Annotated in this window: 51 protein-coding genes and 2 tRNA genes (2 of these 53 running past the window's edge); 31 read left to right on the top strand and 22 right to left on the bottom strand. The window is 69.0% G+C overall.

From position 1 onward, the window contains the following. Positions 1 to 1,058, bottom strand: partial view of an O-antigen ligase family protein gene (locus ABFX18_RS09145; protein WP_346058102.1) — the 5' portion only. The gene continues 322 nt to the left of window position 1, outside the view; 1,058 of the gene's 1,380 nt are visible here — the first part of the coding sequence; the start codon lies at positions 1,056 to 1,058; its stop codon lies off the left edge, out of view. A gap of 71 nt (positions 1,059 to 1,129) precedes the next feature. On the opposite strand from ABFX18_RS09145, the gene manA reads away from it, so the two are divergent. From manA to ABFX18_RS09170, 5 genes are all read left to right on the top strand, one after another. After that, positions 1,130 to 2,452 (top strand): mannose-6-phosphate isomerase, class I, encoded by a 1,323-nt coding sequence (gene manA, locus ABFX18_RS09150; protein WP_346058103.1) that lies wholly within the window; start codon positions 1,130 to 1,132, stop codon positions 2,450 to 2,452. Positions 2,453 to 2,674: 222 nt separating this feature from the next. After that, on the top strand, positions 2,675 to 3,121 hold the full coding sequence (locus ABFX18_RS09155) for a hypothetical protein (protein WP_346058147.1): 447 nt from the start codon (positions 2,675 to 2,677) through the stop codon (positions 3,119 to 3,121). Continuing rightward, complete coding sequence (locus tag ABFX18_RS09160; RefSeq protein WP_090151701.1) at positions 3,121 to 4,059, top strand: bifunctional riboflavin kinase/FAD synthetase; 939 nt, start codon at positions 3,121 to 3,123, stop codon at positions 4,057 to 4,059. The genes ABFX18_RS09155 and ABFX18_RS09160 overlap by 1 nt, the downstream gene beginning before the upstream one ends. A 251-nt stretch (positions 4,060 to 4,310) precedes the next feature. Beyond that, on the top strand, positions 4,311 to 6,470 hold the full coding sequence (locus tag ABFX18_RS09165) for a DEAD/DEAH box helicase (protein ID WP_346058104.1): 2,160 nt from the start codon (positions 4,311 to 4,313) through the stop codon (positions 6,468 to 6,470). A gap of 172 nt (positions 6,471 to 6,642) precedes the next feature. Next, complete coding sequence (locus ABFX18_RS09170) at positions 6,643 to 7,680, top strand: 6-phosphofructokinase (RefSeq protein ID WP_200332469.1); 1,038 nt, start codon at positions 6,643 to 6,645, stop codon at positions 7,678 to 7,680. Between the two features lie 31 nt (positions 7,681 to 7,711). Here ABFX18_RS09170 and ABFX18_RS09175 read toward each other — a convergent pair whose 3' ends face one another. Then, positions 7,712 to 7,987 carry a mycoredoxin gene (locus tag ABFX18_RS09175; RefSeq protein WP_090151690.1) on the bottom strand — a complete coding sequence of 92 codons (276 nt, stop codon included), beginning with the start codon at positions 7,985 to 7,987 and terminating at the stop codon, positions 7,712 to 7,714. Between the two features lie 264 nt (positions 7,988 to 8,251). Between ABFX18_RS09175 and ABFX18_RS09180 the strand changes: the two genes are divergently transcribed. The 5 genes from ABFX18_RS09180 to ilvA are packed head-to-tail and all read left to right on the top strand — an operon-like array spanning position 8,252 to position 13,857. Next, on the top strand, positions 8,252 to 9,625 hold the full coding sequence (locus ABFX18_RS09180) for an inorganic phosphate transporter (protein ID WP_346058105.1): 1,374 nt from the start codon (positions 8,252 to 8,254) through the stop codon (positions 9,623 to 9,625). After that, on the top strand, positions 9,622 to 9,918 hold the full coding sequence (locus ABFX18_RS09185) for a hypothetical protein (protein WP_090151685.1): 297 nt from the start codon (positions 9,622 to 9,624) through the stop codon (positions 9,916 to 9,918). Before ABFX18_RS09180 ends, ABFX18_RS09185 begins: the two co-directional genes overlap by 4 nt. 23 nt (positions 9,919 to 9,941) lie before the next feature. Then, a complete protein-coding gene (locus ABFX18_RS09190) occupies positions 9,942 to 11,357 on the top strand; it encodes an aldehyde dehydrogenase family protein (RefSeq protein WP_346058106.1) in 1,416 nt (471 codons plus the stop codon). Between the two features lie 35 nt (positions 11,358 to 11,392). After that, entirely contained in the window at positions 11,393 to 12,589 is a 1,197-nt protein-coding gene (locus ABFX18_RS09195) for an AI-2E family transporter (RefSeq protein ID WP_090151678.1), read from the top strand. Further along, a complete protein-coding gene (gene ilvA, locus ABFX18_RS09200) occupies positions 12,586 to 13,857 on the top strand; it encodes a threonine ammonia-lyase (RefSeq protein ID WP_346058107.1) in 1,272 nt (423 codons plus the stop codon). The genes ABFX18_RS09195 and ilvA overlap by 4 nt, the downstream gene beginning before the upstream one ends. Positions 13,858 to 14,116: 259 nt before the next feature. On the opposite strand, the gene ABFX18_RS09205 is transcribed toward ilvA, so the two are convergent. Next, a complete protein-coding gene (locus ABFX18_RS09205) occupies positions 14,117 to 14,716 on the bottom strand; it encodes a TetR/AcrR family transcriptional regulator (RefSeq protein ID WP_211649030.1) in 600 nt (199 codons plus the stop codon). Between the two features lie 376 nt (positions 14,717 to 15,092). Between ABFX18_RS09205 and ABFX18_RS09210 the strand changes: the two genes are divergently transcribed. Further along, a complete protein-coding gene (locus ABFX18_RS09210) occupies positions 15,093 to 16,808 on the top strand; it encodes an amidohydrolase (RefSeq protein ID WP_346058108.1) in 1,716 nt (571 codons plus the stop codon). A gap of 27 nt (positions 16,809 to 16,835) precedes the next feature. Further along, positions 16,836 to 18,248, top strand: coding sequence for an APC family permease (locus tag ABFX18_RS09215; protein ID WP_200332485.1), 1,413 nt, complete (start codon positions 16,836 to 16,838; stop codon positions 18,246 to 18,248). Positions 18,249 to 18,312: 64 nt separating this feature from the next. Here the strand turns inward: ABFX18_RS09215 and greA are convergent, their stop codons facing one another. Continuing rightward, positions 18,313 to 18,798, bottom strand: a complete 486-nt coding sequence (gene greA / locus ABFX18_RS09220) for a transcription elongation factor GreA (protein WP_346058109.1) — start codon at positions 18,796 to 18,798, stop codon at positions 18,313 to 18,315. Between the two features lie 165 nt (positions 18,799 to 18,963). Further along, positions 18,964 to 19,455 carry a DUF4307 domain-containing protein gene (locus ABFX18_RS09225; protein ID WP_346058110.1) on the bottom strand — a complete coding sequence of 164 codons (492 nt, stop codon included), beginning with the start codon at positions 19,453 to 19,455 and terminating at the stop codon, positions 18,964 to 18,966. An 85-nt stretch (positions 19,456 to 19,540) separates the two neighbouring features. Between ABFX18_RS09225 and mca the strand changes: the two genes are divergently transcribed. The 4 genes from mca (at position 19,541) to ABFX18_RS09245 (ending at position 23,511) form a co-directional block, all read left to right on the top strand. Beyond that, positions 19,541 to 20,407 (top strand): mycothiol conjugate amidase Mca, encoded by an 867-nt coding sequence (gene mca, locus ABFX18_RS09230; protein WP_090151658.1) that lies wholly within the window; start codon positions 19,541 to 19,543, stop codon positions 20,405 to 20,407. Next, a complete protein-coding gene (locus ABFX18_RS09235) occupies positions 20,404 to 20,754 on the top strand; it encodes a hypothetical protein (protein ID WP_346058111.1) in 351 nt (116 codons plus the stop codon). Before mca ends, ABFX18_RS09235 begins: the two co-directional genes overlap by 4 nt. Positions 20,755 to 20,758: 4 nt before the next feature. Beyond that, entirely contained in the window at positions 20,759 to 22,786 is a 2,028-nt protein-coding gene (recQ, locus tag ABFX18_RS09240; protein ID WP_346058112.1) for a DNA helicase RecQ, read from the top strand. A gap of 197 nt (positions 22,787 to 22,983) precedes the next feature. Beyond that, on the top strand, positions 22,984 to 23,511 hold the full coding sequence (locus ABFX18_RS09245; RefSeq protein ID WP_346058113.1) for a gluconokinase: 528 nt from the start codon (positions 22,984 to 22,986) through the stop codon (positions 23,509 to 23,511). A 33-nt stretch (positions 23,512 to 23,544) separates the two neighbouring features. On the opposite strand, the gene trhA is transcribed toward ABFX18_RS09245, so the two are convergent. Continuing rightward, on the bottom strand, positions 23,545 to 24,291 hold the full coding sequence (gene trhA / locus ABFX18_RS09250) for a PAQR family membrane homeostasis protein TrhA (RefSeq protein WP_211649025.1): 747 nt from the start codon (positions 24,289 to 24,291) through the stop codon (positions 23,545 to 23,547). A gap of 72 nt (positions 24,292 to 24,363) precedes the next feature. Here trhA and ABFX18_RS09255 point away from each other — a divergent pair, with 72 nt between their 5' ends. Genes ABFX18_RS09255 through ABFX18_RS09275 form a run of 5 tightly spaced genes read left to right on the top strand, consistent with a single transcriptional unit; the run spans position 24,364 to position 28,833 of the window. Continuing rightward, positions 24,364 to 25,149: an isoprenyl transferase gene (locus ABFX18_RS09255; RefSeq protein ID WP_090151835.1), complete on the top strand. Its 786-nt coding sequence runs from the start codon at positions 24,364 to 24,366 to the stop codon at positions 25,147 to 25,149. Between the two features lie 4 nt (positions 25,150 to 25,153). After that, complete coding sequence (locus ABFX18_RS09260; RefSeq protein WP_346058114.1) at positions 25,154 to 25,945, top strand: SDR family NAD(P)-dependent oxidoreductase; 792 nt, start codon at positions 25,154 to 25,156, stop codon at positions 25,943 to 25,945. A gap of 38 nt (positions 25,946 to 25,983) precedes the next feature. Next, positions 25,984 to 27,318 (top strand): amidohydrolase, encoded by a 1,335-nt coding sequence (locus tag ABFX18_RS09265; RefSeq protein ID WP_346058115.1) that lies wholly within the window; start codon positions 25,984 to 25,986, stop codon positions 27,316 to 27,318. Between the two features lie 52 nt (positions 27,319 to 27,370). Next, positions 27,371 to 28,123, top strand: coding sequence for a nucleoside phosphorylase (locus ABFX18_RS09270; RefSeq protein ID WP_090151641.1), 753 nt, complete (start codon positions 27,371 to 27,373; stop codon positions 28,121 to 28,123). Further along, positions 28,120 to 28,833 (top strand): HAD family hydrolase, encoded by a 714-nt coding sequence (locus tag ABFX18_RS09275; protein WP_346058116.1) that lies wholly within the window; start codon positions 28,120 to 28,122, stop codon positions 28,831 to 28,833. Before ABFX18_RS09270 ends, ABFX18_RS09275 begins: the two co-directional genes overlap by 4 nt. A 60-nt stretch (positions 28,834 to 28,893) precedes the next feature. Here ABFX18_RS09275 and ABFX18_RS09280 read toward each other — a convergent pair whose 3' ends face one another. Both ABFX18_RS09280 and ABFX18_RS09285 read right to left on the bottom strand, forming a co-directional pair. Beyond that, positions 28,894 to 29,385: an S-ribosylhomocysteine lyase gene (locus ABFX18_RS09280; protein WP_346058117.1), complete on the bottom strand. Its 492-nt coding sequence runs from the start codon at positions 29,383 to 29,385 to the stop codon at positions 28,894 to 28,896. 150 nt (positions 29,386 to 29,535) lie between these two features. Then, positions 29,536 to 29,823 carry a hypothetical protein gene (locus ABFX18_RS09285; protein ID WP_346058118.1) on the bottom strand — a complete coding sequence of 96 codons (288 nt, stop codon included), beginning with the start codon at positions 29,821 to 29,823 and terminating at the stop codon, positions 29,536 to 29,538. 385 nt (positions 29,824 to 30,208) lie between these two features. Between ABFX18_RS09285 and ABFX18_RS09290 the strand changes: the two genes are divergently transcribed. From ABFX18_RS09290 to ABFX18_RS09300, 3 genes are all read left to right on the top strand, one after another. Continuing rightward, a complete protein-coding gene (locus tag ABFX18_RS09290; protein ID WP_346058119.1) occupies positions 30,209 to 30,769 on the top strand; it encodes a phosphorylase family protein in 561 nt (186 codons plus the stop codon). An 81-nt stretch (positions 30,770 to 30,850) separates the two neighbouring features. Beyond that, the gene (locus ABFX18_RS09295; protein ID WP_346058120.1) at positions 30,851 to 31,594 is read left to right on the top strand and encodes a DUF981 family protein; all 744 of its coding nucleotides are present in this window, start codon (positions 30,851 to 30,853) and stop codon (positions 31,592 to 31,594) included. Positions 31,595 to 31,663: 69 nt separating this feature from the next. After that, a tRNA-Ser gene (locus ABFX18_RS09300) sits at positions 31,664 to 31,754 on the top strand. A 77-nt stretch (positions 31,755 to 31,831) separates the two neighbouring features. Here the strand turns inward: ABFX18_RS09300 and ABFX18_RS09305 are convergent. The 8 genes from ABFX18_RS09305 to ABFX18_RS09340 form a co-directional block, all read right to left on the bottom strand. Continuing rightward, positions 31,832 to 32,539 carry a response regulator transcription factor gene (locus tag ABFX18_RS09305; protein ID WP_346058121.1) on the bottom strand — a complete coding sequence of 236 codons (708 nt, stop codon included), beginning with the start codon at positions 32,537 to 32,539 and terminating at the stop codon, positions 31,832 to 31,834. Further along, on the bottom strand, positions 32,536 to 33,729 hold the full coding sequence (locus tag ABFX18_RS09310; protein WP_346058122.1) for a sensor histidine kinase: 1,194 nt from the start codon (positions 33,727 to 33,729) through the stop codon (positions 32,536 to 32,538). Before ABFX18_RS09310 ends, ABFX18_RS09305 begins: the two co-directional genes overlap by 4 nt. After that, a complete protein-coding gene (locus ABFX18_RS09315) occupies positions 33,726 to 34,568 on the bottom strand; it encodes a hypothetical protein (RefSeq protein ID WP_346058123.1) in 843 nt (280 codons plus the stop codon). Before ABFX18_RS09315 ends, ABFX18_RS09310 begins: the two co-directional genes overlap by 4 nt. Next, a complete protein-coding gene (locus tag ABFX18_RS09320) occupies positions 34,565 to 35,491 on the bottom strand; it encodes an ABC transporter ATP-binding protein (RefSeq protein ID WP_211649011.1) in 927 nt (308 codons plus the stop codon). The genes ABFX18_RS09315 and ABFX18_RS09320 overlap by 4 nt, the downstream gene beginning before the upstream one ends. Before the next feature lie 112 nt (positions 35,492 to 35,603). Beyond that, the gene (locus tag ABFX18_RS09325; RefSeq protein ID WP_346058124.1) at positions 35,604 to 37,007 is read right to left on the bottom strand and encodes an MFS transporter; all 1,404 of its coding nucleotides are present in this window, start codon (positions 37,005 to 37,007) and stop codon (positions 35,604 to 35,606) included. 37 nt (positions 37,008 to 37,044) lie between these two features. Then, positions 37,045 to 38,055 (bottom strand): SRPBCC family protein, encoded by a 1,011-nt coding sequence (locus ABFX18_RS09330; RefSeq protein WP_346058125.1) that lies wholly within the window; start codon positions 38,053 to 38,055, stop codon positions 37,045 to 37,047. Then, entirely contained in the window at positions 38,052 to 38,297 is a 246-nt protein-coding gene (locus ABFX18_RS09335) for a hypothetical protein (protein WP_090151554.1), read from the bottom strand. The genes ABFX18_RS09330 and ABFX18_RS09335 overlap by 4 nt, the downstream gene beginning before the upstream one ends. 61 nt (positions 38,298 to 38,358) lie before the next feature. Next, entirely contained in the window at positions 38,359 to 39,225 is an 867-nt protein-coding gene (locus tag ABFX18_RS09340) for a cation-transporting ATPase (RefSeq protein ID WP_346058126.1), read from the bottom strand. Positions 39,226 to 39,675: 450 nt separating this feature from the next. Here ABFX18_RS09340 and ABFX18_RS09345 point away from each other — a divergent pair, with 450 nt between their 5' ends. Next, positions 39,676 to 40,158: a DUF3817 domain-containing protein gene (locus tag ABFX18_RS09345; protein WP_346058127.1), complete on the top strand. Its 483-nt coding sequence runs from the start codon at positions 39,676 to 39,678 to the stop codon at positions 40,156 to 40,158. 84 nt (positions 40,159 to 40,242) lie between these two features. Here the strand turns inward: ABFX18_RS09345 and ABFX18_RS09350 are convergent. Together ABFX18_RS09350 and ABFX18_RS09355 are read right to left on the bottom strand one after the other, a co-directional pair. Then, positions 40,243 to 40,333 (bottom strand) — tRNA-Ser (locus ABFX18_RS09350). Between the two features lie 10 nt (positions 40,334 to 40,343). Beyond that, the gene (locus ABFX18_RS09355) at positions 40,344 to 42,848 is read right to left on the bottom strand and encodes a helix-turn-helix transcriptional regulator (protein WP_346058128.1); all 2,505 of its coding nucleotides are present in this window, start codon (positions 42,846 to 42,848) and stop codon (positions 40,344 to 40,346) included. Between the two features lie 442 nt (positions 42,849 to 43,290). Between ABFX18_RS09355 and ABFX18_RS09360 the strand changes: the two genes are divergently transcribed. The 3 genes from ABFX18_RS09360 to ABFX18_RS09370 all read left to right on the top strand — a co-directional run bounded on the left by ABFX18_RS09360 (position 43,291) and on the right by ABFX18_RS09370 (position 49,778). Continuing rightward, complete coding sequence (locus ABFX18_RS09360; protein ID WP_346058129.1) at positions 43,291 to 47,652, top strand: choice-of-anchor G family protein; 4,362 nt, start codon at positions 43,291 to 43,293, stop codon at positions 47,650 to 47,652. 147 nt (positions 47,653 to 47,799) lie between these two features. After that, positions 47,800 to 48,618, top strand: coding sequence for a DUF5819 family protein (locus ABFX18_RS09365; RefSeq protein ID WP_346058130.1), 819 nt, complete (start codon positions 47,800 to 47,802; stop codon positions 48,616 to 48,618). Then, complete coding sequence (locus ABFX18_RS09370; protein WP_346058131.1) at positions 48,615 to 49,778, top strand: HTTM domain-containing protein; 1,164 nt, start codon at positions 48,615 to 48,617, stop codon at positions 49,776 to 49,778. The genes ABFX18_RS09365 and ABFX18_RS09370 overlap by 4 nt, the downstream gene beginning before the upstream one ends. A 42-nt stretch (positions 49,779 to 49,820) precedes the next feature. Here the strand turns inward: ABFX18_RS09370 and ABFX18_RS09375 are convergent, their stop codons facing one another. Further along, positions 49,821 to 51,599: a bifunctional 3'-5' exonuclease/DNA polymerase gene (locus ABFX18_RS09375; protein WP_346058132.1), complete on the bottom strand. Its 1,779-nt coding sequence runs from the start codon at positions 51,597 to 51,599 to the stop codon at positions 49,821 to 49,823. Between the two features lie 117 nt (positions 51,600 to 51,716). Between ABFX18_RS09375 and radA the strand changes: the two genes are divergently transcribed. Continuing rightward, positions 51,717 to 53,039 (top strand): DNA repair protein RadA, encoded by a 1,323-nt coding sequence (radA, locus tag ABFX18_RS09380; protein ID WP_090151533.1) that lies wholly within the window; start codon positions 51,717 to 51,719, stop codon positions 53,037 to 53,039. 30 nt (positions 53,040 to 53,069) lie between these two features. Beyond that, positions 53,070 to 54,614 carry a malate:quinone oxidoreductase gene (locus ABFX18_RS09385; protein WP_346058133.1) on the top strand — a complete coding sequence of 515 codons (1,545 nt, stop codon included), beginning with the start codon at positions 53,070 to 53,072 and terminating at the stop codon, positions 54,612 to 54,614. Positions 54,615 to 54,683: 69 nt separating this feature from the next. On the opposite strand, the gene ABFX18_RS09390 is transcribed toward ABFX18_RS09385, so the two are convergent. From ABFX18_RS09390 to ABFX18_RS09400, 3 genes are all read right to left on the bottom strand, one after another. Beyond that, positions 54,684 to 55,448: an HAD-IIB family hydrolase gene (locus ABFX18_RS09390; protein WP_346058134.1), complete on the bottom strand. Its 765-nt coding sequence runs from the start codon at positions 55,446 to 55,448 to the stop codon at positions 54,684 to 54,686. Positions 55,449 to 55,512: 64 nt separating this feature from the next. Continuing rightward, positions 55,513 to 55,935, bottom strand: a complete 423-nt coding sequence (locus ABFX18_RS09395; RefSeq protein WP_090151524.1) for a DUF6941 family protein — start codon at positions 55,933 to 55,935, stop codon at positions 55,513 to 55,515. Positions 55,936 to 56,011: 76 nt separating this feature from the next. Continuing rightward, entirely contained in the window at positions 56,012 to 56,149 is a 138-nt protein-coding gene (locus ABFX18_RS09400) for a hypothetical protein (protein WP_176698382.1), read from the bottom strand. 135 nt (positions 56,150 to 56,284) lie between these two features. On the opposite strand from ABFX18_RS09400, the gene argF reads away from it, so the two are divergent. Then, positions 56,285 to 56,980, top strand: the 5' portion of a protein-coding gene (gene argF / locus ABFX18_RS09405) for an ornithine carbamoyltransferase (RefSeq protein ID WP_346058135.1). Its footprint extends 228 nt past the window's final position; the window shows 696 of its 924 coding nt (coding positions 1-696); it begins with the start codon at positions 56,285 to 56,287; its stop codon lies off the right edge, out of view.

A 56,980-nucleotide genomic window follows, 5' to 3' on the forward strand; every position in this document is an offset into this window, starting at 1 on the left:
AGCCCGACGATGCCGAGCTGCAACCACACGTCGAGCCACGCGTTGTGGGCGCTCATCACCTGGATACCGGCCTTCTCGTCGAGCGAGGCGAACGGCTCGGCCCAGGGCGCCCAGTAGCTGATCCAGCCCCATCCGAACCACGGCCGCTGCTCGGCCAGGTCGATGACCTTCTGCCAGGTCTCGACGCGTCCCGTCAGGTCACCGCTCTTGCCGAGCAGCCCGAAGACGAAGTCGCGCGCGAACAGCACCAGGCCGATCGCCACGGCCAGCACCGCTCCGCCCGCCACGTACAGCGGCACCCGGCGCTCGGGTCCGAGGCGGCGCGCCCAGAGCGCGAGGACCAACCCGACCACGACCGCCGCGAGCGCCACCCATACGGTCGCACCGCGCGTGAGCAGAATGGTGACGAACGAGAGCACCAGCCAGAACCAGCCCCGCACCGGGCGCACGAGCCCCGCGCGCAACTGGATGCCGAAGATGATGACGCCGAGCAGCGCGATGAAGCCGAGCAGCACCGAACTCGCGACGATCCCCTGTATGGGGCCGCCGACGAACAGCAAGTCGCGGCTCCAGTAGAGCAGCTTCGGAATCTTGCCCGATTCGGGCACGTCGATGAAGTTCTGGAAGACGGGGTGCTGCACGAACACGGCGACGATCAGCTCGAAGGCGAGCGACAGCCCGATGAGGTACCGCAGCGCGGTGCCGAGGGTGCGCAGCACCTCGTGCCAGGAGAGCACGAAGGCGATGACCACCGCGAGCAGCGTGGTCGCAAGCTGCCCGATGACGCCGAGCACGCTCTCGACCCGGTACTGAGACCAGAAGACGGAGAGGATCGCGAGCCCGAGGAACCAGTAGAGCGGCGCCGGCAGCCGGTACCACCGGAAGCGCTCGGGGCGTTCGCGCGCGAAGATCACGATGCCCCACACGACGAGGGCCACCGCGAGGCCCAGAAAACCGGGCCATCCCACAAGATTTCGGAACCCGTTGCTGCCCAACGCCAGAACGAAGACGCAGATCGCGTACGCACTCACACCGAGTCTGGTCTTGCTCTCCGACATAGTCGGTATGGTAGTTCATGCCTCGCGGCGGACGGTGTGCGACGGCCGGTCTGCCGAGGCGGAGGAGAGATGTGCTGATCTTCATCGAGAACACCCCGCGTGCGTATGCCTGGGGCTCGACGGATGCGCTCCCCGACATGCTGGGAACGGCGCCCACCGGCGAGCCGCAGGCCGAGCTCTGGCTGGGCACCCATCCCGGCAGCCCCGCGCATGTCGCGAAGGCGACCCCCGTGCAGCACACGCTCATCGATCTGGTCGAGAGCGACCCCGAGCGCTACGGCGTCGACGGCGGCCCGCTTCCGTTCCTGCTGAAGGTGCTCGCGATCGGCGCGCCGCTCTCCCTGCAGGTGCACCCGAACCGCGAACAAGCGGCGGAGGGGTTCGCCGCCGAGGAGGCCGCCGGCGTGCCTCGCGACGCCCGCGAGCGCAACTACTGCGATCCGACCCACAAACCCGAGCTCCTCGTCGCCTTGAGCGAGGTGACGGCCCTGAGCGGGTTCCGCGATCTCGCGAATGCCCGCGCAGACCTGCTGCTGCTCGCCGCCGCTGCTCGGGAACTGGGGTTCCTCTCGGGGGCCGAAGGGTTCGAGCGCGCCGCCTGCCGTCTCGTCGGCCGTGAGGCGGGGGAGTTGCGACGCACCTTCTTGACGTGGGCGTTCAGCGGTGAGCCGCGCATCGTCAAGGCGCTCTCCTGCTTGCCCGAGGTGCTGGCTGCCGCGGAGTCTGACGCCGTCGGTTACTGGGAACGAGCCGTCGATGAGGGCACGGTCGATCCGGATCGCCTCGCCGCCCTCCGCGCGCTCGCCGCCGCGCACCCCGGCGATCCCGGAGTGCTCGTCTCGCTGCTCCTCCATCTCGTTCGGCTGGCCCCCGGTGAAGCGATCTTCCTCGGAGCGGGGCAGATCCACGCCTACCTGGGCGGCGTCGCCGTCGAGGTCATGGCCTCCTCCGACAATGTGCTGCGCGCCGGTCTGACGCAGAAGCACGTCGACATCGATGAGTTGTGCCGCATCGTCGACACGGGCGAGCTTGCCGACCCGCGCTTCCCGGCGGAGCGGCTCGGTCACGGCCTCCTCGCCTGGCGACCCGCGGTGCCGGAATTCCAGCTCGTACGGGCGCGCCTGCGCGAGGCCGAAGCCGAGGCGGGAGCCGGCTACGCCGACGCCGACGCCGCCATCCGCATCGATCTCCCGGCAGAGGCGCCCGTCGTGCTCGTCGTCACCGCCGGCAAAGTCCGCGTCGAGCGCCCCGATGCTCGTCCCGCCGAAGTCGCGAGCGCTCGGCGCGGGCAATCGCTGTACGTGTCGGCGGGGGAACCGATCTGCATCACCGGCCACGGCGAGGTCTTCCTCGCCACCATCGGCGATGGCTTCGGCGGCCCCGCAGCCCGGTGACCTCACCGGCCGCGGCGGACGTCGGGCGGGCCGCCGAAGGCGAGTACACTGATCCGCGTGTCGAACGCCGAATCCGAAGCCTCCGCATCGCCCGCTGCACCCGCCGCGCGACCCGCGGCGCACGGCCAGGGCGAGCCAGGTTCCGCCGAGCCCGGGCGGCTCGGCTCCGGGCGGCTCGGCTCCGATCGGCTCGGCTCCGATCGGCTCGGCGGCCTGGGGCGCGTGCTCATCGCGGTATACATCGTCCTCGCGCTCGCCGCGACCTTCCGCTCCGTCTACCAGATCATCGCGAAGTTCGACGAGGCTCCACTCGCCTACTCGCTGTCGGCGCTGTCGGGCGTCGTGTACATCATCGCGACGATTGCTCTCATCAAGCGCCGCGGCATCTGGCGCTCGATCGCCTGGGGAGCCCTCATCTTCGAACTGAGCGGAGTACTCGTCGTCGGCCTGCTCAGCATCGTCGAGCCGCAGCTCTTCGGCCATCCCTCGGTCTGGTCGTTCTTCGGCAGCGGATACCTCTTCATCCCACTGGTGCTGCCGGTGCTCGGCCTCATCTGGCTGCGCAGTACGGGGAGAGCCGCCGCGGCGCAGGCCGCCGAGCGGAGTCCGGCACGAACCTCGGCGGAGACGTCGGCGCAGACCTCGGCGAATCCCGGAGGATCCGCCTGATGCAGATCATCGAATCGCTCGAAGCGATCCGACGCAGCGATTTCTCCGCCGGCAGCTGCATCGCGATCGGCAAGTTCGACGGGTTGCACCTGGGGCATCAGGCGATTCTCGAGCGCATGCGTGCGACGGCGAACGAGATCGGTGCACGCAGCGTGGCGTTCACCTTCGCGAACCATCCCCTGAGCTATCTGCGACCGGAAGCCTGCCCGAGACCCCTCATGAGCCGTGCGCAGCGACTCGAGGCGATCGCGGGCCTCGGCCTCGACGCCTGCGTGATGGTCGAGTTCGATGCCGACTTCGCCGCGATCCCGGCCGAGGAGTTCGTCGTCGAGGTGCTCGTCGGCAAGCTGGGTGCGAAGCACATCCTCATGGGCGCTGATTTCCGCTTCGGGCACCACGGCGCCGGTGACGGCGCTCTGCTGCGCGCGCTCGGCGAGCAGCACGGCTTCGTCGCGGAGGTGCTCGACTGGGTCGAAGACGACGAGGAGGGGCAGGTCTCGTCCTCGCGCATCCGCGAGGCGCTGCTCGCAGGCGACGTCGAGGGCGCCGGCCGCATGACGGGCCGCCCCGTGGCGGTGCGCGGCGAGGTGGTGCACGGCGATGCGCGGGGCCGCGAGCTGGGGTTTCCGACCGCTAATCTCGGTGGCCGCATCGAGGGGCTCGTGCCGGCCGATGGCGTCTACGCGGGATGGGCGGTGCTCGACGGGGTCACCCACCAGGCCGCGATCTCGGTGGGCAACAACCCGACCTTCACCCCGGATGAGGTGTCGCGCGTCGAAGCGTACATCCTTGATTTCTCCGGAGACATCTACGGCCGCACGCTCGAGATCCGCTTCGCGCATCGCCTGCGCGGCACCGAGCGGTTCGACGGTCTCGACGCGCTCATCGTGCAGATGAACGCCGACGTGGCGCTGGCGCGCACCCTGCTCGAAGGCTGACCGCGCGCCCGGGTCTGTGCTGGCACTGCTCTGCGCCCACGGGTCGGCACCCCCTCGTGCAGCGGCCGATCCCCGCCTTCTTGAGAGCGCTCTCGCGATCCCCTCCGCACCGGATGCTAGAATCGGTAGCACGGTCGCGCTTTCTGCGGTTCGCGAGTCCCATGCCGCGCATGAGGTCAGGCTCCGAACCCGCGAGCGGCCCGCGACTCGGTACGCGTTCCGAGACTGCAACTCGCCGATCAGGAGATCCATTGGCATCCACCACTGCCACGCGTCAGCCCCAGACGAAGAGCGGCGCGCAGCGCGGCCAGTCGCGCTCGAACGGGCGCCGCAAGCACACGCACAACGAGGGCATCATCCCGCTGCTCGCACGCGCCGTCCGCGAGGTCGAGGCTTCGGCTCAGCGCGGCAAGGCGACGCCGGCGAACCGCACGAAGTTCCATGTGATCGCGCTGCTCATGCGCGAGGAACGCGCCCGCGTCAAAACCGATGAGCAGGTGAGCGACTCCGAGCGCGCGGAGACGCTGAAGCGGCTCGACGGTGTGGCCTCGATCCTCGCGAAGACCGCCGCCCGCGACACGAGTCTGATCACCCTCCTCGAGCCGACGGCGCCGATCACCGAGGCGACGCGCCTCCTGAAGCGCAAGATGCTGGCGCAGGCCGGCATCGAGCTCCCCGAAGAGGAGAAAGCAGCGCCCGAGCCCGCTCGTGCGATCGTGCCGCCCGAGCTCGCCGAGCGTCAGGTGGAGCCGGCCGGCATCGAGGCGCGCATGCTCGCGAATCCGTTCTTGAAGCCCGACCTCGCCCCGCCGAAGCAGCCGACCCCGGTCGTGCGACTCGCGAACTGGGAGCTGCTCGGGCCCCTCCTCAAGTCGTTCGAGCAGGGCGGCGGCGGATCGGCGTGCATGGATCTCCCCGAACCCCCGGTGCCGGATCGCCTCGCCCCGGCCGGGCGCGAGCTCATGCCGCATCAGGCGCGTTTTCTCGCCAGCGTGCGCGACGGGCACCGCAGCTTCCTGCTCGCCGACGAGCCGGGCCTCGGCAAGACGGCGCAGTCGGTGCTCGCGGCCTCGGTCGCCGATGCGTATCCGCTGCTGGTCGTCGTCCCCAACGTCGTGAAGATGAACTGGGCGCGCGAAGTGGAGCGGTGGACGCCGCAGCGCCGGGTCACGGTGATCCACGGCGACGGTCATGACATCGACGCCTTCGCCGACGTCTTCATCGTGAACTACGACATCCTCGATCGCCACCTGAGCTGGATCTCCGACTTCGGGTTCAAGGGCATGGTCGTCGACGAAGCGCACATGATCAAGAACGTGCAGTCGCAGCGCTCCCGCAACGTGCTCGCGATCTCGGAGCGCATCCGCGAACGCACGCCGGGGGTGTCCCCGCTGCTCATCGCCCTGACCGGTACCCCGCTCATCAACGACATCGACGACTTCCGGGCCATCTGGCGGTTCCTCGGCTGGATCGAGAGCGATAAGCCTGGGCCCGAGCTCATGGCGCAGCTCGAGAACAACGGCTGGACGCCGGCGGACTCGTCGTTCTACCCCGAGGCGCGCCAGAGCGTCATCGACATGGGCATCGTGCGCCGCCGCAAGATGGATGTCGCCTCCGACCTTCCCGCGAAGCGGGTCGTCGACCTGCCCGTCGAGCTCGACGACGAATTCGGCCGCGGCATCCGGGACGCCGAGGCGCAGCTCGCGAAGAAACTGCTCGAACGCTTCCGCATCGTCAAGCGCGGCAAGCTGGGCGAGAAGCTCGATGATGCGGCGATCATCCGCATGGTCGCATCGCAGGAGCTCGAAGAATCGCACTCCTCCGCGGACGGCCTCAACATCTTCACGATGGTGCGGAAGATCGGTCAGGCGAAGGCCTCGCTCGCGGCGGACTACGCCGCGCAGCTCGCGCGATCGGTCGGCAAGGTCGTGTTCTTCGCGAAGCACATCGACGTGATGGATCGCGTCGAGCGCCAGCTCGCAGAAGCCGGGCTCAAGACGGTCTCCATCCGCGGCGACCAGACCGCGGCGTTCCGCCAGGAGCAGATCGACGCGTTCAACCAGGATCCGGAGGTCGCGGTCGCCGTCTGCTCGCTGACCGCCGCCGGCGTCGGCGTGAACCTGCAGGCCTCGTCGAACGTGGTGCTCGCGGAGCTCAGCTGGACGGATGCCGAGCAGACGCAGGCCATCGACCGCGTGCACCGCATCGGGCAGGACGAGCCCGTCACGGCATGGCGCATCGTGGCGGCCCAGACGATCGACGCGAAGATCGCCGAGCTCATCGACGGCAAGGCCGGCCTCGCGGCCCGTGCGCTCGACGGTGCAGCAGCTCCGGCGGAGGACGCCGATTCGGTGCAGCTGATCGCGCTCATCAGCGTTCTCACGCAGGCTGTGGAACGCTCGCGCGCATAGCTCGCAGGCGATCCCAGCGCGGTCGGACGGAGATTCGCCCGGCCGCGCTGGACTGGCCGATTCTGTGCCGAAATTTGGCGAGAATGGCGGTGTCCGCTTCGATCCTGCCAAAGCTAGGGTGGAACGGGGCGAACTCGCCCCAGAACTCGCGCGCCACAGAATGAGGAGTCGCATGCGCATCGGTGTCCTGTGCTCAGGGGGAGACAGCCCCGGAATGAACGCTGCCATCCGCGGAGCAGTGCTTCGCGGTGTCGAGGTCCACGGCTTCGAGATGGTCGGATTCATGGACGGGTGGCGCGGCTTCCACGAAGACGACCGCGTGCCGCTCGATCGCGCAGCAGTGCGCGGCATCTCTCCGCTCGGCGGCGTCATTCTCGGAACGAGCCGGGTGCAGCCGTTCCTGTCGGGGCGCGGCGATGAGGCAGACATTCAGGCGATCCGGGATCGCGTCGAGGAGTACGGCGTCGACGCCTTCCTACTGATCGGCGGAAACGGCACGCAGACCGTCGCGCAACTCCTCACCGAGCACGGCATTCCCGCGATCGGCCTCCCGAAGACGATCGACAACGACCTCAGCGGCACCGACTACACCTTCGGCTTCGACACCGCGGTCTCCATCGCCTCCGAGGCGATCGACCGCCTCCGCACCACCGGTGATTCCCACCGCCGCTGCATGGTGCTCGAGGTGATGGGCCGCGACGTTGGCTGGATCGCATTGCACGCCGGCATGGCCGGTGGCGCGCAGGTCACCCTCGTCCCCGAGTTTCCCGAGTCCATCGAGCAGATCAGCGAATGGGTGCTGAGCGTGCGCGATCGCGGCAGATCCTCACTCGTCGTCGTCGCCGAGGGCTTCCGACTCGCGGGAAACGAGGCGCAGACCACGCGCGACGGGCTCGACGGGTTCGGGCGCAAGCGCCTCGGAGGCGTCGCCGAGGTGCTCGCTCCGCTCATCGAACAGCGGACGGGGATCGAGACGCGGGCCACAGTACTCGGGCACGTGCAGCGGGGCGGATCCCCGACCGCCTTCGACCGCGTGCTCGCGACCCGAACGGGAATCGCGGCGGCCGACGCCGCCGAAGCGGGGCAGTGGGGCACCATGGCCGGCCTGCGGGGCGATCGCATCGCGATGGTGCCGCTCGCCGAGGCCGTCGGCCACTTGAAGACCGTGCCGGAGGCGCGCTACGAGGAGGCTCGCCTCAACTTCGGGTGACGCGCTCCGCTCCGAGTGGAGAGCGGACCGCTCAGACGGAGAGTCGCTCCTGCACGTCCTTGAGCGTCGGGTTCGTCGCCGTGGAGCCGTCGGGGAAGACGAGGGTCGGCACGACCGCGTTGCCGCCGTTCACGGATTTCACGAGCTCTTCCGTTCCCGGGGTGTCCTCGATGTCGACCACGGTGTACCCGATGCCCGTCTTGTCGAGCATCAGCTTGAGGCGCTTGCAATAGCCGCACCACACGGTCGAGAACATCGTGACCGTGCCGGCTTCCGGGGTGAACTCGCTCAGCGTCGCAGTACTCATGGGCACAGCGTACTCGCCGAAGCATGAGGACGCATGAGTCGCCGCACCGAGCCGGGCGGAGGTTCGCTCACGGCGTGCTCGCGCCCGTTTCCGACATCCAGGTGGACGGAACATGAACGGGGAAGGGCCAGCTTGACCTGCCAGGGGCGAGGTGGAACCATGATTACGGCGCTTGCGGGCCAACCCGGGTTTACGGGAACGTGAACACGAGATGACTTCGCCGGTGTTCGAAAGGACCCCCCGACCCCGAACCGAAAGACGCCGGTGGAACTCACCATCATCGTGCTGCTGGTCATCGTACTGGCCCTCTTCTTCGACTTCACGAACGGTTTCCACGACACCGCGAACGCGATGGCAACGCCCATCGCGACCGGTGCGCTGAAGCCGAAGACCGCGGTGACGCTCGCCGCGATCCTCAACCTCGTGGGGGCGTTCCTCTCCACCGAGGTGGCCAAGACCATCTCGGGCGGCCTGATCAACGAGGGCGGCGACGGAGTGCTCATCACTCCGGAACTGATCTTCGCCGGGCTGATCGGTGCGATCGTCTGGAACCTCGTGACCTGGCTCTACGGCCTGCCCTCGAGCTCGTCGCACGCCCTCTTCGGCGGTCTGATCGGTGCGGCGATCGTCGGTGCCGGCGTGGCGGCGATCAACGGGGGAGTGTTCCTGTCGAAGATCCTGATCCCGATGGTCGCCGCCCCGCTCACCGCCGGCATCGTCGCGTTCACCGCGACCAAGGTGGCCTACGCGATCACCCGCCGCCACGACGGGAAGAAGGACGGACGCGGCCGGTTCCGGTACGCGCAGATCGCGTCGTCCTCGCTCATCGCGCTCGCGCACGGCACGAACGACGCCCAGAAGACGATGGGCGTCATCACGCTGACCCTCGTCGCAGCGAACCTGCAGGAGCCCGGCACCGGCCCCCACCTCTGGGTGGTCGTCGCCTGCGCGCTCGCCATCGCGATCGGCACGTACTCGGGCGGCTGGCGCATCATCCGCACCCTCGGCGCCGGTCTGACCCAGGTGAAGCCCGCGCAAGGCTTCGCCGCCGAGACCAGCAGCGCCGCCACGATCCTCGCCTCGAGCCACCTCGGGTTCGCGCTCTCCACGACCCAGGTCGCTTCCGGATCCGTCATCGGCTCCGGCCTCGGCCGCCGCGGCTCCAGCGTGCGGTGGCGCACCGTCGGCCGCATCGCCTCCGGCTGGCTCTTCACCCTGCCGGCTTCCGGTGCCGTCGGCGCCATCGCGGCCGCGATCGCGCACACCGGGATGATCGGCGTGATCATCGATGCCGTACTCGGGCTCGCCTTCATCCTGTTCATCTTCTGGCGCTCGAGCCGCAACAAGGTGGACCACTCCAACGCGATCCCAGCGCCGGACGTCGCCGAATCGGGGTATGCCGTGCGGATTCGAAAGGGCAAGGTCAAGCCGCCGAAGACGAAGACCGGATCGGTGAAGCCGTTGAGCCCCGTCGCGCAGACGGCGATCCGCGACGACGAGGCGGCGAAGGAAGCGGCGCGCGAAGCCGCACGTCAAGCAGCTCTTGAAGCCGAGCGCGCGGGCGACGCGATGCCCGGCGGGTACGGGCCGATCCCGACCGCGCGAGCGCAGCAGCAGCAGCAGGAGGGCGACCGATGATCGACTGGATGGCATTCATCATCGTCTTCGGGGCGGCGCTCGTCTCGGCGCTCTTCGTGGTCTCGCTGTACTCGCTCGGACTGAGGTTCCTCGCGACCCCCGCGCCCGCGCCCCGGCTGGCCGACGGCTCGGTCGCGCCGAACGGCCCCTCGCGCGACGATGAGGACGACGACGTCGACGCTGCCGGTCGCCCCACCTGGGCGACCGTGCTCGCGAACATCTGCTTCGGGCTCTCCGTGCTCGTCGTGCTCGTCGGCATCTTCCTCATCATCCCGGCGCTGCACTTCTGGTAAGCCGTCCGGAGTAGTGTGACCGCATGACTGCGACCGCACTCGACCGGATTCCGATGATCGTCGCCGGGCTGCGGCACAGCTTCTCACGAGGCATCACGCGCCCCGAGGTGTGGCGTCGCGAGCAACTCATGCGCCTCCGGGCGCTGCTGCAGGATCGCGGCGCAGACTTCGAGGCGGCACTGCGTTCTGATCTCGGCAAATCGGGTACGGAAGCCCAGCTCACCGAGATCGGCTTCCTCATCTCCGAGATCGATCACGCCCTCGCGCACCTCTCCCGCTGGATGCGGCCGAGACGCGTGCGCGTCCCCCTCGCCGTGCAGCCCGCCTCCGCGCGCATCGTGCCGGAGCCGCTCGGAGTCGTGCTCGTGATCGCCCCCTGGAACTACCCGCTGATGCTCGCCCTGTCGCCCGTCGTCGGCGCACTGGCCGCGGGCAACTCGGTCGTCATCAAACCGAGCGAGCTCGCTCCCGCGACCTCGGGGCTGATCGCGCGCCTCGTGCCCGACGTGCTGGACCGACGCGCCGTCGCCGTCATCGAGGGGGCGGTGCCCGAGACGACGGCACTGCTCGCCGAGCGATTCGACCACATCTTCTACACGGGCAACGCCCGCGTCGGCCGCATCGTGGCGCGCGCCGCGGCCGAGCACCTCACGCCGGTGACGCTCGAGCTCGGCGGCAAATCCCCGGCGTACGTCGACGGGACGGTGCCGCTGCACCTCGCGGCGCGTCGGATCGCCTGGGGAAAGTTCATGAACGCCGGTCAGACGTGCGTCGCACCCGACTACGTGCTCGGACGCCCGGAGGTGCTCCGAGCACTCGCCCCACTGCTCGCGGAAGCCGTGCACGATCTCTACGGGAGCGCTCCCGAGAAGAACCCGGACTACGGACGCATCGTCAACGCCGCCCAGTTCGACCGACTCGTCGCCTACCTCGATGACGGCGAGATCGTACTCGGCGGAGCGTACGATGCCGCACGGAGATTCATCGCCCCGACGGTTCTCGTCGGCGTCGAGCGAATGGCGGCGGTGATGCGGGACGAGATCTTCGGGCCGATCCTGCCCCTCGTCGAGGTCTCCGGGCTCGACGACGCGCTGGCATTCGTCGCCGGCCGCGAGAAACCACTCGCGGCCTACGTGTTCAGCGAGCGCACCGCAGTGCGGCGGCGGTGGGAGCGCGAGACGAGCTCGGGCGCGCTCGGCTTCGACGCACCGGCGCTGCACCTGGTCGTTCCCGAGCTGCCCTTCGGCGGGGTCGGTGAGAGCGGCATGGGCGCGTATCACGGCGAACGGTCGTTCCGCGCCTTCAGCCACGAGAAAGCCGTGCTCGCAAAACCGCTCACCCCGGACACGCTCTCCTCGACGATCATGCCGCCGTTCACGTCGCGGAAGGATGCGCTGGTGCGTCGGTGGCTCGGCAAGCTGCGCGAACCCGGCATATGACCAGCTTCGAACCGCCCCGTCGCTAGGATTGCCCTGTGGAAGACCCCCAGAACAGCCGAGACCTCGATACTCGAGGCGACGCGGCGCACGAGCTTCCCCTCGGAGTGAGGGTGGCGGCGGCATGGTCGTGGCGCCTGGTACTGATCGGCATCGCCCTCGCGGGCTTCCTCTGGCTCGTCGTGCAGGTGCGGATCATCGTCATCCCGCTGCTGGTCGCGATCCTGCTCACCGCGCTCCTCGCCCCCATCGTGCACTGGTTCGAGCGGCAGAAGCTGCCGCGCTCCCTCGGCGTCGTGTTCGCCCTCGCGCTCTTCATCGCGCTCGTCTGGGTGCTGCTCACGCTGATCATCACCCAGCTGCGCGACGGGCTCGGCGACGTCACGAGCCGCTCCGAGGAGGTGTGGTGGGAGATGCTCCGCTGGGCGGAGGCCACGTTCGGCATCTCGGCCAACGAGATCGGGGCCTTCACCGACCAGATCTGGAAGACCGTCCAAGAGCATCAGTCGGAGCTCTGGAACGGCGCGCTCGGCGTCGCCACGTCGGCCGGCCAGTTCGTCGCCGGCCTCCTGCTCACGCTCTTCTCCCTCATCTTCATGCTGATCGACGGCCGTCGCATCTGGAACTGGGTCCTCGGGTTCCTTCCCGCCCGCGCGCACGCGCCGGTCGACGCGGCCGGGCGCGCCGGGTGGGTGTCGGTCGGACAGTACGTCCGGGTGCAGATCTTCGTCGCCTTCGTCGACGCGGTCGGCATCGGCGTTGGCGCTGCGGTGCTGGGAGTGCCTCTCGCCATCCCCATCGCGATCCTCGTCTTCCTCGGATCCTTCATCCCGTTCCTCGGCGCGATCAGCACCGGCCTGCTCGCCGCCTTCGTCGCCCTCGTCTACAACGGGCCGGTCAACGCGCTGCTCATGCTCGGCGTCGTGATCCTCGTCAATCAGATCGAGGGCCACGTGCTCCAGCCGCTGGTGATGGGAAGCGCGGTGCGCGTGCACCCGCTCGGCGTCGTGCTCGCCGTCTCGACGGGCGCTCTGCTCGCAGGCATCCCGGGCGCCCTGTTCGCCGTTCCTCTCGCCGCGGCAGCGAACTCGATCGTCAATGTTCTCGTCAAGCGGCAGTGGGAGACGGGCGTCGACCCCGTCGCCGACTACCACCGCAGATATCAATTGCAGCATCGCGCCAAGCATCGCGCGCGAGCCGTCGCCAAGATGCGACGCAAGGAAGGACGTTCATGACCGAGCAGACCCCAGCACCGGTGCTTCCCGTGCAGGCCCCCGCGCCCACGCTCGCCGATTTCGAGCGCGCGCTCGAGGTCGTGCACCAGGTGACGCAGCGCACCCCGCTCGAGAGCTCGCGGTATCTCGCCGAGATTCTCGACGTCCCGAAGGTGTACATGAAGTGCGAGAACCTGCAGCGCACCGGGGCGTACAAGCTGCGCGGCGCGTACTACCGACTCACGCAGCTCACGCCGGAGGAGCGCGCTCGCGGCGTCGTCGCCGCGTCGGCCGGGAACCATGCCCAGGGCGTCGCGTTCGCGGCGCGCGAGCTCGGCATCAAGGCGACGATCTTCACGCCGCTCGGCGTCGCGCTGCCGAAGCTGCAGGCCACCCGAGGCTACGGGGCCGAGGTGGTGCTCGAAGGCGCGACCTTCCACGAGACCAACGCGGCAGCGCAGCGGTTCGTGGCCGAGACGGGCGCCGTGTTCATCCCGCCCTTCGACCACGAGGCTGTGATCCACGGCCAGGGGACCGTGGCCCTGGAGATCCTCGACTCAGCGCCTGAGATCGAGACCATCGTCGTGCCGATCGGCGGCGGCGGCCTCGTCTCCGGCGTCGCCGCGGCGGCGAAACTGCGGGCCGAGCGCGACGGAACCCCCATGCGCATCATCGGCGTGCAGTCGGAGAACGCGTCGCCCTTCGTGGCGTCGCTCGATGCCGGAGAGCCGGTCACGATCCTCACGAAGCCGACGATCGCCGATGGCATCGCCGTCGCGCGCCCGGGCGACCGCACGTTCGAGTACGTGCGCGACTACGTCGACGAAGTCGTCACGGTGAGCGACGACGACATCGCTCGAGCCATCGTCGTGCTGCTCGAACGCGCCAAGATGGTCGTCGAGCCCGCCGGAGCCGCCGGCGTGGCCGCGATGCTCGCCGGGAAGGCGCGGGTCAGCGGACCCACCGCGGTGATCCTCTCGGGCGGCAACATCGACCCGCTGCTGCTGCAGCGCGTCATCGGCCACGGTCTGGCTGCGTCGGCTCGCTACCTCAAGCTGCGCATCCTGCTCCCCGACGTGCCCGGCCAGCTGGTGCGCACGGCGTCGATCGTCGCCGAGCACAACGCGAATGTCGTCGAGGTGATCCACACCCGCCACGCGACCGAGCTGCCGATCAGCGAGGTGGAGCTCGAACTCCACATCGAGACGCGCGGTCACGACCACGGGGAGATCGTCGCCCAGGCCCTGCGCGACGCCGGCTACATCGTGCGGGTGGGCGAGCGCTACTGAAGCGACACGCGTTGCGTGGCGCCGGAGCGCTCGGTGCCGCCCACGGCGGCAGCCCACGGAGTGAAGCGCGGGGTGGAGCGCTACTGAAGCGACACGCGTTGCGTGGCGCCGGAGCGCTCGGTGCCGCCCACGGCGGCAGCCCACGGAGCGAAGCGCGGGGTGGAGCGCTACTGAAGCGACACGCGTTGCGTGGCGCCGGAGCGCTCGGTGCCGCCCACGGCGGCAGCCCACGGAGCGAAGCGCGGGGTGGAGCGCGGCATCAAGCCGGGAGCGGGGCGCCGGCCTGCTGCGCATAGAGCGCGATCGCGCGCCGCGCGTCGGCGACCGTGATGCTGCCGCCCCCGGTGATGTGCAAGCCGTAGGCGTCTTCGAGCGCTACGAGATTCATCGCGATGTCGTCGAGCGGGCCGGTGAGCGAGAAGTCGCCCGCTTCCACGCCCTCTGCCAGGATCTCCCGGTAGAGCGCGAGCTGCTCCCCGTAGAGCCGCTGCACGAGCTCGTCGTGCAGCGGTGATTTGCCGCCCAGCACGTCGAATTCGTAGAGCAGGCTCATCAGGGCGTCGTCGGGGCCGGTCGGCAAGCCGGCCGTAATGGCGACCGCGAGCTTGGCGGGGGCGCCGACTTCCCGCGCGACGAGGGCGGCGCGCTCGGCTCCCACGCGCTCCATGCCGGCGGCGTGCGCCTCGACGAGGATCGCGTCGAGGTCGTCGTAGTAGTACAGCAGTGCCCCGCGGGTCACGCCGGCCTGGTTCGCGACGTCCGTGAGCGACAGGCTGCGGAGCCCGTGCTGCGCGGCGGCCGCGAGCGCTGCATCGACGACCTCTTTGCGGCGCTGCTGCTGGGTGCTCGGTCGGGCCATGCCTGCCAGTATGCCAGCCGAGGCGCGGGCGAGCGGGCGGGCGGGCGCGCGGGCCGCGGCCCGTCCGTTCCTCGCGCCTCGCCCGAGGCGGGTCAGTTGCGGAGCGTGTTGCGGGGGATCGGGGGAGCGACACTCTCCGGAAGTGACCCGGCTGCCGGCGCGGCGGGCTGGGTGTCGCGCCGGCTGAGTGCCGGCCGGCTGGGTGTCGCGCCGGCTGGCGGCCCGGCCGGCTGAGTGCCGGCCGGCTGGTGGCGGGGCCGGCTGGGTGTCGGATCCGTCCGGCACAGCAGCATTATTTGACAAACGAGTAAATTAATTTACTCTCGAGTAAAAGAACTCGGCGGATCGCCGTCGAGCCGAGCGCCGAGGAGCTGACATGGCCGTCGACACCCTGTTTACCGGTGGGAGTATCCGCACCTTCGATCCCGCGCAGCCCTGGGCCGAAGCGCTGGGCGTCACCGGTGATCGCATCTCGTACGTCGGTTCCGCGGCGGACGCTCCCGCCGCTCGCCACGTCGTGCAGCTCGAAGGGCGCCTGCTCACGCCGGGCGTCGCCGATACGCACAACCATCTGCTGCTGGGCTTCGACGACCTCGCGGTCAGCCTCGATCAGGTGCAGAGCCTCGACGTCGTGCGTGCGCGCATCGCCGAGTTCGCCGAAACGCACCCAGAGCTCGACTGGATCTGCGCGGAGAACGCCCTGTACTCCGTGGTCGAGGGCCGCCGCCCCCGGGCCGACGACCTCACCGGCGTCACCGACCGCCCGGTCTTCGTCACGACCTACGATCAGCACTCCGTGTGGCTGAACCGGCCCGCGCTCGCGAAGCTCGGCATTCTGAACGGCGGCGACATCGCGTGGGGCAACCCCGAGATCGACGCCGCGACGGGCGAGCCCACCGGGTGGGTCACCGACTTCTACACGAGCGCGATGACCATCGACGGTCTGGCCGAGCTGCAGCGCGACATTCCGATGTACTCGCCCGACCGGCGCTACCGCAAGATCACGAACAGCCTGGAGATGGCTGCGCGGTCCGGCATCACCTCGGTGGTCGAGCCGCAGGTGCCCCTCGCAGAACTCGACCTCTTCGCCCGCGCCGAACGCGAGGGCAAGCTCACGAGCCGTACCACGGCCGCCATCTACCACCCGGTCGGCGCCGACGGCGACTTCCGCGCGCGCATCCCCGAGGCCATCCGAGAGACGCCGCAGCACGAGCGCTTCACGCTCGGCCCCGTGAAGCTGTACGCCGACGACGTCATCGAACCGCACACCGCCGCGATGCTCGAGGACTACGCCAACCGCCCGGGCCACCGAGGGCATCCGAGCCTCGAACCGACGGAGTTCACGAAGCTCTTCGTCGAACTCGATCGGCTCGGCTACCAGGTGCACACCCACGCCACCGGCGACTGGGGGATCCGGCTGACGCTCGATTCGATCGAGGCCGCCCAGCGCGAGAACGGACGGCTCGACACCCGCCACGGCATCGTGCACGTCGAGTGCCTCGCGCCCCAGGATCTCCCGCGCTTCGCCGACCTCGGCGTCGTCGCCGCCATGCAGCCGCGGCACGCGTCACCCGACCTGGTGGCCGGCACCTGGATGGAGAACGTGGGCGAATCGCGTTGGGATCGCGCGTGGCGCTTCAAGTCCATGCTCGATTCCGGCGCGCGCGTGACGTTCTCCAGCGACTGGCAGGTGGGCGAGATGGATCCCTTGATCGGCCTGTACAGCGCTATGACCCGCGCCCGCCTCGACGGAGGCGATGCCTGGACCCTCGGGGAGCGGCTCGATCTCGACCGCGCGCTGCGCGCGTACACCCTGGGCGGCGCGGAGGCCTTCCACCGCGAGCACGAGGTCGGCGCACTGCGCGTCGGAGCGCTCGCCGATGTCGTCGTCTGGTCGGGCGATCTCTACGCGATGGAGCCCGCCGAACTGCTCGAGCAGCGGGCCGACCTGACCGTGGTCGGCGGTGCTGCGATCCACGATGCCCGCGGCGAACTCGGCGGTGCTGCTGCGGCCGCACTGGCGACCGATCCGGCCGGCGCCGGGCAGGTCTGCTCCGAGCCCGCGGCGAGCGCTCACACGCACACCCACTGATTCAGCACACCGAATAGAGGACCCCAGATGTCAACGATGCCATCCCACTCAGCAGTCGCCGTCGGCGACGAACGTCTCGCCCACGAGGTCGCAGGCGAAAGCGGCTCCCTCAAGCGCACCCTGAAGCTGCGCCACTTGGTCTTCATCGGCCTGGCCTACATGGCGCCGCTCGCAGTCTTCGACATGTTCGGAATCGTGGCCGATGTCACGAGCGGCCACGTCCCGCTCGCCTACCTGGTCGTGATGATCGCGGTGCTCTTCACCGCCTTCAGCTACTCGCGCATGGTCCGGTTCTTCCCGATCGCAGGATCCGCCTACACGTACGCCAAGGAGGCCATCAACGCGCACCTGGGCTTTCTCGTGGGATGGGTCGCGACGCTCGACTACCTGTTGCTGCCGATGATCAACGCCATCCTCTCCGCGATCTACATGACCGCGGTGATTCCGGGGGTGCCCTTCTGGGTGTGGGTGCTGCTCACCGTCGCGATCTGCACGGTGCTCAACCTCGTCGGAGTGAAGCTCGCGGCGAGCATGAACGTGATCCTCGTCAGCATTCAGCTCGTCGTCGCCGTCGTCTTCGTCGTGCTCACGATCATCAATATCGTGAACGGAGCGAACGGGGCGGAGTTCACCGCTCGCCCGTTCATCTCGAGCGACGTGCAGGGCGCCGCGATCGCCGCGGGAGCCGCGATCCTCGCCCTGTCGTTCCTCGGCTTCGACGCGGTCTCGACCCTCGCGGAGGAGGCGGAGAAGCCCGAGCGCGACATTCCCCGCGCCATCTTCATCATCATCGCGGTCGCCGGTGCGTTCTTCATCACGGTCACCTACGTGATGCAGACGCTGTTCCCCGACGTGACGCAGCTCGCCGATATCGTGGGCGCGTCGCCCGAGATCGCGAAGTACATCGGCGGGGCCGCATTCCAGGCGATCTTCGTCGGCGGGTACATGATGGCCGTGCTCGGGTGCGGGATCACGCAGCAGATGAGCGCTGCCCGCCTGCTCTACGCGATGGGCCGCGACGGTGCGCTGCCGCGCCGGCTCTTCGGCACCGTGAACCCGCGCACCGGCGTCCCCGTCGTCAACGTGCTGATCGTCGCGCTGGTCGCGCTCACGGCGCTGTTCGTCGACCTCGATCAGGCTGCGTCGATGATCAACTTCGGCGCCTTCATCGCGTTCACGTTCGTGAACCTCTCCGTGATCTTCGTGTTCTTCCGCTTCCTGAAGCGGCGCACGGCCGGAGCCTGGGTCACGTTCGTCGCCGTTCCCGCCGTCGGCGTCGCGATCAACGTGTGGCTGTGGCTGAGCCTCGACTCGATCTCCATGATCATCGGCGGCATCTGGTTGGCGCTCGGCATCGTCTACCTGCTGGTGAAGACGCGGGGCCTGCGGGCGCCGGCGCCCGATCTCACGGGGCCGATCAACATCTCGATGTACGAGTGAGGGCGAGGCCGCTGATGCGGCCCCGCCCCGGAAGTATGGTGCTGATCTTCAGCGCTGCGCCGGATCAGCCCGCGTAGGTGTCGACTGCGACGATCTTCACGGCGATCTCTTTGCCGGAGGGAGCCGAGTAGCTGACCTCTTCGCCGACCCTGCGGCCGAGAATCGCAGCGCCGAGGGGGCTCTCGGCGCTGTACACGTCGAGGTCGGAGCCATTGGCGAGCTCGCGATTGCCGAGCAGGAAGCGCTCTTCATCTCCGAAGATCGTCGCTGTCACGACCGTGCCGACCTCGACGACGCCGCTCGCCTCAGGAGCCTCACCGACGACGACGTGCTTGAGCAACTCCTCGAGGTCGCGAATCCGCGCCTCCATCTTGCCCTGCTCGTCCTTCGCCGCGTGATAACCGCCGTTCTCCTTGAGGTCGCCCTCCTCGCGCGCCGCCTCGATGCGCGCGGCGATCTCCTTGCGGCCGGCCACGGAGAGCTGCTCCAGCTCACCCTTGAGCCGGTCGTAAGCTTCCTGGGTCAGCCAGGTCTGGGTGGGCTCGGCCATGACGATCCTCGTTTCAGAATTAATGCGCAAACGCGCCCGAGATGCAAGAGAGCGCCCTGAACCATGCAGGGCGCGAACCCCCAGGCTACCAGTGCGCGGTCCGGGTGTCAGATCGGCGCCCAGGGGTTGACTGGGACAGCGATGCACCGCGTTGAGTGCGCGGACTCAGCTCGCCGCCGACTCCTCGATCACCCAGCAGTCGCGCACTGAAGCGGCCGTCGCGGGGTTCGTGACGACGACCCTCGCCGTCACGGTGTGCGACTGCTGGTCCGTCACCGGCAGCTCCACGATCTTCCAGCCGACGGTCGCCTTCGAGGTGTTCAGCGCCTCGACGGCGCAGGCCACCGGCGTGTTCGGTTCAGTCGTCACCTGAAACTTCATATCGAGGCTGGTGTCGCCGTTCTTCGTGTACCCGATGTCTTGGAACGCCACGCGGTTCGGCTGCTGCCAACCGCTGAACACGAGGAAGGCGATGCCGGCGGCGACGAGAATGGCCGCGGCCGTCCAGGCGAAGCGGCGGTCGAAGCTGGCCCTGCGTCCGGTGCCGTAGCGATCCTCGAGCGACTGCCGCGCGTCGGTCGGTCGGGCGAGCGCAGCGGCCGGCGTGGCGACGGGGGCGCCCGAGGTGCCTCCGGAGGAGATATCGGCCTGCGGCACGGCAACCTCCGATCTGCGCTGGGTAAACTGAATCTTCGTTGCCAGAGTACCGGGAAGCTCCCGGGAAGCATGTGAGAGGACCCTCATGACGCTCAGGTTGATCGCGGTGCACGCGCACCCCGACGACGAGTCCAGCAAGGGCGCCGCAACCTACGCGCATTACGTGGACGCCGGTGCGGAAGTGCTGATCGTGAGCTGCACCGGGGGAGAGCGGGGCGACCTGCTCAACGAACTCGTCTCGCGCGACCCGAAGAGCCGGCGAGACCTACCCGGCCTTCGCCGTGATGAGATGGCGCGAGCGCGCGAGATCATCGGGTTCGAGCACCGGTGGCTGGGGTATCAGGACTCCGGTCTTCCCGATGAGGGGGAGATCGTGCCGGAGACCTCGTTCGCCGGGATCCCGGCCGACGTCTCGGCGGAAGCGCTCGTGCGCATCGTGCGCGAGTTCCGCCCCCACGTCATGATCACGTACAACGAGCAGGGCGGCTACCCGCACCCCGACCACATCCGCTGCCACGACATCAGCCGCATCGCCTGGGAGCTCTCCGGAGACCCCGACGCGTACCCGGAGGCGGGCGAACCTTGGGAGATGTCGAAGCTCTACTACGAAGAGATCTTCAACGCGAAGCGCGTCGAGACGATCTACCAGTGGCTCACCGACAACGACCCGTCGTCGCCCATGATCGAGCAGTTCACCGAGATCCGCGAGTGGATGACGCGTCGCCCCTACGTCGGCACTGCGAGCGTCGACGTCGGGCGTTTCTTCGAGCGTCGCGACGAGGCCCTGCGCGCCCACGCGAGCCAGGTGCCGCCCGACAGCACCTTCTTCTTCTGGCCCAACGAACTGCAGCGCCAGGCCTGGCCGTTCGAGGACTACCGCCTCGCCGCCTCCCGCGTCGCCACGAGCGAGTTCGAAGCCGACCTGTTCCAGGGAATCGAGGAGGGCGCATGAGCCTGTTGACCACCGCCGTGCGCATCGCCGAGGAGACCGAGTTCGATCCCGACACGGTGAGTCCGGGTGTGGCCGGCTTCATCGCGTTCGCGGCGCTCGGCATCGGCATCATCGCGCTCGGCTTCAACATGGTGCGGCGTCTGCGTCGCAACAGCTACCGGGCCGAGGTGCGGGAGCAGATCGAGCAGGAGCTCGCCGAGCAGAACGGGACGGTCGGCAGCGCGGGCACGGACCCGCAGGGGCCGTCCCGGCCGGTGGTCGACCCAGACGCAGATCCGAGCTCCGAACCCGGCGGCGGCCCGCGTGCCGAGCCGGGCACCGAGCCGGGCGCCGAGCCGCGAGGCTGAACGCGTGACGGGCGGTTGGGCGTCGGTACCGGACGAGCAGAGCGCCGACTTCGACTTCGGCGACGACGAGCGCTGGCCCGGCGAAGCGTGGGGCGCGCCGGCACCCGACGATCTGCGTGCGCCCGCGCCCGGAAGCAGTCGTGTCGGCGCGACCGCTCAATCCGGTGATCAGGTGGCGGGACCGCAGGTCGGGCGAGACCCGCGCGAGGTCCTCGCCGAGGTGTTCGGGTACGACGCGTTCCGCGGCGAGCAGGAAGACATCATCCGGCAGGTCATCGGCGGCGGTGACGCGGTGGTGCTCATGCCCACCGGCGGCGGCAAGTCGATCTGCTACCAGATTCCGTCGCTCGTGCGCGAGGGCACCGGCATCGTGCTGTCGCCGCTCGTCGCGCTGATGCACGATCAGGTCGCCGCACTGCAGCTCGTCGGCGTGCGCGCGGCCGCGCTGAACGCGGCGATGTCGATCGAGGATCGCCGCGCCGTCGAGCAGGCGTATCGCGACGGGCAGCTCGACGTGCTCTACCTCGCACCCGAGCGACTGTCGGCACCCGGAACGGTCGAGCTGCTGGCGCAGGGTCGCATCGCGCTCTTCGCGATCGACGAGGCCCATTGCGTCTCCCAGTGGGGGCACGACTTCAGGCCCGACTACCTGCGGCTCGGAGCGCTCGCCGAGCGCTGGCCGGATGTGCCGCGCATCGCGCTGACCGCCACGGCGACGCCCGAGACGCACCGTGAGATCACCGAACGCCTCCACCTGCAGCGTGCGCGGCACTTCGTGTCGAGCTTCGATCGGCCCAACATCCGCTACCGCATCGAATCGAAGCAGAACGCGCGCGCCCAGCTCATCAACTTCGTGCGCGGGGAGCATGCCGGGGAAGCCGGCATCGTGTACGCCCTCAGCCGCAAGCGCGTCGAGCAGACCGCGGCTGCGCTGCGCGACGCGGGAGTCGACGCCGTCGCCTACCACGCGGGGCTCCCGGCGCACGTGAGGCTCGATGCGCAGACGCGCTTTCTCCGGGAGGACGGGGTCGTGGTCGTCGCGACGATCGCGTTCGGCATGGGCATCGACAAGCCCGATGTGCGCTTCGTCGCGCACATCGATCTGCCGAAATCCGTGGAGGGCTACTACCAGGAGACGGGCCGCGCCGGTCGCGACGGTCTCCCGTCAGACACCTGGCTCGCGTACGGGCTCCAAGACGTGGTGCAGCAGCGGCAGATGATCGAGTCTGGCGACGGCGATCAGGCGACGCGAGCGAGCCAGACGAGGCACCTCAACGCGATGCTCGCGCTCTGCGAAGGCGTGCAGTGCCGCCGCGTGTTCCTGCTGCGGTACTTCGGTGAAGAGCGGACGGAGCCGTGCGGCAATTGCGACGTCTGCCTGACGCCGCCCAAGCTCTGGGATGCGACGATCCCGTCGCAGATGCTGCTGTCGACCGTCATTCGCACGCAGAAGGAGCGCAATCGCACGTACGCCGCCGGTCAGCACATCGATGTCTTGCGCGGTGTCACATCGGAGCGCGCAACGCAGATGCGGCTCGACGAGCTCTCGACCTGGGGCATCGGCACCGAGTGGTCGGTCGCGCAGTGGCGCGGTGTCGTGCGCCACCTGCTCGCGGCCGGTTTGCTCGAAGCGCAGGGCGAGTGGGGTGTGCTCGCTCCGACCGAAGCGGCGAAGCCGGTGCTGCGCGGCGAGGAAGCGGTGATGATGCGCGAGGAGGTCGTCACCCGCGCCTCCTCCGGCGGCCGTGGGCGCGCCTCCCGGAGCGGCGGCGGCGAGAAGCGCTCGGCAGCCGCGGCCGACCTGACGCCGGATCAGGCCGAGATCTTCGAACGCCTCCGCGCCTGGCGGGCCGGCGAAGCGCGCACCCAGGGCGTGCCGGGATACGTCGTATTCGGCGACGCCACCCTCGCCGCCCTGGCCGTGCACGAGCCGAAGACTGACGAAGAACTGCTCGCGATCTCCGGCATCGGGCAGGTCAAGCTCGAGCGGTACGGGGCCGCCGTGCTTGAGACGCTCGCGGCTGGGGGATAGCGGGGCATTCGGGGTGCCGAAGCGGCTCCGGCGGCTACGGTGAGGGATTCAGCGACCGTGAGACCGGATCGGCGGTATCCGCCTCACCGAAGCCCCGCTGCTCACCGAAGCCGAGGTCTGTGCCGTTCCGAAACCCCGCACAGAGGTGCAGCACATCGCGTGGCACACTGAAGCGCACGGAACGTACCTCCGCCGACATGGCCGCCGGCTCGCAGCTCGCCGGGCGGGTGCTCGTCGTGATGGGGGTCTCCGGCGCGGGCAAGAGCACCGTCGCCGCCGCGCTCGCCGCCGCACGCGGCGGCCTCTGCATCGACGCCGACGACCTGCACTCGGCGAAAGCGGTCGATCAGATGCGGCGCGGCAGACCGCTGACCGACGCGGATCGCTGGCCCTGGCTCGACCGCGTCGGCGCGAGCATCGCGCGTGCGGCGGGCGAGGGCCATGCGGTGACCGTGGCATGCTCTGCCCTGCGACGCACGTATCGCGATCGACTGCGCGCCGCGACGGCGGTACCGCTGTGGTTCGTGCAGCTCGATGTGCCCCGTGACCAACTGCTCGCCCGCCTGGAGGTGCGCGTCGGCCACTTCATGCCGGCCGGATTGCTCGATTCGCAGCTCGAGATCCTCGAGCCGCTCGCTCAGGATGAGCCGGGCATCACCGTCGACGCGGCGCTGCCGGTGGAACGGATCGTGGCCGTGGTCGCGGCGCACCCGCATCGCCAGTGATCGCGTGGGGCGGCGGCACTCCGACCGCGAGCGCTACCGCAGGAAGAACGGGTCGAGCGCGAGCAGGAGCGCCGCCGTCCAGTGGCAGAGGAAGGCGACCACGGTGAGCGCGTGGAAGATCTCGTGGAACCCGAAGACGCCGGGAATCGGGTTCGGGCGCTTCGTGCCGTAGATCACGGAGCCGAGCGTGTAGAGCAGACCGCCGACCACCACGAGCACCATCGCCGCGAAGTTCGCGTGCGCGATATCGACGATGTACATCATGGCGGCCCAGCCGAGCAGCACGTACAGGGGCACGTACAGCCATCGCGGCGCGCCGAGCCAGAACACCCGGAATCCGATGCCGAGCAGGGCGCCCACCCAGACCAGCACGAGCAGCAGCACGCCCTTGTCGAGCGGCAGCGCGAGGAGCGCGATCGGCGTGTACGTTCCGGCGATCAGCACGAAGATGTTGGCGTGGTCGAGGCGCCGGAACACCTGCCGCGTGCTCGGCTTCCAGTTGCCGCGGTGGTAGAGCGCCGAGACCCCGAAGAGGAGCATGCTCGAGAGCGTGTAGACGAGCGACGCCCACTTCGCCAGCGGCCCGTCGGCGACGCTGATGAGCACGATCCCCGCCACGATCGTGAGCGGGAAGGTCCCCGCGTGGATCCAGCCCCGCCACGTCGGCTTCGCCTCGAGCGTGGCACCCGGCTGCTCCTGCGGGTGATCGATGGCGTCTTCGAGGAGCGGGATCGAGAGGCGATCGGGTTCGGGCAGCGGTCGTTCCTCCTGCGACGTCATGACCTCGAGTGTATGGTCCCGGCCTCCTCCTCGCGACGGGCGCGCATCAGGTCGAGCCGGTACACTCGGAACGTGAGTGCCCAGCCGTCGAATCCGCGGGCCGGTCTGCTCTACCGGCTGTACCAGCGGCGCCTGCGCCGCGAGATCGATCGGCGCCAGGTTCCCCAGCACATCGCCGTGATCGTCGACGGGAATCGTCGGTGGGCGAAACAGCGTCTCCAGGAGCGCGCCGCCTTCGGGCATCGCGCCGGAGCCCGCAAGATCCCCGAGTTCCTCGGCTGGTGCGAAGAGGTCGGAGTCGGCACCGTCACGCTGTACCTGCTCTCCGCGGACAACCTGGGCGCGCGGGATCGCCAGGAACTCGACGACCTCTTCGGCATCATCGCGGAACTCGCCGAACTCCTCGCCGAGCACCCGGGGTGGCGCGTGAAGCACGTCGGCACGTGCGACGGGCTGTCGTCGGAACTGACCGACGCCCTGCGTGCGGCCGAGCAGTCGACCGCCGATCGTGACGGCCTGCACATCAACCTCGCCGTCGGCTACGGCGGCCGCAGCGAGATCACCGCGGCGATGCACAGCGTCATCGCCGAGCATCAGGCGGCCGGCGGCACCATCGACACGCTCGCCGAGCGATTGACGCCCGAGCTCATCGGTGAGCATCTCTGGACCCGGGGGCAGGCGGATCCCGATCTCGTGATTCGCACCTCAGGTGAGCAGCGGCTCTCCGACTTCATGATCTGGCAGTCGGCGCACTCCGAGTTCTACTTCGTGGAAGCGCTGTACCCGGACCTGCGCGAGGTGGACCTGCTGCGCGCGCTGCGCGACTACTCGTCTCGGCAACGACGGATGGGGGGCTGAACAGATGGTGGGACACGGATTGCCGGATCTCGCAGGTCAGCGGGTGCTGATCACGGGCGCCTCCGGCGGTATCGGGGGCGGCATCGCACGCGCGTTCGCGGCTGCTGGCGCGCGCCTCGCCGTGCACTACCGTGGCGCGACCCGGGAATCGAGCGATGCCGTGGGCGCGCTCGTGCGGGAGCTGCGTGAAGCCGGCGCTGAGGTCGAGACCGTGCGCGCCGACCTCGCCCTCGCGGGTGCCGCATCGTCGCTGGTCGATGACGCCGTGGCGGCCCTCGGCGGTCTCGACGGACTCGTCAACAACGCCGGAGTGCAGCCGCTTGCGATGCTCGCCGATACGACGAGGAGTGAGTGGGACGAGGTGCTCGGCACGAACCTCGGAGCGGTGTTCGAGCTCTCGCAGGCCGCGGCCGCGGTGATGGAGCGCGCGACCGGCGGCGACCGGTGGATCACGCACATCGCCTCGATCGAGGCATCCCGGCCGAGCCCGGCGCACGCGCACTACGCCGCGGCGAAGGCGGGGCTCGTGATGCACGCCCGCGCGGCGGCGCTGGAACTCGGTCCGCTCGGCATCCGCGTCAACTCCGTGTCGCCCGGTCTCGTCGACCGACCCGGTCTCGCGGACGCCTGGCCGGAGGGGGTCGCGAGCTGGACGAGCCGAGCCCCGCTCGGCCGACTCGCCACTGCGGCCGACATCGGCGGCGCGTGCGTGCTGCTCGCGTCACCGGCTGCCGGGTTCATCACCGGGCAGGATCTGGCCGTCGACGGCGGCATGCTGGCCACGCCGGGCTGGTGACCGATGACCCTCTTCCCGAATCGAGAACGGAGCTGCGGATGAGCGATTACGAGACGGTGCTGCGCGCCGACGCGATGCTGACGCCTGCGGGTGTGGTCGCCGACGCCGAACTCGCCTTCGACGGCTCGGGACGGATCACGTACGCCGGATCCGCGCGCCCGGATGCGGCGTCGGCGAGCGACCGCGTGGTGCACGAACTCGCGGGGCAGGTGCTCATGCCCGGACTCGTGAACGGGCACACGCATTCCGCGATGACGCTCCTGCGCGGCGTCTCCGACGATGAGGGCTTCATGCCGTGGCTGGCGGCGGTGCAAGCGCTCGAGCAGCATCTCACGCACGACGATGTCGCAGTCGGATTGCAGCTCGCGATGGTCGAGATGATCGAGACCGGCACGACCGCGTTCGCCGACATGTACCACTGGGATGCCGAACTCATCGAGCTGGTGCGCACCGCGGGCATGCGCGCCCTCGTCGCGCTCGCATCCTTCGCTCCGGATGCGGTCGGGTTTCCCGGCGTCTCGCCCTGGAACGGCGCCGATGCGACCGAGCAGACCGAGGCGCTGGCGGCCCAGTACTCTCGCGATGCGCAGGTGCGGATCGCCTACGGCCCCCACGCGCCCTACACGTGCCCGCCCGAGTTCTTGAGCGACATCGCACGGCGGGCCGTCGCCCACGGGATCCCGATTCACACCCACATCTCCGAGTCGGCAGCCGAGGTCGCGCAGATCGAGGAGCGCTACGGGGCGACGCCAGCGGCGCATCTCGACGCGCTCGGACTCTTCGAGGCCGAGGTGCTCGCCGCGCACTGCGTGCACCTGACCGAAGACGAGATCGCACTGCTCGCGCGCACCGGCACCGCGGTCAGCCACAACCCGGTCTCGAACCTGAAGCTCGGCAACGGCATCGCTCCGCTTCCGGAGTGGCAGACCGCCGGGCTGCGCATCTCGCTCGGCACCGACTCCGTCGCGAGCAACAACACGCTCGACCTCTTCGAGGAGATCAAGATGGGCACCATCCTGCACCGCGGGGCGCGCCAGGACGCCGCGATCGTGCGCGCATCGGACGTGCTCGACATCGCCACGCGGCGCGGCGCTGAAGCGATCGGCTTCCCGGAGACCGGCGCGCTCGAAGCCGGGCGCCTCGCCGACGTGATCGCGCTCGACATCACGGGATCCGCCGCTATTCCGTTCGAGCCGGCAGCGCTCGTCTCGCACCTCGGCTTCTCCGCGACGGGCGGTGACGTGCGTCACGTCTTCATCGGCGGACGGCATGTGTACGCGGAGGGCGAGCACCTGACGCTCGATGCCGACGCGATCCGCCTGCGGGCCGCCGAGGCTCGCGCGCGACTGAGCGCTGCAGCGCGTACCGACTGAGCGCACGCGCGCCCTCAACGCATTCCATCCCCCGACACATCGAAAGGTCCTCATGCCCGTCCGACTCCCCGCCGACGCCGAACTTCCCCTGCTGCGCGCCCGCGTATCCGACCTCGCCGACCGAGCACTCGTGGTTGGCGACCCCGGGCGCGCGGCCCGCGTCGCCGAACGGCTCGACGACATGCGGCAGCTCGCCGTGAACCGCGAGTATCACGTCTACGCAGGCACCTGGAAGGGTGTGCCCGTGACCGTGGCTTCGCACGGCGTCGGGGGAGCCGGAGCCGCGGTGTGCTTCGAAGAGCTCGCACGAGGCGGCGTCACCCGCATCATCCGCTCGGGTACCGCGGGCGGCATGCAGCCGGAGATCGTCGACGGCGCCATTGTCGTGGCGACCGGGGCGGTGCGCGCGGACGGCGTGAGCCACCAGCTGGTGCCGACCGAGTTTCCCGCCATCGCGACCCCGGAACTGACGGTCGCCCTGAAAGCCGGTGCTGCCAGTTCCGGGCTCGACGTGCACAGCGGCGTCGTGCTGACGGGCGACATGTTCTACCCGAGCGACGTGATCACCGGAGTCGACCTGCCGCTGTGGCAGCGCGCCGGCGTCGTCGCCGTCGAGATGGAGGCGGCCACGCTGTTCGTCATCGCCGCACTCCACGGCATCGAGACGGGCGGCGTCTTCGCCATCGACGGGAACCCCCTCGCCGCGGCCGACGTCGCGATGGGGGACTACGACCCGTATCGCGAGATCGTCGTGCAGGCGGTCGACGCCGCGCTCACCGCCGCGCTCGACGTGCTGGTGTCGTGAGCGCACCGGCAGGCAGCGCGCACTCGTCGTTCTCCGCGGTGCTCTTCGACTGCGACGGCGTGCTCGTCGACTCAGAGACGATCACCATCCAGCTGCTCGCCGAGATGCTGCGCGAGCTGGGCTGGGAGATCTCGTACGACGAGACCGTGCGCACCTTCATCGGGCGGGCCCTGGTGGACGAGTGGGAAGTGATCCTCGCGCACACCGGCTTCAGGATCACGGACGCCTGGATCCACGAATTCCATGTACGCCGGGATGACGCCCTGCGCGTCAGCGTGCAACCCGTAGCCGGAGTGGAGGCGATGATCGCGGCGGTCGCCGAGCGCTTCGGCGACCGCTTCGCGCTCGCCTCCGGCGCCGATCGCGTCAAGATCGAGATGCAGCTCGACGTCACCGGGCTCGGGCGCTGGTTCGGCGACCGGGTGTTCAGCGGCATGGAGCAGCCCCGCAGCAAGCCGGCTCCCGACGTCTACCTCGCCGCCGCTGCGGCGCTCGGCGTCGACGCCGCTTCGGCGCTCGTCGTCGAAGACACGGTCGCCGGTGTGACGGCCGGTATCGCAGCGGGCGCGACGGTGTTCGGATTCTCCCCGGACAGCCCGGTGCGCACCGATCCAGGGATGCTGCGCGGAGCAGGGGCGTCGATCGTGTTCTCAGACATGAACGAACTGCCCGGTCTGATCGACGAGTGGGCTTCGCGGCCCGCGGCGTAACCCGCCGCGACACGCAGTGTCAGCCGTTGCGGCTCGACGACGCGAGCTCCGACGCACCCCCTACGCGATGCGGGAGCGGTCGAACGCGTCGAGGCTGATGCCCTCGGCGAGCACGATCTTCGCCCACTCACGCGCAGCATGCAGGCTGTGATCGCGGTAATTGCCGCAGCTCACTGCTTCCGTTCCCGGCACGTCGTCCCAGGTGACGCGCTCCGCCAGATCGGTCAGCGAACTCTTGATCGCCTCGGCGACCGTCTCAACGCTCGGCTCGCCCCAGGCGATGAGATGGAATCCGGTGCGGCAGCCGAACGGCGAGATGTCGATGAGCCCGTCGAATCGGGTGCGCAGCAGCGCGGCGAGCGTGTGCTCGATGGTGTGCAGGCCCGCCGTGGGAATCTCCGCCTCATTCGGCTGCACCAGGCGGATGTCGAAGTTCGAGATCGCGTCGCCCTTCGGGCCGCGCTCGACGCCGATGAGGCGCACGTACGGTGCCAGCACTTTCGTGTGATCCAGTGAAAAGCTCTCTACTTCGGCAAGTTCGATGTCGCTCATGCGACCCAGTTTCTCATGAGCACCAGAGTATCGAGCATGGGCACGGCATCTCCGGGCATGACGAAACGTGACTCCTGAACGGCGTCGGGGCCCGGGTACGAGAACGGGCCCGCACCCGAAGGTGCAGGCCCGTTCTTCGTACGCGAGCGTTTACGCTGCGCGCGCGAGCTCCTTGCGGGTCAGCGCGATCCGCGTGCGGTCGCCGGCGAGGCGCTCTGACACGCTCACGTTCCAGCCGGCGCGATCGAGGCGCTTGAGGTCGCCGCGCGCCTCGTCGAGACGATCGGTCTCGACGACGTAGAGCGTGCGGCCAGAGCTGCGGTAGACCGAGCGGCGCTGGGCCCAGTCGGGCACGAGCATGTCTTCGGCTCCGCTGAGCGAGTGGTAGGGCGTGCGCAGGGGAGCGGCCGCCGGCCGCACGTCTGCGATATTGGGCATACGAGTATGCGAAGTCATGGTGTTCCTTTCGTGGCGCACCGTCACGGTGCGCGTCCCCGAGCAGTTCTCGGGGGTGGGCTCGCTGGGAGCCTGCGCTGCTTCGCCGGGGCTGCGTCGGTACAGCCCGTTCGATCTCTTGCGATCGATAGCGGAGCGCAACTGCACCGGTCTCATCGGGGGACCAGCCTCGTCTGAAGGCCTTCGGTGCTCGGTGCGTGTCGCGGCTGGTGACGCAGAGTTGAGGTGATCTCGACGTGCCGTTCAACGGCGATCATGCGTACGGCTCGCGAACCCGACTCCTCATATTAGAACACATTTTCGAAAAGCGCTAGTGTGGGTTCGAAGATGTGGATCAATAGGCGCGCGAGCGCCGCTGGGAGCGCCGATGACTGAACCGATCACCCTGCTCGTGTTCGCACACCGCGACGAGGCTTCGGCCTTCTCCGATGTGGCTCACCTCGTGACCGGAGTGGGCAAGGTCAACGCTGCGGTAGCACTCGCCGCGGAGCTCTCCGAGCGTCCCGTCGATCGCGTTGTGGTGCTCGGAACGGCAGGAGTCGTGAGCGACGGCCCCGAGCGCCCATCGCTCGACGCGGTCTACCAGATCACCGGAGTGGTGCAGCACGACTTCTCGCTGCCGTCGCCGGAGCTGCGACCCGCCGGCGACGCGATCCTGCCCCCGGAGGCGACCGCCACCATCGCGACCGGCGATGTGTTCGTGCAAGACGATGCCCAGCGCGCGACCATCGCAGGCCGCGGCGCGAGCCTCGTCGACATGGAGGCCTACGCGTACGCCAGCGTGTGCGCGCGCTTCGGGGCCGCGCTGCAGATGTTCAAGATCCCCTCCGACTTCGCCGACTCGACCACCACCGACGAGGAGTGGGACACGATCGTGTTCCGCAAGAGCGAGCAGCTCAGGGAGTTCTGGGACACCAGGCTGAGGTAGTTCGCGCGGCCGCCGCGTCAAGGCGGTGGCAGGGCTGCTGCTCGTTCGGTACACCTGAAGGCATCGGTGCGTTCGGTGCCGATGGAAAGGGGAGAACCGGTGCTCATGGAAGCCGACGGGCTCATCGTCGATTGGACGCTGATGCCCACGTACAACACCATCATGTCGCTCGCAGCGGGTGCGGGGCTGCTCTGGATACTCGGGCTGGTGCGCGCGCTTCGCAAACCAGGGGAGTTCGCTCCCGAGGGGTGGGCGCTGACCGCAGGCGTGCTCGGAAGCATCCTGACGCTCACCGGCGCGCATATGACCCTGACCTGGCCGCTCGCCGCCTACTTCCCGTTCGACAACATCATCTTCGGAGAGCCGAGTCTCGGATTCGGCGTCCTGCTGCTGGCAGCAGCCTTCCTGCTGTGGCGCCGCTCCGCCGCCATCACGACGGCTCCAGACCCCGGGGCGCACCTCGCGCGCACCGCCCGACCACTCGGGATCTTCGTCTTCGGACTGGGTCTCGCGATGTTCGGGATCGCCGCCGCTGGAATGGTGTTCCAGCTCTTCGCCGCGCCGCCGGAAGAACCCATCTCGGGTGCATTCGCCGAGTACCCGTGGGTGGAGGCGACGTTCATGTCTGGGCTCTTCGCGCTCGTCGGAGTGGGCGCCGTGCTCTTCCCCTTCGCCCTCAGGGGCTTCGATTCAGCAGGGCCGAAGCTGCGGCCCGTCGCTCTCGTCGCGGGCATCGCCTGGGGGCTCGCCGGGCTGGCGTTCCTGCTCTTCGGGGCACTCAACTACTTCACGCACATCGGCCTGATCATCAATACGACCGCGTAACGGCTCGCGGGCGGGGCCGCACCACGGCCCGATTCGCGCGAGCCGTTCGCATCCCGTAGGATTTTCCGCGGTGACGTGTCCGAGCGGCCGAAGGTGCAACTCTCGAAAAGTTGTGTAGGGTAACCCCCTACCGTGGGTTCAAATCCCACCGTCACCGCCAGTTGAGAAGCCCCGGGTCCTTGCAAAAGCGAGGACCCGGGGCTTCGTGTTCACGGCGGCATCGGTTGCGACACCGAGCTACGGCTCGACGCGAACCACGCCGAGTTCGTACGCCCGGATCACCGCGAGAACGCGATTCGGCACTCCGAGCTTCATCAGAATGCGCCCGAAGTGAGCTTTCACCGTCGATTCGGTGACGTGGAGGGCCGCCGCGATCTCTCGGTTGGTCAAACCTCGACCGACGAGTGCGAAGACGTCCCGTTCCCGGTCCGAGAGCGCGTCGAGCTCGTGGGCGCGGGCCGGCGCCTCGTCTCTCGCCAGGTGGGGCACCGCGATCTCGATGAGCTTCGCCGTGACGCGCGGCGAAACGACCGCGTCCCCGGTGACGACCGCGCGCACCGCGGCGATCAACTCGTCCGGGCGCGTGTTCTTCGAGAGGAACCCTGCGGCTCCGGCCTGCAGCGCGCCGAAGGCGTACTCGTCCACGTCGTAGGTCGTGAGCATGAGCACGCGCACGCCGGGATGCCTGGCCGTGATCTCGCGGGTCGCCTCGATGCCGTCGGTCCCCGGCATGCGCACATCCATCAGCACGACGTCGGGGGCGAGCCGCCCGGCCGCCCGAACGGCCTCGGCGCCATCTGCGGCCTCACCGACGACCTCGATGCCGGGGTGCGCGTCCAAGACGAGTCGGAGCCCGTATCTGACGAGATCCTGGTCGTCGGCGATCAGGAGTCGGATGACGTCCGAGCCTGCCCCCGCGTTCGTGCCCGTGTGCGCTTCGCTCATTGCTCCTCCAGCGAGAGACGAACAAAGACCTGCCAGCCGCCGCCCGCCCGCGCGCCGGACCGCACCTCACCGTCGTAGAACATCGCGCGCTCCTGAATGCCGACGAGGCCTCGACCGTGTCCCACAGCGGCCGGAGCTTCTGCAGAGCGGTCGGTCACCACGATGCGCGCCTCGTGCTCGGTGAACTCGAGGCGAACGCGCACGTCGCGCACGTCTCGCGCGTGGCGCAGCACGTTCGTGAGCGATTCCTGCACGATCCGGTAGACGGTCAGCCCGACAGCCGAGTCCGCTTCGGGCGCCCCCGCCTGATCGAGTCGCAGGGGAAGGCCGGCGGCGCGAAACTCTTCGATGAGTGCCGGAAGGTGGCGCATGGTGGGCGGCTCCGGCATCGGCCGCGCTGCACCTGAGTCGTCGCGAACGGCGGTGAGGAGGCGTTTCACCTCGGACAGGGTGCGTCGGCCGGTCTCCGCGACCCGGCCCATCACACGCCTCGATTCGTCGGGACGCGCGGCCGCAGTGGCTTCGGCTCCGTCGGCGAGCGCGATCATCACCGCCAGACTGTGCGCGATGACATCGTGCATCTCCCGGGCGATGCGCTCCCGTTCGCCGGCCGCTGCGATACTGACGTCCTGCTCCGCCCGTTCCATGATCGCGCGAACCTGCCGATTCCGATGCCCGGCATTGATGCCGAGCAGCGAAGCGATGAGCATTGCGGCGATGAGGACAATCGAGACGCTGAGCCAGTCCGTCGGCCAGCTCTCCCAGTCGACCCGAAGCGCGAGTCCGTGCACCGGCGGGCCGAGGCGCACGCGGAATGCGGTGATCAGCGCACCTGCGCAGGCGACGAGCGCTCCGACACCCAGCGCGGCCCAACCACGACGGCTGCCGAACTCCGCCCCCGCGCGGTACAGCGCGATCAACGCGAGCGCGATCTCCGCTCCGGATCCCGCGGCACAGGTGAGGAGCAGGAGACACAGGACGACAGCGAATGCGACGATCGGTCGGCGGCGCCAGAGGCAGAGCGTCGCGGTGCCGGCCGCGCACAGCAGCACCAGCGGCCCCGCCGGCGTTCTCAGCTCGGACTCGAGCGAGAGGTAGTCGAGTACGGCGGAGATACTCAGGTAGACCACCAGGGCGAGCACGTCGCCGCGGGTGAAGATGCGTGGGGGCCGGTTTCGCTGCGCGCTCATGCGTCCCGTCTGCGCAATGCGATCGCCCCCGCAGTCAGGGCGAGCCCGGCGGAGACGGCGGCGATCACCCACCCTGCTGCTGTGCTGATGTGACCCGACCACAGGTCGAGGAATGGCCCGGAGCCATCGCTCACCCGGCTCATCGCGTCACCGGCATTGCCGAGCAGCGTGATGCGGATGAGGCGAGAGAGCAGGCCGTATGGGAGCACCGAGCTCAGCACCGGGATGAGCAGCGTGGCCGCGAACACGATGATGGAGCCAGCGGTGGTGGACCGCACGAGAGCTCCGACGCCGAGCCCGAACAGGCTGCAGAAGCCGAGGTACGCGGCCGAACCGACCAGCGCCGACGTCACCCCGGGGCCCGTGAGGGGAGCGGCGAGTCCGTGCTCGGCGTAGAACGGATACGTGGCGGCCCACGTGCCGAGCACGGTGATGAACGCGACTCCGGTGACCGCGGAGCCTGCGACGATCGCCTTCGCCCAGAGTACGCGCAGGCGATCGGGAACCGCGACGAGGGTGAGCTGAATCGTGCCGGAGGAGTACTCGGCACCGATCATCATGACACCGAGGATACCGGCGATGATCTGCCCGCTGATCACCATGGGCATCGTGACGTCGCCCATCGTCCGTTCGAGTGAAGGGACCGACGGCACGCCCGAGGATTCGAGCGTGGCGGTGAGGAAGAGACTGCCGGTCATCCCGATGAAGAAGATGCCCCCGAGGGTGATCAGGGAGGCGGGAATGCTGAGGAGTTTGATCCATTCCGAGCGGAGGACGCAGGCGAATGCGGGGCGGCGGGTGCGCGCATCCGACCGGTGCGCGGGTGCGGTCAATGTCATGAGTTCGCTCCTGAAGGGCTCGTGGTCGCTCGGTACTCGGTCGCCGCGGCGGTGAGCGCCAGGTACGCATCTTCGAGGGACCCCTCGACGGAGGTCACTTCGTGCAGCACGATGCCCGCAGCAGCAGCAGTGCTGGCGACCTGTTCCGCCGACAGGTGCTCGACATCGATCGCGCCGTCGGCGCGAATCGACACGGTGACGCCGGGCGCTGTCAGTGCCGCCATGAGACGTTCGACCTCGTGCGTGCGCACGCGCACGGAGGACGGGGTCGCGCCGGTGATGACGTCGCGCATCGAGCCGTCGGCAAGGATCGCGCCGCGGCCGATCACGATGAGATGATCCGCCGTCTGCGCCATCTCGCTCATGAGATGCGACGACAGCAGCACGGTCTTCCCCGCTGCGGCGAGCTGCCTCAGCAAGGCTCGAATCCAGAGGATCCCCTCGGGGTCGAGCCCGTTCGTCGGCTCATCCAGGATGACCGTCTGAGGATCCCCGAGCAGCGCCGCGGCGATACCGAGACGCTGGCCCATGCCCAGTGAGAATCCGCCCACCCGTCGCGTTGCGACCGCATCGATGCCCGTGAGCTCCATGACCTCTCCGACGCGGGCCCGACCGATGCCGTGCGTCGCCGCGATCGAGAGCAGATGCTTGTACGCCGTGCGGCGCCTGTGCGCGGCGCGCGCATCGAGCAGCACGCCGACCTCTCGCAGGGGCGCTGGCAGGTCGCGATACGCGCGGCCGTTGACCTCGGCGATCCCGGCGCTCGGCTGATCCAGCCCCACGATCATGCGCATCGTCGTCGACTTTCCCGCGCCGTTCGGGCCGAGAAAGCCGGTGACCTTTCCCGGTCGCACCGTGAAATCGATCCCGTCGACGGCTGTCTTGTCGCCGTACCGTTTCGTGAGCGTCTGAACTCGAATCATGATGCACCTTTCGCTTGCATCCGACGCTACGGAGAGCCGGGCGCAGGCGCATCGCCCTGGAGTCTGCACATCGCTCCGGCGACCAGTACCTGGGTCTACACGGAATCGGCGGTCAGGAGCGCTGCGCTGCCTCGCTCTCCGCGGCGCTCTCCCGCGGTGGGTTGCGGATGCCGAGGAATGAGACGATCGCTCCCGCGAAGAACAGCACGCCCGTGACGATCGCCGCCGAGTGGAAGCCGCGCAGGTCGAGCTGCCCGCCGACGATCGTCGCGAGGAGCGCGATGACGATGAGTCCGGCGACCCGGGAGATCGCATTGTTGACGGCGGATGCGATGCCGCTGCGCTCGGGGCCGATGGCGCCGAGGATCGCGGCCGTGAGCGGTGCGACCATGATGGAGAGCCCCAAGCCCATGACGACCATCGAGGGCAGCACCTGCCACCAGTAGGAGAAGGGATCCCCGACGAGCAGGAGCAGTAGGGCGCCGGCGCCGAGCAGCAATGGGCCGACGGCCATGAAGAGGCGCGGGCCGTACGTGCCGGCGAGGGCTCCGATCTTGGAGCTCAGGAGCACCATGAGGATGGTGATGGGCAGGCTCGCCAGCCCGGCGAGAGTGGCGGTGAGCGCCGGCCCGTTCGGGTTCTGCAGATACACGCCGATGACGAAGCCGTTGAGCGAGAGCGCCGCGTAGATGAAGAGCGTGGCGAGATTGCCGGTCCAGAAGTTGCGCACGCGGAAGAGCGACAGCGGCAGGATTGGTGAGCTCACCCGCGTCTGCCACCACAGGAAGGCGAGAAGGAGTGCTGTGCCGGCCGAAAGCGGAACCCAGATTACCGGGCTCTCCCAGCCATGCGCGGGCTCTTCGATGAGGGCCCAGACGGCGAGCCCGAGTCCGATGGCGGCCGCCGCGCCGCCGAGCCAGTCGATGCGCACCCCGCGCTGACGGTCGTCGGTATCGGGCAGCTTCTTCAGCATCCAGAGCGTCAGGCCGATGGGAATGATGTTGATGAGGAAGACGAGGCGCCAGGAGAGGTAGTCCGTGAATACGCCGCCGAGGAGAGGCCCCACGATCATCGCGCCCGTCGTGACCGCGGTCCAGGCGCCGATCGCCTGCCCCTGCGCGGCGCCGGAGATGCGGGAGGTGATGAGCGCGAGCGAGCTCGGGAGCAGGAATGCGCCGGCCGCTCCCTGCAGGGCGCGCGCGATGATCATCATCTCGGGGGAGACGGCCAGCCCGACGGCGAGCGAAGCGATACCGAAGCCGATGAGCCCGATGCGCATGATGAATACGCGACCGTACGCGTCTGCGATCGATCCGGCGAGCAGCATCAGCGCACTCAGCGTCACGAGGTACGCGTCGACCACCCACTGCTGCGTGCTGAGACCTCCCCCGAGTTCTTCGGAGATGCGGGGGAGCGCGACATTGGTGACCGACATGTCGAGCGAGGTCACGAACGAGGCGAGAATCGCGATCGTCGTGACGAGTCGCTGCGGTGCGCTCAAGCGCGTATCGGTCATGTGAGCAGGATACGTCGCCCGGGGGCGGTCCGGTGGCTCAGCGGAAGACGCGGCTGATGCCGCTGACGAGCTGCGACAGCTGCACCCAGATGATGACGCGGTATGCCGGGCGCAGCATGAACCCGAGCACGCGGTGCCGTCGCGGCCGATCGCCCGCGCGATCCCAGGAGAACGCGATCCTGATTCGTGTTCCGTCAGCCTCCGGTTCGAGGGTGATGTCGATGGTTCTGGAGTTCGCGCGCGGAGCGTCGGGGAACGCCAGGTTCCAGATGATGCGCCGCTCGGGTTCGCGCGCGAGCAGCCCGATGCGCACTCGTCGGAACGCGGGGGCGACCGTGAGCTCCGTCCCATCGGGGCGGGTGGTGGTCGCGCGAGCGCGCCAGGTTCCGCCCAGGTCATCCGTCGTGCCCTCGGGGCTCGCGGCGACGCTTGCGATCGACGGCTCCCACTCGGGTATGCGGGCAGGATCGGCGAGCAGCGACCACACCTCGGCGGTCGGGGCGGGGATGAAGCCCTCGGTGGTGCCGGCCAGGGGGCTCGATGAGCGCGGAGGGCTCTCGGCGTGCTCGTCGATCGATGCCGCGCTGCCGGAGGAAACGAGGTCGCGCTCGATCGCCGCCCGGCTCGCACCGACCTCCTGGACCACCGCCTCGATGAGGCCGCTGGGTTCCGCGAGCAGCTCGGTGAGCACCGCGACCGCGTCCCCAGCATTGCCGCGGGCATTCGCAGCCGTGAAGATGCGCCCCGCGCGGTCGCTCCACGTGTATCCGTCGGTCTCGTGGAAGACGATGCGGCCGGAGTCTGGCTCACCGACGCTCACGCCGAGGCCGGCGAGCTGCGCGGAGTGCTGCGCGGCGACGCCGGCACGAGCGGCTTCGAGGGTGAGGCCGTGACGGCGCAGGACCCGGCCCGCCCGATCTCGGTCGATGGTGAGCGCGAGGAGCAGATGCTCGATGTCGGCGGTGCGCAATCCGACGCGGGAGGCCTCCTCCATCGCGGCGAGCGAGAGGCGGTGAGAGGTGTCGGCTGACCGAGTGAACTTGCTCATGCGTGCCTCCGGGGGATGACGATCGCGGGATCGATGCGCTTGGCGTATTTCTTGTGCACGGCCTGGCGGGTCACTCCGAGCGCGTCGGCGATCTGCTGCCAGCTCATGCCGGCGAGCAGCCCCGCCTCCACCTGCCGGAGTTCGAGCGTGTCGGCGAGGGCGCGGAGCGAGGTGACCGCGCGCAGTCCTGCGCGCGGATCGCTGAGGTCGGCGGCGCGCGCCGCGATCTGCGAGGATTCCATGGTGTCAACTTACGTTGCTTGCGCAACTCGTGTCAACCCCGGTTGCTTGCCGGTCCCAGGTTCAACGGTCGAAGAACCCGCGCACGTCAAAACCCGAGATCGCCTCGCCCAGTGATCCGAGCCCGCCCTGCGCAGCGTCGAGTGCGGATCCTGCCGTATCGCCCGCGCCGGCTACGGCATCCTCCACCCCGGGCACCGCGTCGCCGAGTCCCGAAAGCGCATCGCCCGCCGCGAAGTCACCCATCATCGCCTCGGGGTCGAGCCCTCCGGCCAGGGCGTCGAAGTCGATGCCAGCACCGGCGGCTTCAGCGAGGAGAGAACCGCCGATCGACGTCGCGATCGCGCCGCCCGCCACGAGTCCGAGCAGGCCGACAGCACCGGCGCCGGCCGCGAGCGCCCCGCGACCACCGCCGCCGCGTGCGGCGCCCGACGCACCCGAGAGCAAGCGGCGCAGTGATCCCGGGTTGCGCGCTTCGCTCCTCGTCGCGGCACGAGCGAGATCGGCGGGCGCCGTCGAGACGGGGCGCTCGCCTGGCGCGAGGCTGCGGTTGAGGTCCTCCTGCAGCAGTGCTCGCTGCGACGGAGTGAGCTTGGCGAAGGCCTCCGCGTGCACCTGCTCGAGCTGCCCGGGCTCAGCCGTCTCCAGCAGATAGTTGTACCGAGCGATTGCCGCGCGGTCTTGCGGGCTCACCGCAGGCGGTGCAGTGCGGGGCCGGTGCGGATCCGGTCGAACGTCTGCCCCAGGAGCCGAGGGTCGGCTCTGCTGATGGCGCGGTTCTCCCGTCACCGCGTCTGCAGCCCGGTGCACCATCGCGCGCCAATCGGTCGCACCGCTGGACGAACCGCCCTGCGGCGCACCGCGTTCGCCCGCGCCGCGCGAGTCGATCGCCTTCTTCGCCAGGTTGAACATCTTCTTCATATTGCTCATGAGTGGTCCTTTGCCGTGCAGATCGAATGGAGGGGAGGAGCGGGGGAGGCAGGCTTCGCGCTCGCCGCAGCATGCGACGGGGTCACCGGATCACGCCGACGCGTCGAGGCGCGCACCGAGGGCCGGCCATGGCCGGCGGGGGTGCGGCGAAGATGGGCGCGGCGTGGTGTGCGGCGTTGCCGAAGGCGGCAGATCGCATGAGAGCGCTCCAAGGGGTGACGTGGGACATCGTCAAGGTCTCCTCCACTGCAAGCAGCTGGCGGTCCGGGATGACACTGATCATCCGTATTGACGAACCCACCACGCGGGAGTACTCCCCTTGGTGCTCACCAACATAGCCGCTGCAGGCCCAGCCCGGCTGGGAAGTGCACCGATCGGGCTCCCGTATGCTCGATGCAGCGCATGGAAAGCCCCGCATCTGCGTGGGCGGAATGATGGAGGCCCAGCCACATGAGTAGTCACACGCACGCACTGCGCGCCAGTCCTCGAGGGCTCTTCCGGGCATTCGCGATCGCTGAGGCCTTCACGTGGGCGGGGCTGATCGCGGCACTCATTCTGCGTGCAACGGACACCGCCGATATCGTCTCCGTTGCGGGCGGCCTCCACGGTTTCGTGTTCCTGTGCTACGGCGTGACGACGGTCTTCGTGTGGGTGAATCAACGATGGCGTTTCGCCCTGGGTGCGACGGGACTGCTGCTCGCGATCGTGCCGTTCGCGACCGTACCGTTCGAAATGATGATCGATCGGAAGGGCCTGCTGAACGGCACCTGGCGGCTCGCGCCCGGCGGCGAGAATCCGCGGAGTTTTCCTGAGCATGTGCAGGCGTGGATCCTGCGCAATGTGATGCTCTCGATCGTCGTGCTGGTCGTTCTGGTCGCGGTGCTGTTCATCACCCTGCTCTGGCTCGGCCCGCCGATTCCGAAGGGCGAGTGACGTCAGCTCCGGTCAGTGCGGACGTCGTCCCGACGCGGAATCGGTCCCAACGAAAAGACCCCCTCACGCAGGAGGGGGTCTTACTGGCGGTGACGGTGGGATTTGAACCCACGGTAGGGGGTTACCCTACACAACTTTTCGAGAGTTGCACCTTCGGCCGCTCGGACACGTCACCGCTAACGAGATTAGCGCATGGAATCGATGAGACGCGAATCGAGGCGCTGCCTCCGCAGGTCTGGCCGTTCTCGCTCCTCGCCGGGCACCTGCGCCTGGCGCACGAGTGCGGCGAGTTCGCCCCGGTCCCCGGCGCTGAGCTTCGCCCGGGCGTGGGCGATGTGCGACTCCACGGTCCGCACGCTGCACCGCAGCCGTGACGCGATCGCCTTGTTGCTGAGACCCTCTGCGACGAGGCGTGCCGTCGCCGACTCGCGAGGTGTGAGTCGCACGTGCTCGCTCGCCGGGAGCAGGTCGACTCGGAACCAGGGATCGACGCGTCGGGCCGCCGCCTCGAGTTCCGCGAGCTTCGTGTCGCATCGGTTGACGCTTCCGGTCGCCCGCCGACGCATGAAGATGCGCTTGGCGGCGCGAGGCGCGAAGGCGGCCGGGGCCCAGAAGCCGGCTTCCGTCAGCGCATCCGCGCACTGCAGCAGCGCCACGGGGTGCTGCTCGTTCGCCGCCTGGACGTGGGCACGGGCCAGTTTTGCGATGTCGAGGGCATGCGATGCGTCGAGCGGCGATTCGTGCAGATGGTCGTATCGGCGAACGCGGGAGCCGATGCGATCCAGGCGCCCGCTAAAATAGGCGAGCACCTGCGTGGGGAAGTCATCCACGATGTCCTCGCGGTTCCCGCCGAGATCGACGTGACCGGTGGCCGTGCGGCGTATGGCACTCCCGGTATCACGGATCAGTGCTGAGAGGCGCACCGGGAGGAATCGCGGGAGCCGAGCCTCGAAGAGTTCCCATTCGCGCAGCGCTCGAGCCATATCGCCCGACGCGATCGCCTGCCCGGCAGCGCCGAGGTGGCCGAGCCAGACCCGGTGCCGCGTCGACGCCGGCAGCGATTCCGTCAACGAGTAGAGTGCGACATCGCTCCCGTCGGTGTCGCCGAGGTAGAGCGCGAGCATCGCCTCGGTGACGATCGCGGCGGAGAGCAGATCGCGCAGCTCGGGCGGGCTCGATACGGCGATGTCGGTGACTCGGGCGATGCGCTCAGTGCATGATGCAGGATCGCTCGGGCGCCTGCCGCGCTTGATGTTCTCCAGATCGATGAGCTGGCCGGCGAGGAGTGCCACTTCTCGCGCCGGGTGCGTCGTCGCGATCCGTTGCAGCGCTTCAGTGTCGGACCCGACGGGGCCGGTCTCGTTCCACCGAGCGAAGACGAACTGCGCGTCGCGTTCTGCCGCGCCGGTGTCGGCGCCGGGGAGCGTTTCGGTTCGCGCCTGCTGCGGAATGGGCGATTCCGCCGTGATCTGGCTCGTGAGGGCGATGGCGGCGATGCGCTGCGATGCCGTGCCGGAAGCGTGTTCGGGAACCGCATTGAGGCTTCGCAGGCCGGCCAGAGCGCCGTGCATGACCGTGGCGGCTCTCGCACGGTCGAGCGGGTCGAGCGTGGCGCCGAAGCCCGCGCCGCGCACGAGCAGGTCCCGGCACTCGGTTCCTGCGCCGAAGCTCAGGGCGTCGAGCGCGACTCGGCGGAACAGGTCTGCCCGCGCCGGGTCGAGCTGCTGATGGATCTCGCCTCCGTCGGTGATCGTCGTGCAGAAATGCGCTTCGCGATCCGAGAGCGGGACGCCGAGGGACTCCTGCAGCAACAGGGTGCGAGCCGCGCGCTGCTCGGCAATGGCCACGATGTCGGCTTTCGTGCGCACTCGCATACCCGCCGCGAAGAGCTCGGGGACGCCGTACGTCGTCGGGTCGGTCGGGGTCTGAATCAGAACGCCGTGCGCCACGAGGGATGCGACGGCAGCGCTGCCGACGAGGTCTTCATGACCGAAGAGGGTGCGCGGCTCGAGCTGCGCGAGCGTGGTCGCTGCAGCGATTTCCGCATCGGTGAGTGAGCTCTGGGCCAGTGCGTGGGCGAATTCGAGTGTCGGGATCCCCGATTCGCTGATCTGGGTCGGTGCCAGCCGAGGCCAGGGTGTGGCGATCACCGCGCCCTGCGCAGCGAGTCGGATCACCTCGATGAGCCACGCAGGGCGACCCCAGGACATGCTGTGCAGCGCGGCGAGCACGCTGGAGTCGAGCGGAGTCGTCGCCACCTCGACCGCGATCTGCAGCGTTTCAGGCAGCGTGAGCGGGTTCAGGTGCACGTAGCGGGTGACGGGCGCGTCATCGTGCTCGGGGGTCAGCAGCTTCGCCCATTCAGCCGCACGGTGCTCGTCGTCAGTCGAGAGGTCGGCGGCCACCGCGCAGAGCACGGGGGCGCCGTTTCGGATCCGGTCGATGAGCGAAAGGATGAGCTCTGGCGCGGCGTGCTCTGCATCATCGACGAGCACGACGTGACCCGGGGCCTCGTGCTCGATGCTCTCGCGTGCTTGCGGCTCGCGTGCGCTGCACCTGAGTACCGGTCGTCCTGAGGCCTGCAGCGCGCTCGCAACGGCGCGCATGATGTGCGAACGCCCGCTTCCGTGCCCGCCGGCCAGCACGATGGTGCCCGGGGCGCCGAGCTCGTCGACGAGGTGCGCGACCATGACGCTTCGCACCTTGCCTCGTTGCACGTGACGCATCACACCGTCCCCCTGAAAGACGAGCCACCCCCGTGGGCGCTGAATATTCGCTCAGCACACACATCTTCTGGGAACACCATAGCCGATGAATAGTCCTGTGGTGAGGGGCTGACATCATGCGAACCGGGCATGCGTCTCAGTAGTGATCAACTGCATCTCGGTATCAAGCGAAGACGCTCTCAGGGGCGTCCACATCCCGTCACAGCGCTACGCGAAGTCGTAGCTTCAGGGAATACGCATAAATAGCCTCGGCGGAGGGGGCTGGACTCTGTCCGCTCCCGGATCTCGCAGTGACGCGGAACATACGTCAGAACGGAAGAGGGGGCCTCCCGTGGGGTACAGAGAAGATCAGCGGAGGAGAAGGTTCGGCAGAGCCACTCGTCCCATAGCAGTGGGTCTGGCGGCGGTGACTGCGCTCGCCTCGGCTTCGGCCTTCGGTATGACCGCCGCGGCGGCAGACGTGCAGGCGCCGAGCGCAGAGGCAGAATCGGCCGGCCACGGGCACGGTCTGTGGATCGACGGGCTCGGGCTGGACGTCGCGAGCACCGCCTCGACCTCGACGGAGTTCCCCGACGTGCCGGGACCGGCCACGAACGGTCTGGACCTCGATCTCCTCCAGTCGGCGACGGTGAACGCGAATGGCATCAATCTCCCGCTGCTGAGCGATGGCACCAACGGTGGCCTCCTCGCACTGGGTGATCTCGGGGCGCTCTCGAGCTTCTCGACCTCGCCCTCGGCGACCTCCTCCATCGCATCCTCGGGCATCATCACCGAAGAGGGCGCGATCGATCTCGGGCCGGTGAACGACCCCGATAGTTTTGCTCCGGCCCAACTCGACGCGAGCGCGCTCGTGCGCCAGGTGCTCGGCGATGCCGTCGCCGACGAACTGCTCAACGAGGCCACCCTGAGCGTCGGCGCACTCGCATCCCGAGTCGAAGCTGAGAACGGCGCGGCGACATCGGAGTACTCACTCTCCGGCCTCGATCTCGAGCTCTCGAGCCCGGCCGTCGGCGGACTCGTCGACGATGTCGACGCACTCGCCGGGGGCCTGCTCGTTGACGTCGAAGCTCTGCTCGCCGAGGGCGGGACGGTGAACACCCTGGTCTCCGATCTGGTCGACACCATAGACGCCCTGCCTCTCGCAAGCGCATCTCTCAACGGGCTCGGCCTCGACACCACGGAGCTGACCACGGAGCTTCGGGCGCAGCTTCTGCAGACGCCGCTCGAGAACTCAGAGGGCAGTGTGTCGGTCGATCTCAGCGACGGCACGATCACCGTTGCTCTCGACGAGCTCGCGGTGAGCGGGCAGCCGGGCGAGAGCTTGAGCAGCCTCGCGCCGAACACGGATGTGCTCAGCGGACCGATGGTCAATGCGATTCTCGACGGCGTGAGCGATGCACTGCTCGGCGACGGTCCGAACTCGCTGGTGACGAAGGCCGTGACACTGATCACTGAGGGCGTGTACGGCGTCGGCGTCACCGCTGATCTCGAGATCGGACTCGGCCTGGACCTGGGCCTGACTACGATCGATGTCGCAGGTGGGTCGGTTCTCATCGAAGGAACGCTCGGCGGCATTCTGGGCCAGGAGGGGTACGATCCCTTGGCGATCAACGCCTCTGACGTGACCTTGCTGCCCGGGCTCCCCGTACCGGTCGATCTCAGCGACGTGCTCCAGCCGGTCCTGGACCTGATCACGCCGGTGGTTTCGAGCATCGGCGCGGCGATCCTCCCCGTCGTAACGACGGCGGTCGCAGACATCCAGCCGTCGCTCGTCGAACTCCTCAACCCGATCGTGACCGAGCTGCTCGACGATGCGCTCGAGCCGGTGCTCACCGAGGTGCTGGCGATCACGATCAACCAGCAGCCGGAGACGAGCGATCTGGGAGCGGACGGCCTCACCGTGCGCGCCCTCAGTCTCACGCTGCTCCCGCTGCTCGGCGACAATTCCGTGAACGTGCAGCTCGGCTCCGCCTCCGCGTTCGCGGAAGCGGCAGCCGCGACGCTCGCCGCATCACCGAATCCGGTCGTGCAGGGCGGCGTCGTCACGCTGACCGGCACCGGCTTCACCGAAGATGAGGACGTCACTGTGACGTTCCCCGACGGGACCACTGAAGTCGTCGTCGCTGGTGCCGGTGGATCGGTCACCGCGACGTGGGATGTGCCCGAAGATTACGCCCCCGGAACCGTGAACTTCTCGGCTGCGGGCGGCACGAGCGGGCTGACCGCGACGGCGTCCACTCAAGTCGTGGCGGCCTCCGCAGCGACCCTCGATGCGGCCCCCGATCCGGTCGAGCAGGGCGGCACCGTGACCCTCACCGGCGGCGGCTACGAAGACGGCGAAGACGTCTCGATCACGCTTCCCGACGGCGTCATCACGACGGTCACCGCTGAAGACGATGGAACCTTCACGACCACGTGGGCAGTTCCCGCGAACTTCCCGGTGGGCGCTGCGAACTTCTCCGCCACGGGTGTCACGAGCGAACTGACCGCCGCGGCGAGCGTTCAGGTCGAGGCAGCAGCAGCGGCGTTGCTCGAAGCGTCACCCAACCCGGTGGCGCAGGGAGGCACCGTGACCCTCGCGGGAGGCGGCTTCGAAGGCTCGGAAGGCGTGCTCATCGAACTTCCCGACGGAACGACGACCACGGTGACCGCGAATGATGACGGCGCGTTCTCCACGACCTGGGTCGTGCCGGACGACTTCGCCGAGGGCGACGCGACCTTCACCGCGACCGGCCTGCTGAGCGAACGAACGGCTACTGCGACGACCGAGGTTGTTGCGGCGGTCGAGGCCACACTCGATGCCAGCCCGAACCCTGTGCTGCAGGGCGGCACGGTCACGCTGACGGGCGGCGGATTCGCCTCCGGTGAAGACGTCACGGTGACCCTGCCCGACGGCACGACGCGAGTGGTACCGGCCGAGCTGGACGGTTCGATCAGCACGACGTGGGAGGTGCCGTCCGATTTCGCGACGGGCACCGCGACGTTCACCGCTCTGGGTGAGGAGAGCGGAGCCACGGCGACCGCGACGACGGAGGTCGAGGCGGCTCCGGTGGCGACGCTCGAAGCGACACCGAACCCGGTGGAGCAGGGCGGAACGGTCACGCTCACCGGCGGCGGATTCACCGACGGCGAGAATGTGACCGTGGTGTTCCCCGATGGCACCGAGGAGATCGTCGTGGCCGGCGAGGACGGCTCGATCACCACGACCTGGGAGGTTCCGGCGGACTTCGAGCCGGGCGAAGCGACCTTCACCGCAACGGGTGAGACCAGCGAGCTGACCGCGACCGCGACCACGGTCGTCGAGGCGGCGGCGGATGCCGATGTGAATGCGAACGCTTCGGCTTCGGCTTCCGCTTCGGCTGATGCGGCGGCTGACGACGAGGCCTCGGCGTCGGCTCAGGCGGCGGCACAGGCTGCGGCGAACGCCGATAACACGAGCGACGCTTCGGCGGCTGCTGATGTGACGGCGAACGCGGCGGCTGAGGTTGCGGCGACGGCGGATGCGTCGTCGGAGGCGTCGGCTGAGACGAACGCGGCGGCTTCGGCTGCGGCGACGGCGAGTGCCGATTCGACGGCGGATTCCGCGTCGGATGCTGATGCGTCGGCGGCGGCTTCGGCTGCGGCGAACGCTGATGCGTCGTCGGCTGCGGATGCGGCTTCTGAGGCGGCTGCCGAGGCGACGTCCTCGGCGGATGCATCGTCCGCGGCATCGGCTGACGCGAACGCTGATGCGGATGCCGATGTGAATGCGAACGCTTCGGCTTCGGCTTCGGCTTCGGCTGATGCGGCGGCTGACGACGAGGCCTCGGCGTCGGCTCAGGCGGCGGCACAGGCTGCGGCGAACGCCGATAACACGAGCGACGCTTCGGCGGCTGCTGATGTGACGGCGAACGCGGCGGCTGAGGTTGCGGCGACGGCGGATGCGTCGTCGGAGGCGTCGGCTGAGACGAACGCGGCGGCTTCGGCTGCGGCGACGGCGAGTGCCGATTCGACGGCGGATTCCGCGTCGGATGCTGATGCGTCGTCGGCGGCTTCGGCTGCGGCGAACGCTGATGCGTCGTCGGCTGCGGATGCGGCTTCTGAGGCGGCTGCTGAGGCGACGTCCTCGGCGGATGCATCGTCCGCGGCATCGGCCGACGCGAACGGCGATGCCGACGGTGCTGAGCTGACGCTCTCCGACCCGGCCGACCGCACGGTGACGGAGGGTGAGGACGCGGTCTTCACCGTCGAGGTGCTCTCCGGCACAGCGACCTCGATCGTCTGGGAGGAGTACACCCCGGTGATGCCGTCCGACGCGGCGACGGAGGGCCTCCAGCCGCTCGCGGTGGGAGCCTGGTCCCCGACGGACGAGGTGGTGTCGCAGGACGGCAGCACCCTCACCGTGGAAGACGCCGAGCTCGTGGAGAACGGCACGCTCTTCCGGGCGGTCGCCACGGATGGCACGACGACGGTCACGAGTGACGCTGCAGAGCTGACGGTGCTCGCGGCCGGAGCCGCCGACGCCGATAGCAGCGCGGGCGGAGCGGCCGACGCCGGTGGAGCGGCCGACGCCGGTGGCACGTCCACGGCGAGCGGGTCCTCCAGCGCGAGCGGGTCATCCTCCGCCAGCGCCTCGGGTTCGAGCAACGCCTCGGGCGGTGCGAAGTACCTGAGCAACACGGGCGGTGAGAGCCAGTTCGGTCTCGGCATCGCCGGGCTGCTGCTGGTGCTGGCCGGTGCCGGTATCGCGGTGACGGTTCGCCGTCGCAACGCGGCACGGCACACCTAAGCGGTACTCATGAAGGCGTGCGGTCGGGAAAGCCCGGCCGCACGCCTTCGTCATTGACACGCGCGACCCGCGGGTGCCGCGGCGGTTCTCTCAGTGATAGGTTCGCCAAGACTGCCCGCACTCCCTTCCGGCAAGACAGGAGCAGGTGTGATCCCTGAATCGACGCAACCGAGCGCGCGACCCGCGGTGAAGCTGTGGGTCCGGCTCGTGGCCTGGGCGGCAGTGCTGCTCGCCGCCTGGCACATCCTCGCATCGTTCTTATGGATCGCGCCGTACTCGGTGAACGCTCGAGAGGTGATCCCGGGGAATGCGCTGAGCTCGTACATGCTGCCCATGTTCGGTCAATCCTGGAGCGTCTTCGCGCCCGAACCGGTGAACGGCGACTATCACTTCAACGTACGCGCCACGGTGGAGAACGACTCGGGAGAGCGCACCGAGACGGGCTGGGTCAGCGCGACAGACGTGGAGCTCTCGATGATCCGCTACAACCTCACTCCGCCGCGGGCGGGCATTCAGTCGACGGAAGTCGCGTCGAGCTTCAAGAAGTCGTTCGACGCGCTCACTGAAGTGCAGCGCACCACCGCCTCGGGCGACTTCATGACCGCGGAATGGGAGGTCGGGTTGCGTGCCGCGCTCGAGAACGGCGCGAAGAACTCCGGGCTCGATCCTGCAGCGATCGAGAAGAATGCTGGAGCAGTCGATCAGTTCATGGCCGACGAGCGTCGCTCGACCGCCTACGCGACGCAGGTGGCGAAAGCCGTCTGGGGCGACGAGGTCGTGTCGGTGCAGTACCGCGTGAGTCGCCAGAACATCATCCCGTTCGCCGAACGCCACAACCCCGATGCGAAGCGCCCCGAACCCTCGGTCGTGCTGCCCGGATGGCGACCGCTGGTCGTGGAAGAGGGACAGAACGAGGGCAACTTCGCCGACGTGTTCCGGCCGCAGTTCGAGAGGATCTCAGAATGACCGACCAGCGCCCCGCTCCCGCCGGCCGGTTCGGCGCATTCCTCGGCAGCCTGATCGCTGCGGTCTGGTCGGCCGTCGCACTGACCGTCGGTCGCGCCTTCGACTTCGTCGAGCACTGGTTGTTCACGGGCAAGAAGTCGCTCTACGGGCTCGCCGTCACGCGCATCGTCTTCGGATGCACCGCGCTCGGCCTGCTCGCCGCGAACTTCGGCACGCGCCTCTACACATTCGGCTCCGGATCGGCATGGAACGGAGAACTCGCGCAGCCGGTCAGCGATTTCCCGAAGGTCTGGATCTTCAGCGCGTTCCACGCCGTCGCCGGCAGCGACGTCGCGTTCACGCTCCTGTACCTCTTCCTCGGGGCGCTCGCCGTGCTCTTCCTGCTCGGATGGCGATTCCGGATCGTGCTGCCCCTGTTCTTCGTGCTGTGGATCAGCTTCATCGAGATGAACGACATGGTGGGCGATCAGGGCGACAACATGTTCCGCATCGCGCTCATCCTCATGTTCTTCGCGGATCCCGCGGCCCGGTGGTCGCTCGATGCCCGACGGCGCGCGAAGCAGGAGTGGTTCCCCGCTGGATCTTCGGGAAATCAGATCGGCACGGTGCTCCACAATCTCGCACTCGTCGCGCTCACCGCGCAGGTCACGTTCGTGTACGCGTCAGGCGGGCTGTACAAGGCCCAGGGCGCGCCGTGGGCAGAGGGGTACGCGGTCTACAACCCGCTGCAGACCATGCGGTTCGGCACGTGGCCGATTCTGAGCGACATCGTGACGGCGTGGGGGCCGGCCGTCGCGATCGGCACCTGGGGATCGATTCTGCTGCAGGTCGCATTCCTGTTGATGCTGCTGTCGCGGCCGACCCGCTTGTTCGCCCTCTTCGGGATCCTGAGCTTCCACATCGCGATCGGCGTGCTGATGGGCCTGCCGTGGTTCTCGCTCACGATGATCGCGATCGATTCGATCTTCATCCGCGATCGGAGCTGGAAGCACCTCAGCGATGCGGTGTCGCGGCGCTGGCGACAGCACATGCGCGGTGATGCGGGGTCGTCGACCCGGAAAGCCGGGCGGTCGGTCGCTTCCGATCGAGCTGAGCCCGCGGAGAGCTCCGAGCTGCCCCCGCAGAAGCGGGCCGGCCGGAAGGTGGCCGCGCCGGGATAGGTCGGTGCGGTGGCGACGGCGCGTCTGCGAGCGGGAGCGGTGCTACTCCTTCGCGGCTCGCTCGGCGATGCGCAGATCAAGCGGAAACTCGACGGCGCTATCGCCGAACAGCAGCAGACCGGCTGCACGCGCAGATTCGCGCACGTCGGCTGCGACGGCGACGGCGTGGGCGACGGGCGCGTGCACGATCACCTCGTCGTGCAGGAAGAACGCGAGGTGGGGGCGTCGACTGAAGATCGGCCCCGAAGCCCGAGCGGCCTGAGACACCTCAACGGGCGCGAAGGCGGCGAGCCTCTGTCGAAGATCGGCGATCCAGCAGAGCGCCCACTCAGCGGCTGTTCCCTGGACGACGAAGTTGCGGGTGAACCGACCGCGATCCCGTGCGGCGCGGCGGGCAGCGGCCTCGTCCCGCCCGGTCGCATCCGGCATGCTCGCGCTCGACTGCACGTGCTCCCACTCCTGGCCTGGCGGCTGGGTGCTGCGGCCGAGCCACGTCGACACCCACCCTCCGCGCGCGCCCTCCGCAGCAGCCTCGTCGACCAGATCCATCGCGGCCGGGTAGGCGCGGCGCAGTCGCGGAACCAGGCGTCCGCTCTCTCCGGTCGTCGCCCCGTACATGGCGCCGAGCATCGCGAGTTTCGCCTCCTGCCGCGTCGCTACGGCGCCGCTCTCGACGATTCCGGCGTAGAGATCCTTCCCCGCGCCGGCCTCGGTCATGGCGCGATCTCCTGCCATGGCGGCGAGTACCCGAGGCTCCAGCTGAGCGACGTCTGCGGAGACGAGGGTCCACCCCGGGTCGGCGCGGAGCGCCGGACGCAACTGGCGCGGGATCTGCAGGGCGCCGCCCCCGCTCGACGCCCAGCGGCCGGTCACCACGCCTCCGGGAACGTAGAGGGGCCGGTACCGGCCATCACGCACCCACTCGTCGAGCCAGGCCCATCCGTTGGCGGTCAGCAGCCGCGCGAGCTTCTTGTAGTGGAGCAGCGGTGCGATCGCAGGGTGCTCGTGCTGCGCGAGCTCCCACTGGGAGGTTGAGTCGACCTCGATTCCCGCCGCCCGGAGCACCCGCAGCAGTCGAGGGGGCGAGTCGAGCGGGACGTCGGGGCTCCCGAGTTCGCGTCGCACCATCGCTCCCACCTCGAGCATGCGCGCGGGTTTCGCGTCGGGAGCGGGCCGGGGGCCGAGCGCCTCGGAGAGGACTCGGTCGTGCTCGTCGACGTCCCAGGGGACACCGGCCGCCGACAGCTCTGCGGCGATGAGGGCCCCCGCCGATTCTGCGGCGAGGAGCAGGCCGAGCCGCCCGGGCTCGCGCGCGCTGGCGAGTGCCGACCGCTGTCGGTCGAATTCGTCGAGCGCCTCCGCCAGGCCGTCGGGCACCCCGCGGGACCGTCGTGGTTCGGCGACCACGTCGAACAGGGTCGGTGGCGCATCGGCCGGCGGCGCGACCGGGGCGGTCGCGGCCTCGGGCGGCGCGTTCCACTCGGGTGCGCCCCGCAGCTGCGCCGGCTCTCCCACGGAGCCTGCGTGACGCAGGATCTGATGGCAGAGTCGGAGATCGTGGCATCGTTCGACGCGCACTCCGGCAGCGAGGAGCGGCGCGTACTGGCGAGCCGTGTCGTGCCAGACCCAGCGCAGCGACGCCGCCCGTTCGCGCTGCTCGACGAAGTCGGCGAGCCGATCCAACGCGATCGAGACCGCGGCCGAACGGGCGCCATCGGGCGCGAGCTCGACCGCGCCCCAGCCACCGCGCGCGTCGCGACCGATGACGCACCAGCGGGCGGCGGTACCATCGGCGGAGGATGCAGTGGCGAGTTCGGGCACGTTCTCACCGTAGTGCCGACCGCCGACAGTCGCCCCGGATGCTCTCGGGGCCGGCCCAGCGACTCGGCGCGGGAGTCCCGCTGCCGCGATGTCCGTGGCCGCCAGTAGGCTCGCAGCATGGCGAAATCAAGCGGCGGATACACCTGCACCGAGTGCGGGTGGCAGACCTCGAAGTGGGTCGGGCGGTGCGGTGAATGCCAGCAGTGGGGCACCGTTGCCGAACAAGCTCGCGCCGGAGCATCGCTCGCGCGCACCACGCGTGCGGCCGCGCCCGCGGCCGGCCGGGAAGCGCGTCCCATCACCGAGCTGCAGGGCGATGCCGTGCGGCACCGGCAGACGGGAATCGGCGAACTCGACCGCGTGCTCGGCGGCGGGGTCGTGCCGGGCGCGGCGATTCTCTTCTCGGGGGAGCCGGGGGTCGGCAAGTCGACGTTGCTGCTCGATGCCGCGGCGCGCGCCGCATCGACTGGAGCGCGCGTGCTCTACGCGAGCGGGGAGGAATCGACGGGGCAGATCCGCATGCGCGCCGAGCGCACCGGGGCGATGCACGACACACTGTACCTCGCGAGCGAGACGGATCTCGCGACCGTGCTCGGCCACATCGAGACCGTGGATCCCGCGCTCGTCATCGTCGACTCCGTGCAGACGATGGCGAGCGATCAGGTCGACGGCGGGGCCGGCGGCCCGGCTCAGGTGCGCGAGGTCGCGGCCGCGCTCATCAGAACGGCGAAAGAACGCGGAACACCGGTGATCCTCGTCGGGCACGTGACCAAGGACGGGTCGGTGGCCGGCCCGCGCCTGCTCGAGCACCTCGTCGACGTGGTGTGCCATTTCGAGGGCGACCGGCACACGTCGTTGCGTTTTCTGCGCACGCTGAAGAACCGCTACGGTCCGACCGACGAGGTCGGCTGCTTCGAGATGACGGATCGCGGCATCTCCGAGGTGCCAGACCCGAGCGGCCTGTTCCTGAGCCGCCCGGGGGCTCCGGTGAGCGGCACATGCGCGACCGTCGCGATGGAGGGTCGACGCGCGCTGCCGGTCGAGGTGCAGGCGCTCGTCGCCAAGAGCGCGACCCCCAACCCCCGCCGAGTGACGAGCGGCGTCGATCAGTCGCGCGTCGCCATGATCCTCGCGGTGCTCGAGCGGAGATTCGGTGCGCGTCTGCACGACCAGGACGTCTACGTATCGACGGTCGGCGGGGTGAAGCTCGCCGAGCCCGCAGCCGATCTCGCGATCGCGCTCGCGGTGCTCTCTGCGATCGCCGACCACCCGCTCCCGCATGATCTGGCGGCTTTCGGCGAGATCAGCCTCGCCGGCGAGGTGCGGCCCGTCGCGAGCGGAGCACAGCGCTCGTCGGAGGCCGCCCGGCTGGGGTACGTGCGGGTCGTCGACGCGTCAGTGGAAACCCTGGATCGCGCGAGGCGCAAAGCTGGGTTCTAGGGCCGTCAGAGGGAGCTAGACTTGCACATCGTGAGCAACAACACCGTAGACGTCGTCCTCATCGGTGGCGGCGTAATGAGCGCCACGCTGGGTACGCTGATCAAGCAGGTCCAGCCCGATTGGTCTATCGAGATCTTCGAGTCCCGCACCGAGGTCGCGACCGAGAGCAGCAACGCGTGGAACAACGCGGGCACCGGTCACGCCGCCCTCTGCGAGCTCAACTACATGCCGGAGGGCAAGGACGGGAGCCTGTCGGCGGCGAAGGCCATCGACATCAACGAGCAGTTCCAGCTCTCCCGTCAGTTCTGGTCGTCACTCGTGGAGCGCGGCATCCTCGGAGAACCCTCCTCGTTCATCAATGCCACCCCGCATATGACGTTCGTGCGCGGCGCCGAGAACGTCGACTACCTCCGACGCCGCTGGGAGCTGCTGCGCGCCGAGCCGCTCTTCTCCGACATGGAGTTCAGCGAGGACCCGGAGCAGATCGCGGAGTGGACGCCCCTGCTGGTCGACCGCCGTTCGAAGGACGAGGTCTTCGCTGCGACGCGTTCTGAGAGCGGAACCGATGTCGACTTCGGCGCTGTAACCCGCCAGCTCATCTCGCACCTCGTCTCCGAGGGGGCCGGGCTGAGCCTCGGGGCAGAAGTGCGCAAGCTCCGCCGGCTCGACGACGGCACCTGGGACGTGTACGTGCGCAACCGCTCCGGCTATACCACGACGATCGTGAACGCGAAGTTCGTCTTCGTCGGAGCCGGCGGCGGGGCGCTCTCGCTGCTGCAGTCCTCCGGCATCCCCGAGATCAAGGGCTTCGGCGGCTTCCCGATCAGCGGCAAGTTCCTGAAGACCAGCAACCCCGAGATCGTGCGCGCGCATCAGGCCAAGGTCTACGGGAAAGCCGCGGTCGGCGCACCGCCCATGTCGGTTCCGCACCTCGACACGCGCGTCGTGGACGGCGAGGAGAGCCTGCTCTTCGGGCCGTACGCCGGATTCAGCCCGAACTTCCTCAAGAAGGGCTCGTGGTGGGATCTCCCCGGATCCATCCGGCCGCACAATCTCGGACCGATGCTCAAGGTCGGACTCACCGAATTCGCTCTCGAGAAGTACCTGCTCGGCGAGCTCCTCGCGAGCCGTGAGAAGCAGATGGAGACGCTTCGGGAGTACATGCCGACCGCGCGCACCGAGGACTGGGAGATGATCGAGGCCGGTCAGCGCGTCCAGGTCATGAAGAACGACCCCGAGAAGGGTGGCATCCTGCAATTCGGCACGGAGGTGATCACCGGCGGCGACGGAACGATCTCCGGCCTGCTCGGCGCATCGCCCGGCGCATCGACGGCGGTCTACGCGATGCTCGGCGTGCTGCGCAAATGCTTCCCCGAGCAGTTCACGAGCACCTGGGAGTCCGTGTTCACCGAGCAGATCCCGGCGCTCAAGACGGGCGGCCTGAATCACGATCCCGAGCTCGCTGCGGCATCGCTCGCTCACACCTCTCAGGTCCTGGGTCTCGTACCGGCGCCCGCAGAGCACGTGACCGAGCAGGAAGCGGCCTCGACCGAGCAGGCGGCAGTGCGGTCCTGACCGTCCCGCCAGCGGTGCGGGGCGGCGCCCTGCGCTGCTCGGCGTCGCCCAGCTCGGCGTCGCCCAGTGCTACTCGGCGATGAGAGCTTCGACGAACTCCGCCGTCTCGGCCCAGCCCGTGACGGCGTGGCATGAGACGCCGAGTGCGAGCACCGGGTAGTCGTTGCCGTCCTCGTCGAGCCGATCGCCGACGAACAGCATGTCGCTGAGCGGGACCCCCGTGTATTCGACGAGCTTCTGCATGCCGTAAGCCTTATCGATCCCGCGACGCGTGATGTCGACCGAGGTGGAGCCACCGCTGCGCACCTCGAGGCCGGGCAGGCGGACCGCGACTGCGGCGCGGAGGGCGCTCTTCTTCGCCCCCGTCGGGTCCCAGGCGTGCTTGACCTCCACCGGGGCGCGCTGACCCAGAGCGGAGAAGGTGATCTGGGATCCGCGATCCTCCAAGACGTCCCCCCACGATTCCCGCTCCCAGAGGCCCAGACGCTCAGCCTCATCGCGGAGGGCGGTCAACGCGTCGTTGCGCTCCTGCTCAGTGAGCTCCTCCTGATACACCGTCACCCACTGACCGCGCTCGCGCCGCTCATACCTCGTGCCGCAGGTCGGAAGCAGGTGCAGCCGCCCGAGCATCTCCTCGGTCACGCTCGCCACCCCGTCGAGTTGGGTCACCAGCTGAGACTCGAACTGCTGGAAGTTGCCCCCCGAGATCACCGCGACGCTCGTGCGTTCGAGCAGCCGGGCGAACACCGCGAGCATGCGGGGGTCGAGCGGGGACTTCGAGGGTGCAAGGGTGTCGTCGAGATCGAAGGCGACGATGCGCGGGAGTTGAGTCACGTGAAGATTCTTCCACGTCGCGCCGCTCCGACGGCTCGCCGGGAGCTCACGGCTCGGGAGACGGCTATTCGTCGTCCAGCGACGGCAACGACGTCGCGTTCGCGTAGAAGCGCACGTCCACGCGTTCGAGCCCGGTGCCCTCGAACACGATGCGGTAGCTGCCAGGCGACGGCACCCGCGCCTCGTTCAGCGGGAAGACCATCGGGATGTACCCGAAACTGTCATTGCCGCCCCCGAGGCTGAACGTGCCCTCCACATTGAAGAGTTCAGCACCGCCGACAGCGGGCTCGCATCGGGCGCGGAAAGACCGATCCGGATCCCCGCGACGCGCCTCGTTCTCGTCGTACTCGACGACCACGACGAGGGTCGCCCCGAGCATCGCCGGGTACTCCTCGCGGTTGATCGTGTTGATGAAGCCGGAGAGAACGCCGAGGGTTCCCTCACGAACGTTCGCCGCATCCGCGAGAAAGGCCGCTGCGACACGCATATGCGTCTCCTCTTCTACCTCGCGCTCACCGCGCGAAGTTGCTCAGCGCGGACCGCCCAGCGCGATCGGCGCGATGCTAGTGCTGCCCGGAGAAATCGATCGGCGACTCTCCGGTCACCGCGGAGACGACGACGAGCGCCAGTGTCGCCGCAGCCGTACCGACGAACACGACGCAGTAGAACAGTGCGACGGCGTCGAAGATCTTGTTGAACATCGTGGGCCTCTCTGGGTGGCAGCAGGTCGGATTCAGCCTACCGTGGACGGAGACGCGAGGAGACCCCCGCCCGGAGCGAATCGGCGTCGAGCGGCTCGTCTCGCGCAGCGCCGGTGCGCGTCTAGACTGAACCGGGTGACCCGATATTTTCTCCGAGACGACGATCTGAGCCCCGCCGAGCAGCGCGAAGTCCTCGAACTCGCCGCGCGACTCAAGCGAGAGCCGTTCTCGGAGCGTCCGCTGGAGGGACCGCGGTCCGTGTCCGTCTTCTTCGACAAGACGTCCACGCGCACCCGCTTCAGCTTCGCGGCGGGCATCGCCGAGCTCGGCGGATCGCCCATCATCGTGAACCCGGGTGAGGCGCAGCTCGGCGTGAAGGAATCGATCGGCGACACCGCGAAGGTGCTCTCGCGTATGGTGTCGCTCATCGTGTGGCGCACGTTCGACCACCGCGGACTGGAGGAGATGGCGGCCGACGCGAGCGTGCCGGTCATCAACTCGCTCTCCGACGACTTCCACCCGTGCCAGATCCTCGCCGATCTGCAGACCATTCAGGAGCGGAAGGGCGACCTCGCCGGTCTCACCGCGACGTACCTCGGGGATGCCGCGAACAATATGGGGCACTCCTATCTGCTCGGATTCGCGACCGCGGGCATGCATATCCGGATCGCGGGGCCGGAAGGCCACCATCCGCGTCCCGACATCGTCGCCGACGCCGAACGGATCGCCGCTCAGACAGGCGGAAGCGTGGAGATCTTCACCGACCCGGCGCGTGCCGTCTCGGGCGCTGACGCCGTGATCACCGACACGTGGGTGTCGATGGGCCAAGAA

The sequence above is a fragment of the Leucobacter alluvii genome, from assembly GCF_039530485.1.
GTDB lineage: Bacteria > Actinomycetota > Actinomycetes > Actinomycetales > Microbacteriaceae > Leucobacter > Leucobacter alluvii.

Bases quoted from the DNA above. Each gene is read 5' to 3' on its own strand.
- ABFX18_RS09340 (WP_346058126.1), bottom strand. From the start codon at position 39,225: ATGAGCAATATGAAGAAGATGTTCAACCTGGCGAAGAAGGCGATCGAC.
- ABFX18_RS09235 (WP_346058111.1), top strand. From the start codon at position 20,404: ATGAGCCTGTTGACCACCGCCGTGCGCATCGCCGAGGAGACCGAGTTC.
- ABFX18_RS09245 (WP_346058113.1), top strand. From the start codon at position 22,984: ATGGCCGCCGGCTCGCAGCTCGCCGGGCGGGTGCTCGTCGTGATGGGG.
- ABFX18_RS09170 (WP_200332469.1), top strand. From the start codon at position 6,643: ATGCGCATCGGTGTCCTGTGCTCAGGGGGAGACAGCCCCGGAATGAAC.
- ABFX18_RS09395 (WP_090151524.1), bottom strand. From the start codon at position 55,935: ATGCGTGTCGCAGCGGCCTTTCTCGCGGATGCGGCGAACGTTCGTGAG.
- ABFX18_RS09335 (WP_090151554.1), bottom strand. From the start codon at position 38,297: ATGGAATCCTCGCAGATCGCGGCGCGCGCCGCCGACCTCAGCGATCCG.
- ABFX18_RS09400 (WP_176698382.1), bottom strand. From the start codon at position 56,149: ATGTTCAACAAGATCTTCGACGCCGTCGCACTGTTCTACTGCGTCGTG.
- ABFX18_RS09205 (WP_211649030.1), bottom strand. From the start codon at position 14,716: ATGGCCCGACCGAGCACCCAGCAGCAGCGCCGCAAAGAGGTCGTCGAT.
- ABFX18_RS09290 (WP_346058119.1), top strand. From the start codon at position 30,209: ATGACTGAACCGATCACCCTGCTCGTGTTCGCACACCGCGACGAGGCT.
- ABFX18_RS09330 (WP_346058125.1), bottom strand. From the start codon at position 38,055: ATGAGCAAGTTCACTCGGTCAGCCGACACCTCTCACCGCCTCTCGCTC.
- ABFX18_RS09280 (WP_346058117.1), bottom strand. From the start codon at position 29,385: ATGAGCGACATCGAACTTGCCGAAGTAGAGAGCTTTTCACTGGATCAC.
- ABFX18_RS09355 (WP_346058128.1), bottom strand. From the start codon at position 42,848: ATGGTCGCGCACCTCGTCGACGAGCTCGGCGCCCCGGGCACCATCGTG.
- ABFX18_RS09370 (WP_346058131.1), top strand. From the start codon at position 48,615: ATGACCGACCAGCGCCCCGCTCCCGCCGGCCGGTTCGGCGCATTCCTC.
- ABFX18_RS09260 (WP_346058114.1), top strand. From the start codon at position 25,154: ATGGTGGGACACGGATTGCCGGATCTCGCAGGTCAGCGGGTGCTGATC.
- ABFX18_RS09295 (WP_346058120.1), top strand. From the start codon at position 30,851: ATGGAAAGGGGAGAACCGGTGCTCATGGAAGCCGACGGGCTCATCGTC.
- ABFX18_RS09190 (WP_346058106.1), top strand. From the start codon at position 9,942: ATGACTGCGACCGCACTCGACCGGATTCCGATGATCGTCGCCGGGCTG.
- ABFX18_RS09305 (WP_346058121.1), bottom strand. From the start codon at position 32,539: ATGAGCGAAGCGCACACGGGCACGAACGCGGGGGCAGGCTCGGACGTC.
- ABFX18_RS09265 (WP_346058115.1), top strand. From the start codon at position 25,984: ATGAGCGATTACGAGACGGTGCTGCGCGCCGACGCGATGCTGACGCCT.
- ABFX18_RS09310 (WP_346058122.1), bottom strand. From the start codon at position 33,729: ATGAGCGCGCAGCGAAACCGGCCCCCACGCATCTTCACCCGCGGCGAC.
- trhA (WP_211649025.1), bottom strand. From the start codon at position 24,291: ATGACGTCGCAGGAGGAACGACCGCTGCCCGAACCCGATCGCCTCTCG.
- ABFX18_RS09175 (WP_090151690.1), bottom strand. From the start codon at position 7,987: ATGAGTACTGCGACGCTGAGCGAGTTCACCCCGGAAGCCGGCACGGTC.
- ABFX18_RS09215 (WP_200332485.1), top strand. From the start codon at position 16,836: ATGTCAACGATGCCATCCCACTCAGCAGTCGCCGTCGGCGACGAACGT.
- ABFX18_RS09315 (WP_346058123.1), bottom strand. From the start codon at position 34,568: ATGACATTGACCGCACCCGCGCACCGGTCGGATGCGCGCACCCGCCGC.
- ABFX18_RS09185 (WP_090151685.1), top strand. From the start codon at position 9,622: ATGATCGACTGGATGGCATTCATCATCGTCTTCGGGGCGGCGCTCGTC.
- ABFX18_RS09210 (WP_346058108.1), top strand. From the start codon at position 15,093: ATGGCCGTCGACACCCTGTTTACCGGTGGGAGTATCCGCACCTTCGAT.
- ABFX18_RS09160 (WP_090151701.1), top strand. From the start codon at position 3,121: ATGCAGATCATCGAATCGCTCGAAGCGATCCGACGCAGCGATTTCTCC.
- ABFX18_RS09325 (WP_346058124.1), bottom strand. From the start codon at position 37,007: ATGACCGATACGCGCTTGAGCGCACCGCAGCGACTCGTCACGACGATC.
- ABFX18_RS09285 (WP_346058118.1), bottom strand. From the start codon at position 29,823: ATGCCCAATATCGCAGACGTGCGGCCGGCGGCCGCTCCCCTGCGCACG.
- radA (WP_090151533.1), top strand. From the start codon at position 51,717: ATGGCGAAATCAAGCGGCGGATACACCTGCACCGAGTGCGGGTGGCAG.
- ABFX18_RS09345 (WP_346058127.1), top strand. From the start codon at position 39,676: ATGAGTAGTCACACGCACGCACTGCGCGCCAGTCCTCGAGGGCTCTTC.
- ABFX18_RS09270 (WP_090151641.1), top strand. From the start codon at position 27,371: ATGCCCGTCCGACTCCCCGCCGACGCCGAACTTCCCCTGCTGCGCGCC.
- mca (WP_090151658.1), top strand. From the start codon at position 19,541: ATGACGCTCAGGTTGATCGCGGTGCACGCGCACCCCGACGACGAGTCC.
- ilvA (WP_346058107.1), top strand. From the start codon at position 12,586: ATGACCGAGCAGACCCCAGCACCGGTGCTTCCCGTGCAGGCCCCCGCG.
- greA (WP_346058109.1), bottom strand. From the start codon at position 18,798: ATGGCCGAGCCCACCCAGACCTGGCTGACCCAGGAAGCTTACGACCGG.
- ABFX18_RS09320 (WP_211649011.1), bottom strand. From the start codon at position 35,491: ATGATTCGAGTTCAGACGCTCACGAAACGGTACGGCGACAAGACAGCC.